The 55,875-nt window shown below is 50.7% G+C and carries 56 protein-coding genes (2 of these 56 cut by a window edge); 29 read left to right on the top strand and 27 right to left on the bottom strand.

Annotation, left to right across the window (positions count from 1 at the left end; all coding sequences use genetic code 11):
* The 11 genes from hisD to AC3QL0_RS00580 form a co-directional block, all read right to left on the bottom strand.
* Nucleotides 1–1,136, bottom strand: partial view of a histidinol dehydrogenase gene (hisD, locus tag AC3QL0_RS00530; protein WP_493009586.1) — the 5' portion only. Its footprint begins 166 nt before the window's first position; 1,136 of the gene's 1,302 nt are visible here — the first part of the coding sequence; the start codon lies at nt 1,134–1,136; the stop codon falls past the left edge of the window.
* A 53-nt stretch (nt 1,137–1,189) separates the two neighbouring features.
* Nucleotides 1,190–1,873: an ATP phosphoribosyltransferase gene (gene hisG / locus AC3QL0_RS00535; protein ID WP_166406694.1), complete on the bottom strand. Its 684-nt coding sequence runs from the start codon at nt 1,871–1,873 to the stop codon at nt 1,190–1,192.
* Complete coding sequence (murA, locus tag AC3QL0_RS00540) at nt 1,870–3,132, bottom strand: UDP-N-acetylglucosamine 1-carboxyvinyltransferase (protein WP_493009588.1); 1,263 nt, start codon at nt 3,130–3,132, stop codon at nt 1,870–1,872. The genes hisG and murA overlap by 4 nt, the downstream gene beginning before the upstream one ends.
* Complete coding sequence (locus AC3QL0_RS00545) at nt 3,125–3,373, bottom strand: BolA family protein (protein WP_135861409.1); 249 nt, start codon at nt 3,371–3,373, stop codon at nt 3,125–3,127. The genes murA and AC3QL0_RS00545 overlap by 8 nt, the downstream gene beginning before the upstream one ends.
* A gap of 2 nt (nt 3,374–3,375) precedes the next feature.
* A complete protein-coding gene (locus AC3QL0_RS00550) occupies nt 3,376–4,182 on the bottom strand; it encodes an ABC transporter permease (protein WP_493011022.1) in 807 nt (268 codons plus the stop codon).
* A gap of 50 nt (nt 4,183–4,232) precedes the next feature.
* Nucleotides 4,233–5,027, bottom strand: coding sequence for an ABC transporter ATP-binding protein (locus tag AC3QL0_RS00555; protein ID WP_493009589.1), 795 nt, complete (start codon nt 5,025–5,027; stop codon nt 4,233–4,235).
* Between the two features lie 94 nt (nt 5,028–5,121).
* On the bottom strand, nt 5,122–5,751 hold the full coding sequence (locus tag AC3QL0_RS00560) for an MlaC/ttg2D family ABC transporter substrate-binding protein (protein WP_493009590.1): 630 nt from the start codon (nt 5,749–5,751) through the stop codon (nt 5,122–5,124).
* A gap of 14 nt (nt 5,752–5,765) precedes the next feature.
* Nucleotides 5,766–6,605 (bottom strand): MlaA family lipoprotein, encoded by an 840-nt coding sequence (locus AC3QL0_RS00565; RefSeq protein ID WP_493009591.1) that lies wholly within the window; start codon nt 6,603–6,605, stop codon nt 5,766–5,768.
* Between the two features lie 114 nt (nt 6,606–6,719).
* The gene (gene mlaD, locus AC3QL0_RS00570) at nt 6,720–7,175 is read right to left on the bottom strand and encodes an outer membrane lipid asymmetry maintenance protein MlaD (RefSeq protein WP_493009592.1); all 456 of its coding nucleotides are present in this window, start codon (nt 7,173–7,175) and stop codon (nt 6,720–6,722) included.
* 19 nt (nt 7,176–7,194) lie between these two features.
* Entirely contained in the window at nt 7,195–7,983 is a 789-nt protein-coding gene (mlaE, locus tag AC3QL0_RS00575; protein ID WP_493009593.1) for a lipid asymmetry maintenance ABC transporter permease subunit MlaE, read from the bottom strand.
* A complete protein-coding gene (locus AC3QL0_RS00580) occupies nt 7,980–8,804 on the bottom strand; it encodes an ABC transporter ATP-binding protein (protein ID WP_493009594.1) in 825 nt (274 codons plus the stop codon). Before AC3QL0_RS00580 ends, mlaE begins: the two co-directional genes overlap by 4 nt.
* A gap of 300 nt (nt 8,805–9,104) precedes the next feature.
* Between AC3QL0_RS00580 and dctP the strand changes: the two genes are divergently transcribed.
* Together dctP and AC3QL0_RS00590 are read left to right on the top strand one after the other, a co-directional pair.
* A complete protein-coding gene (dctP, locus tag AC3QL0_RS00585) occupies nt 9,105–10,049 on the top strand; it encodes a TRAP transporter substrate-binding protein DctP (RefSeq protein ID WP_493009595.1) in 945 nt (314 codons plus the stop codon).
* A 91-nt stretch (nt 10,050–10,140) separates the two neighbouring features.
* Nucleotides 10,141–11,568 carry an NAD-dependent succinate-semialdehyde dehydrogenase gene (locus tag AC3QL0_RS00590; protein ID WP_493009596.1) on the top strand — a complete coding sequence of 476 codons (1,428 nt, stop codon included), beginning with the start codon at nt 10,141–10,143 and terminating at the stop codon, nt 11,566–11,568.
* Between the two features lie 110 nt (nt 11,569–11,678).
* Here the strand turns inward: AC3QL0_RS00590 and AC3QL0_RS00595 are convergent, their stop codons facing one another.
* Complete coding sequence (locus AC3QL0_RS00595) at nt 11,679–13,175, bottom strand: nucleobase:cation symporter-2 family protein (RefSeq protein WP_493009597.1); 1,497 nt, start codon at nt 13,173–13,175, stop codon at nt 11,679–11,681.
* Between the two features lie 308 nt (nt 13,176–13,483).
* On the opposite strand from AC3QL0_RS00595, the gene AC3QL0_RS00600 reads away from it, so the two are divergent.
* Entirely contained in the window at nt 13,484–14,236 is a 753-nt protein-coding gene (locus tag AC3QL0_RS00600) for a FadR/GntR family transcriptional regulator (protein ID WP_493009598.1), read from the top strand.
* On the opposite strand, the gene AC3QL0_RS00605 is transcribed toward AC3QL0_RS00600, so the two are convergent.
* The 3 genes from AC3QL0_RS00605 to AC3QL0_RS00615 form a co-directional block, all read right to left on the bottom strand.
* Nucleotides 14,226–14,714, bottom strand: a complete 489-nt coding sequence (locus AC3QL0_RS00605) for a hypothetical protein (RefSeq protein ID WP_493009599.1) — start codon at nt 14,712–14,714, stop codon at nt 14,226–14,228. The two genes, AC3QL0_RS00600 and AC3QL0_RS00605, sit on opposite strands and share 11 nt — an antisense overlap.
* Nucleotides 14,715–14,881: 167 nt before the next feature.
* Nucleotides 14,882–15,838, bottom strand: a complete 957-nt coding sequence (locus tag AC3QL0_RS00610) for an SdiA-regulated domain-containing protein (protein WP_493009600.1) — start codon at nt 15,836–15,838, stop codon at nt 14,882–14,884.
* Between the two features lie 222 nt (nt 15,839–16,060).
* A complete protein-coding gene (locus AC3QL0_RS00615) occupies nt 16,061–18,223 on the bottom strand; it encodes a malate synthase G (RefSeq protein WP_493009601.1) in 2,163 nt (720 codons plus the stop codon).
* Between the two features lie 449 nt (nt 18,224–18,672).
* On the opposite strand from AC3QL0_RS00615, the gene AC3QL0_RS00620 reads away from it, so the two are divergent.
* Nucleotides 18,673–20,166 (top strand): AMP nucleosidase, encoded by a 1,494-nt coding sequence (locus AC3QL0_RS00620; RefSeq protein WP_493009602.1) that lies wholly within the window; start codon nt 18,673–18,675, stop codon nt 20,164–20,166.
* A gap of 21 nt (nt 20,167–20,187) precedes the next feature.
* The gene (ggt, locus tag AC3QL0_RS00625; protein WP_493009603.1) at nt 20,188–21,954 is read left to right on the top strand and encodes a gamma-glutamyltransferase; all 1,767 of its coding nucleotides are present in this window, start codon (nt 20,188–20,190) and stop codon (nt 21,952–21,954) included.
* Here ggt and AC3QL0_RS00630 read toward each other — a convergent pair.
* The gene (locus tag AC3QL0_RS00630) at nt 21,951–22,859 is read right to left on the bottom strand and encodes an AEC family transporter (RefSeq protein WP_493009604.1); all 909 of its coding nucleotides are present in this window, start codon (nt 22,857–22,859) and stop codon (nt 21,951–21,953) included. The genes ggt and AC3QL0_RS00630 overlap by 4 nt on opposite strands.
* Before the next feature lie 16 nt (nt 22,860–22,875).
* Nucleotides 22,876–23,691 (bottom strand): IclR family transcriptional regulator, encoded by an 816-nt coding sequence (locus AC3QL0_RS00635; RefSeq protein WP_493009605.1) that lies wholly within the window; start codon nt 23,689–23,691, stop codon nt 22,876–22,878.
* A gap of 278 nt (nt 23,692–23,969) precedes the next feature.
* Here AC3QL0_RS00635 and AC3QL0_RS00640 point away from each other — a divergent pair, with 278 nt between their 5' ends.
* The 4 genes from AC3QL0_RS00640 (at nt 23,970) to AC3QL0_RS00655 (ending at nt 26,946) form a co-directional block, all read left to right on the top strand.
* Nucleotides 23,970–24,773 carry a transporter substrate-binding domain-containing protein gene (locus AC3QL0_RS00640; RefSeq protein WP_493009606.1) on the top strand — a complete coding sequence of 268 codons (804 nt, stop codon included), beginning with the start codon at nt 23,970–23,972 and terminating at the stop codon, nt 24,771–24,773.
* A 60-nt stretch (nt 24,774–24,833) separates the two neighbouring features.
* On the top strand, nt 24,834–25,505 hold the full coding sequence (locus tag AC3QL0_RS00645) for an amino acid ABC transporter permease (protein ID WP_135864087.1): 672 nt from the start codon (nt 24,834–24,836) through the stop codon (nt 25,503–25,505).
* Nucleotides 25,505–26,149, top strand: a complete 645-nt coding sequence (locus tag AC3QL0_RS00650; protein WP_493009607.1) for an amino acid ABC transporter permease — start codon at nt 25,505–25,507, stop codon at nt 26,147–26,149. The genes AC3QL0_RS00645 and AC3QL0_RS00650 overlap by 1 nt, the downstream gene beginning before the upstream one ends.
* Nucleotides 26,150–26,211: 62 nt before the next feature.
* Nucleotides 26,212–26,946 carry an amino acid ABC transporter ATP-binding protein gene (locus AC3QL0_RS00655; protein WP_493009608.1) on the top strand — a complete coding sequence of 245 codons (735 nt, stop codon included), beginning with the start codon at nt 26,212–26,214 and terminating at the stop codon, nt 26,944–26,946.
* A gap of 41 nt (nt 26,947–26,987) precedes the next feature.
* Here the strand turns inward: AC3QL0_RS00655 and AC3QL0_RS00660 are convergent, their stop codons facing one another.
* Entirely contained in the window at nt 26,988–27,599 is a 612-nt protein-coding gene (locus tag AC3QL0_RS00660) for an SET domain-containing protein-lysine N-methyltransferase (RefSeq protein ID WP_493009609.1), read from the bottom strand.
* On the bottom strand, nt 27,596–30,160 hold the full coding sequence (locus tag AC3QL0_RS00665) for a DNA topoisomerase III (protein WP_493009610.1): 2,565 nt from the start codon (nt 30,158–30,160) through the stop codon (nt 27,596–27,598). The genes AC3QL0_RS00660 and AC3QL0_RS00665 overlap by 4 nt, the downstream gene beginning before the upstream one ends.
* A 156-nt stretch (nt 30,161–30,316) precedes the next feature.
* On the opposite strand from AC3QL0_RS00665, the gene AC3QL0_RS00670 reads away from it, so the two are divergent.
* Entirely contained in the window at nt 30,317–32,941 is a 2,625-nt protein-coding gene (locus AC3QL0_RS00670) for a GDYXXLXY domain-containing protein (protein ID WP_493009611.1), read from the top strand.
* Here the strand turns inward: AC3QL0_RS00670 and AC3QL0_RS00675 are convergent.
* Nucleotides 32,938–33,399, bottom strand: coding sequence for a Smg family protein (locus AC3QL0_RS00675; protein WP_493009612.1), 462 nt, complete (start codon nt 33,397–33,399; stop codon nt 32,938–32,940). The two genes, AC3QL0_RS00670 and AC3QL0_RS00675, sit on opposite strands and share 4 nt — an antisense overlap.
* Nucleotides 33,400–33,516: 117 nt before the next feature.
* The gene (locus tag AC3QL0_RS00680; RefSeq protein WP_493009613.1) at nt 33,517–34,446 is read right to left on the bottom strand and encodes a LysR family transcriptional regulator; all 930 of its coding nucleotides are present in this window, start codon (nt 34,444–34,446) and stop codon (nt 33,517–33,519) included.
* A 479-nt stretch (nt 34,447–34,925) separates the two neighbouring features.
* Here AC3QL0_RS00680 and AC3QL0_RS00685 point away from each other — a divergent pair, with 479 nt between their 5' ends.
* On the top strand, nt 34,926–35,396 hold the full coding sequence (locus AC3QL0_RS00685; protein ID WP_493009614.1) for a DUF4148 domain-containing protein: 471 nt from the start codon (nt 34,926–34,928) through the stop codon (nt 35,394–35,396).
* Between the two features lie 34 nt (nt 35,397–35,430).
* On the opposite strand, the gene AC3QL0_RS00690 is transcribed toward AC3QL0_RS00685, so the two are convergent.
* Entirely contained in the window at nt 35,431–35,859 is a 429-nt protein-coding gene (locus AC3QL0_RS00690) for a YbaN family protein (RefSeq protein WP_493009615.1), read from the bottom strand.
* A gap of 6 nt (nt 35,860–35,865) precedes the next feature.
* Complete coding sequence (locus tag AC3QL0_RS00695) at nt 35,866–36,876, bottom strand: acyltransferase (RefSeq protein ID WP_493009616.1); 1,011 nt, start codon at nt 36,874–36,876, stop codon at nt 35,866–35,868.
* 202 nt (nt 36,877–37,078) lie between these two features.
* On the opposite strand from AC3QL0_RS00695, the gene AC3QL0_RS00700 reads away from it, so the two are divergent.
* From AC3QL0_RS00700 to AC3QL0_RS00725, 6 genes are read left to right on the top strand one after another with little or no spacing between them, the layout of a single operon-like run.
* Nucleotides 37,079–37,849 carry a DeoR/GlpR family DNA-binding transcription regulator gene (locus tag AC3QL0_RS00700; RefSeq protein ID WP_493009617.1) on the top strand — a complete coding sequence of 257 codons (771 nt, stop codon included), beginning with the start codon at nt 37,079–37,081 and terminating at the stop codon, nt 37,847–37,849.
* Nucleotides 37,846–38,916, top strand: coding sequence for an ABC transporter ATP-binding protein (locus AC3QL0_RS00705; RefSeq protein ID WP_493009618.1), 1,071 nt, complete (start codon nt 37,846–37,848; stop codon nt 38,914–38,916). Before AC3QL0_RS00700 ends, AC3QL0_RS00705 begins: the two co-directional genes overlap by 4 nt.
* 18 nt (nt 38,917–38,934) lie before the next feature.
* A complete protein-coding gene (locus tag AC3QL0_RS00710) occupies nt 38,935–40,197 on the top strand; it encodes an ABC transporter substrate-binding protein (protein ID WP_493009619.1) in 1,263 nt (420 codons plus the stop codon).
* Between the two features lie 12 nt (nt 40,198–40,209).
* Nucleotides 40,210–41,097 carry a carbohydrate ABC transporter permease gene (locus AC3QL0_RS00715; protein WP_493009620.1) on the top strand — a complete coding sequence of 296 codons (888 nt, stop codon included), beginning with the start codon at nt 40,210–40,212 and terminating at the stop codon, nt 41,095–41,097.
* 5 nt (nt 41,098–41,102) lie between these two features.
* Nucleotides 41,103–41,954 carry a carbohydrate ABC transporter permease gene (locus AC3QL0_RS00720; protein WP_493011023.1) on the top strand — a complete coding sequence of 284 codons (852 nt, stop codon included), beginning with the start codon at nt 41,103–41,105 and terminating at the stop codon, nt 41,952–41,954.
* A 9-nt stretch (nt 41,955–41,963) separates the two neighbouring features.
* Nucleotides 41,964–42,782 carry a phosphodiesterase gene (locus AC3QL0_RS00725; protein WP_493009621.1) on the top strand — a complete coding sequence of 273 codons (819 nt, stop codon included), beginning with the start codon at nt 41,964–41,966 and terminating at the stop codon, nt 42,780–42,782.
* On the opposite strand, the gene AC3QL0_RS00730 is transcribed toward AC3QL0_RS00725, so the two are convergent.
* The gene (locus AC3QL0_RS00730; RefSeq protein WP_135865382.1) at nt 42,779–43,486 is read right to left on the bottom strand and encodes a GntR family transcriptional regulator; all 708 of its coding nucleotides are present in this window, start codon (nt 43,484–43,486) and stop codon (nt 42,779–42,781) included. The genes AC3QL0_RS00725 and AC3QL0_RS00730 overlap by 4 nt on opposite strands.
* Before the next feature lie 85 nt (nt 43,487–43,571).
* Entirely contained in the window at nt 43,572–44,312 is a 741-nt protein-coding gene (locus AC3QL0_RS00735) for a sulfite exporter TauE/SafE family protein (protein WP_493009622.1), read from the bottom strand.
* A 183-nt stretch (nt 44,313–44,495) separates the two neighbouring features.
* Here AC3QL0_RS00735 and AC3QL0_RS00740 point away from each other — a divergent pair, with 183 nt between their 5' ends.
* The 6 genes from AC3QL0_RS00740 (at nt 44,496) to AC3QL0_RS00765 (ending at nt 51,434) form a co-directional block, all read left to right on the top strand.
* A complete protein-coding gene (locus AC3QL0_RS00740; protein WP_493009623.1) occupies nt 44,496–46,010 on the top strand; it encodes a hypothetical protein in 1,515 nt (504 codons plus the stop codon).
* Nucleotides 46,011–46,020: 10 nt separating this feature from the next.
* A complete protein-coding gene (locus AC3QL0_RS00745) occupies nt 46,021–47,496 on the top strand; it encodes a gamma-glutamyltransferase family protein (protein ID WP_493009624.1) in 1,476 nt (491 codons plus the stop codon).
* Nucleotides 47,497–47,622: 126 nt separating this feature from the next.
* Nucleotides 47,623–48,357, top strand: a complete 735-nt coding sequence (locus AC3QL0_RS00750; protein ID WP_135865202.1) for an iron-containing redox enzyme family protein — start codon at nt 47,623–47,625, stop codon at nt 48,355–48,357.
* Nucleotides 48,358–48,422: 65 nt separating this feature from the next.
* Nucleotides 48,423–49,883 carry an aldehyde dehydrogenase family protein gene (locus AC3QL0_RS00755; protein WP_493009625.1) on the top strand — a complete coding sequence of 487 codons (1,461 nt, stop codon included), beginning with the start codon at nt 48,423–48,425 and terminating at the stop codon, nt 49,881–49,883.
* A 30-nt stretch (nt 49,884–49,913) separates the two neighbouring features.
* Nucleotides 49,914–50,393 (top strand): GlcG/HbpS family heme-binding protein, encoded by a 480-nt coding sequence (locus AC3QL0_RS00760; protein ID WP_135865206.1) that lies wholly within the window; start codon nt 49,914–49,916, stop codon nt 50,391–50,393.
* 15 nt (nt 50,394–50,408) lie between these two features.
* Nucleotides 50,409–51,434, top strand: coding sequence for a 2Fe-2S iron-sulfur cluster-binding protein (locus AC3QL0_RS00765; protein WP_493009626.1), 1,026 nt, complete (start codon nt 50,409–50,411; stop codon nt 51,432–51,434).
* On the opposite strand, the gene AC3QL0_RS00770 is transcribed toward AC3QL0_RS00765, so the two are convergent.
* Nucleotides 51,431–51,586 carry a hypothetical protein gene (locus tag AC3QL0_RS00770; protein ID WP_493009627.1) on the bottom strand — a complete coding sequence of 52 codons (156 nt, stop codon included), beginning with the start codon at nt 51,584–51,586 and terminating at the stop codon, nt 51,431–51,433. The two genes, AC3QL0_RS00765 and AC3QL0_RS00770, sit on opposite strands and share 4 nt — an antisense overlap.
* A gap of 196 nt (nt 51,587–51,782) precedes the next feature.
* On the opposite strand from AC3QL0_RS00770, the gene AC3QL0_RS00775 reads away from it, so the two are divergent.
* The 6 genes from AC3QL0_RS00775 (at nt 51,783) to AC3QL0_RS00800 (ending at nt 55,513) form a co-directional block, all read left to right on the top strand.
* Nucleotides 51,783–52,091, top strand: a complete 309-nt coding sequence (locus AC3QL0_RS00775; RefSeq protein ID WP_493009628.1) for a 2Fe-2S iron-sulfur cluster-binding protein — start codon at nt 51,783–51,785, stop codon at nt 52,089–52,091.
* Complete coding sequence (locus AC3QL0_RS00780) at nt 52,091–52,396, top strand: ferredoxin (protein ID WP_493009629.1); 306 nt, start codon at nt 52,091–52,093, stop codon at nt 52,394–52,396. The genes AC3QL0_RS00775 and AC3QL0_RS00780 overlap by 1 nt, the downstream gene beginning before the upstream one ends.
* Nucleotides 52,397–52,411: 15 nt before the next feature.
* Nucleotides 52,412–52,690 (top strand): 2Fe-2S iron-sulfur cluster-binding protein, encoded by a 279-nt coding sequence (locus tag AC3QL0_RS00785; protein ID WP_493009630.1) that lies wholly within the window; start codon nt 52,412–52,414, stop codon nt 52,688–52,690.
* A 91-nt stretch (nt 52,691–52,781) separates the two neighbouring features.
* Entirely contained in the window at nt 52,782–53,153 is a 372-nt protein-coding gene (locus AC3QL0_RS00790; protein WP_493009631.1) for a DUF2294 domain-containing protein, read from the top strand.
* Between the two features lie 206 nt (nt 53,154–53,359).
* Complete coding sequence (locus AC3QL0_RS00795; RefSeq protein ID WP_493009632.1) at nt 53,360–54,382, top strand: Nif3-like dinuclear metal center hexameric protein; 1,023 nt, start codon at nt 53,360–53,362, stop codon at nt 54,380–54,382.
* Nucleotides 54,383–54,406: 24 nt separating this feature from the next.
* Entirely contained in the window at nt 54,407–55,513 is a 1,107-nt protein-coding gene (locus AC3QL0_RS00800) for a hypothetical protein (protein WP_493009633.1), read from the top strand.
* An 88-nt stretch (nt 55,514–55,601) separates the two neighbouring features.
* Here AC3QL0_RS00800 and trxA read toward each other — a convergent pair whose 3' ends face one another.
* Nucleotides 55,602–55,875: the 3' portion of a thioredoxin gene (trxA, locus tag AC3QL0_RS00805; RefSeq protein WP_493009634.1), read on the bottom strand. The gene runs 47 nt beyond the window's last position; 274 of the gene's 321 nt are visible here — the last part of the coding sequence; its start codon lies beyond the right edge, outside the window — the gene reads right to left on this strand; the stop codon is at nt 55,602–55,604.

Genomic DNA, 55,875 nt, shown 5'->3' on the forward strand with positions numbered 1-55,875 from the left:
GCGGTACGCGATGTGGGCAGTACGTGGTTAGGGCCTGCGCAGTAGTCGCCCAGCGACTCTGAGCTGTAGTGGCCCATGAAAATAGCACCCGCATGGCGGATTTTTTGTGCCCAACGCTCAGGTTCCAGTGTGGAAATCTCCAAGTGTTCAGCTGCAATGTGGTTAGCAACGTTACATGCTTCATCCATATCGCGTACTAAGATCAGTGCACCACGGTCTTTCAGACTTTGGCGAATGATGGCTTCACGCGGCATGGTGGTGATGAGCTCTGCGATAGCGGCTTCTACTTTGTCTAAGTAGGCGGCGTCAGGGCACAGCAAGATGGATTGTGCCAGTTCATCGTGTTCAGCTTGTGAGAACAGATCCATCGCTACCCATTCGGCTGGTGTGCTGCCGTCAGCGATGATCAGAATTTCGCTAGGGCCAGCAATCATGTCTATGCCCACAATACCAAACACGCGACGTTTGGCTTCAGCAACGTAGGCGTTACCTGGCCCTACGATTTTATCCACAGGCGTAATGCTTTCAGTACCGTATGCCAAAGCAGCAACGGCTTGTGCGCCACCAACCGTGTAAACCTTGTCCACACCGGCCAATGCAGCGGCCGCTAACACCAATTGGTTGCGCTCGCCGTTGGGTGTGGGGGTAACCATGATTAGTTCGCCCACGCCGGCTACTTTGGCTGGCATGGCATTCATGAGCACTGAGGATGGGTATGCTGCTTTGCCACCGGGTACGTACAAACCTACGCGATCCAGCGGAGTGATTTTCTGGCCTAAAACTGTGCCATCGGCTTCGGTGTAGGACCAGTCGGTAGCGCGCTGTTTTTCGTGGTACAGACGTACACGCTCAGCCGCTTGCTCTAGTGCGTGGCGTTGATCGGCTGGTAGTGTGTTCAGAGCCTGTTGCAGTTCTTGGGCTGAAATTTCCAATTCAGCCATCGAATGTGCGGGTACATGATCAAAACGTTGTGTGAACTCAAGCAATGCGGCATCTCCACGCTCTTTGACAGCGTGCAGAATGGTTTTACAGGCTTGCTCGATGGAGTCATCTTGTGTGGCTTCATAAGCCAGCAGATCGCGCAATTCTTGATCGAACTGGGCGGATGTCGTGCTCAAACGGCGGATCATGGACATGGTGCAAATCAAAAGAGAAACAACAGGGTACAGTTTAGTGTATCCGAGATCGTCTAGTTCTGGGGTGGTTCAACCGCTGCGCGCATAAAAGCGTTGATCAGAGGCTGCAATTCAGTCTGACGGGTTTTCATGGCTGCTTGGTTGATGATGAGGCGCGAAGAAATCTGGGCGATCTCTTCTACTTCTTCCAAATGGTTGGCACGCAAGGTACTACCAGTGGAAACCAAGTCCACAATGGCGTCAGCCAGCCCTACCAACGGTGCCAGTTCCATAGAGCCGTACAGTTTGATTAAGTCTACGTACACACCTTTGGACGCGAAGTGCTCACGAGCTGCGCGCGTGTATTTGGTTGCGATACGCAGGCGAGAGCCTTTGCGTACGGCGTTGTCGTAGTCAAACCCTTCTGCCACGGCCACGCTCATGCGGCAACGGGCGATGTTCAGGTCGATGGGCTGGTAGATACCGCCGGGGTGATGTTCGCTGTGTTCGTACAGTACGTCTTTACCCGCGATCCCAATATGCGCAGCACCGTATTGCACGTACGTAGGTACGTCGGTAGCACGCACAATGATGATTTGCAGATCAGGTGAGTTGGTAGGCAGAATCAACTTGCGTGAAGTTTCTGGGCTTTCCAACACCTTAATGCCGGCTTCTTCCAGCAAAGGCAGGGTTTCATCAAAAATCCTGCCTTTGGAAAGTGCCAAGGTCAGAGGACGATTTGCACTGGCTGGGCTCATTCTTCTTCCTTCGTCAGGCGCTCAATGTGGGCACCTACAGCTTGCAGTTTGGATTCCATGCGGTCGTAGCCACGATCCAAGTGGTAAATACGCTCGATGATAGTGTCGCCTTTGGCGGCCAAACCAGCAATCACTAAGCTGGCAGACGCGCGCAAGTCGGTTGCCATCACACGGGCACCCAACAATTGGCTTACACCGGTCACAACGGCAGCATTACCATCGATTTCGATCTGCGCACCCAAGCGGATCAGTTCTTGTACGTGCATGAAACGGTTTTCAAAGATGGTTTCTACTACCATGGCAGTACCGTCAGCGATGGTGTTTAGCGCCATCAACTGTGCTTGCATATCGGTAGGGAAACTTGGGTATTCACTGGTACGGAAACCAGTTGCTTTAGGGCGACCATGCATCGTGCCGCGTACCCAATCTGGGCCAGTTTCAATGTGTAGACCGGCTTCACGCAGTTTGTCTAACGTTGCACCCAGAGTGTCAGGGCATGCGCGACGCAGCATCAAATCACCGCCTGTAGCGGCTACCGCGCACAGGAATGTACCTGCTTCAATGCGGTCTGGCATGATGGTGTGTTCTGCACCGTGCAGGCGTTCTACGCCTTGAATGGTGATGCGATCTGTACCGTGGCCACTGATTTTCGCGCCCATGGCGATCAACAGTTCGGCCAAGTCTACGATTTCTGGTTCGCGTGCAGCGTTTTCCAGAATGGTTTCGCCGTCGGCCAGTGTGGCGGCCATTAGCAGGTTTTCTGTACCTGTCACTGTCACCATATCAGTACGGATCACCGCACCTTTGAGGCGTTTAGCTTTAGCAACCACGAAACCGTGTTCGATGAGGATGTCTGCACCCATGGCTTCCAAGCCCTTGATGTGCTGATCCACAGGGCGTTGGCCAATGGCGCAGCCGCCGGGCAAGCTGACGCGTGCTTCACCGAAGCGTGCCAGTAATGGGCCCAGCACCAGAATGGAAGCGCGCATGGTTTTCACCAGCTCGTAAGGGGCCTCCAAACTATGCAGTTCGTTGGCGCGTATGGTTACGCTTTCGGCATTGCGCTCTACATGAGCACCCAACTGATTCAGCAGTTTTAGGGTGGTGTCAATGTCGCGCAGTTCTGGCGCGTTATGCAGCGTAACAGTATCGCTGGTCAATAACGTGGCACAGAGTATAGGCAGGGCGGCATTTTTGGCACCGGATACGGTGATCTCTCCGTTTAAACGTTGACCACCGGTGATGCGCAGTTTATCCATTCTGTTCAGCCTTGTATTCTTCGGGAGTAAGAGTGCGCATGGACAAGGCATGGATTTCAGCATCCATGCGGTTCCCCAATGCTTTGTATACGCGTTGGTGGCGAGCGATAGCACGCTTGCCTTCAAATTCACGGCTTACGATGATGGCCTCAAAGTGGGCACCATCGCCAGTGACTTCGACATGTTCACAGTCCAGGTTGTCGGCAATGTACTGGCGTACGAGTTCAGGTGTCGGCAACATAATTAATTCCGTAATTTATAGCCCGAAATGAGCATGCGTAGCAGGATCAGGCACAGTACGACAAACACGGACCCAACCACGGCCAGACTGTGCCAAGGGGAGGCATCTGAGATGGCGAAAAAGCCATAACGGAAACCATCAATGGTGTAGAAAATGGGGTTCCAGTGCGATACCGACTGCCAGAAAGGAGGCAGGCTGTGTATGGAGTAGAACACGCCGGACAAGAAGGTCGCAGGCATGATCAGGAAGTTCTGGAACACTGAAAGTTGATCAAATTTCTCAGACCACAGGCCCGCAATTATACCCAGAGCACCCATGACGCCACAGGATAAAATCGCGAAAGTTAGTACCCACAGGTAGCTGTGGATTTGCAGCGGAATGAAGAACAGCGAGACCAAGCCAATCGCAATGCCCACCACTAAGCCACGAATAATAGAGGCGAGTAAATAAGCGGCGAAGATATCCCAGTGGGATAGTGGCGGTAGCAAGATGAAAATCAGGTTCCCACCCATACGGCTTTGCACCAGCGATGACGACGGGTTAGCAAATGCATTTTGCAGCATGCTCATCATCATCAAGCCAGGGATCAAAAAGGCGGTATACGGGATTTTGTCGTATACATTCACACGCCCTTCCAAAATATGCGCAAACACGAGCAAATACAGCAAGGCAGATAGCACAGGCGCGGCCATGGTCTGGCCACCTACTTTCCAGAAGCGCTTGAGCTCTTTGAATAGCAGCGTAGGAAAACCTGAGCCGCCCGGCTGGGTTTGCAATGGGGGTAAGGAATCTTGTGCGAGTTGTGTCAGGCTTTCTTGGTCAGGCACACCCCAGCGCTTGCTTGGCGTAGGTTGTGTGCTCATGCCAGTGCCTCATTCAGTTGTTCGCCATGCATGATACGTACAAAAGCTTCTTCCAGATCGTGACTGCCTGCACTTTTTAGCAGGTTGGCGGTGGTGTCTAGCGCGATGATTTCACCGGCTTTGAGCATAGCAATGCGGCCACACAGCGCTTCGGCTTCTTCCAAGTAGTGGGTGGTCAACAAAATTGTATGTCCCACGCGATTGAGGCGTGAGATAAATTCCCAAAGGTTACGGCGTAAGTCTACGTCCACACCGGCTGTGGGTTCATCTAGGATAATTACGGGGGGTTTATGCACCAAAGCCTGGGCTACCAATACACGGCGTTTCATCCCACCAGACAGGGCACGCATGTTGGAATTGGCTTTATCACTTAAACCCAAATGGTGCAGGATTTCGTCTATCCAGTCGTCGTTGTTGCGTAGTCCAAAGTAGCCGGACTGCAAGCGCAGAGTTTCACGTACAGTGAAAAACGGGTCATACACCAGTTCTTGGGGGACTACTCCCAATGCACGTCTAGACTGCCTGTATTCGCTTTGCACATCGTAGCCATACACCTTGGCAGTGCCTTGGGTAGCTTTGGTTATGCCGGCCAAAATGGAGATCATGGTGGTTTTGCCAGCACCGTTAGGGCCTAGCAAACCAAAAAATTCTCCGGGCTCAATGCGCAGCGAGACATCCTTCAGAGCCTGAAAGGGTGCGGCTTCTGCAGCCTTGGTCGAGCGCAAAAACGGCAGCTTGTGGCGTTTAGGGCTGAAAGTTTTGGAAACGTTTTCAAGCAGAATGGCAGACATGAAAGCACAAAGAGTCGGGCTTATTGGTAAACCCGACTCTGCATAGAGTTAGGATCGGAAAAACAGAGGTGATCCGATCAAGTGTAGCGCAGGATCAGCGGTTTTGCTGATTCAGTGCGTTGATCAGACCATCTATGCCGTTTTGAGCTATCTGGTCGTTGAACTGGTTACGGTAGTTCTGGATCAGCCAGATATTTTCCACATTCAGGTCGTACACTTTCCAGCCTTCTGGTGTTTTTTCCAGACGGTAATCTACCGCGACTGCCGGACCATTGCTTTGATTGATCATGGAACGCACTACAACGTCGTTCGCATTGGCATCACCGCGAAATGGTTGCATGGAAATGCTGGATTTGTCGTCCACTTTGGTCATGGCACCACTGTAGGTACGGATCAAGGTGTTTTTAAATGCATTGATCAGATTTTGACGCTGTTCAGGTGTGGCAGTACGCCAGTGTCTACCAGCTGCTAAACGGGTGGTTTTCTCGAAGTTAACGTAAGGTAATACGTAGTTTTCGATCAGTACTTTAACGGCTTCACGATCGCCGTGGCGTGCGGCATCATCGCTTTTGACGGCGTTCAATGCTGTGCTGGCCACGGCTTCTACGAAGTCTTGAGGTGAGCCTGTGGCATCAATAGTTTGTGCGCTGGCCAGTGGGCTGAACAGTGTCAGGCTGAACGCCATTAGCAAGAGAGCAGGTAATCTAAAAAGAGTCGTAAACATTATGGTTTCTGCCTTCAGTCTTGTGCGGTAGTGGGGGCTATGCTGTTGGTATCTTCATCATCGTAGTCGTCGTCATCGCCGTAGTCTGGCAGAGCGGCATCGCCTGCAGTACCGCCATTCAGACGGCTTTCTACCATCGCGTCACGGCGTTGCAGGTAGGCGTCACGGATGAAGCTGTAGCGATCTAGCGCTACATCATTAACCAATTCGTCAGCGTCTAACAGGTTGGAACGCATATTCACGATGTACAGACCCATCAGCGAGTTACGTACAGGTACGTTTTTGATCGCCATGATAGGAATCACTTCGGTCAGGCTATTAATACCAGCCAATACGGTGACATAACCAGTGGTATCACGCAGCGTGCTTGGGCCTAGCAAGGGCAATTCAATGTATGGGCCAGTTGGAATACCCCAAACACCCAAGGTGGTACCGAAGTCGTTAGGAATACGTCTGGAACCCATTTCGGATGCAACGTCAAAGCAGCCACCAATACCCATTGTGGTATTGAACAGTACACGACCCAGTGTATTGAAGAAGTCGTGCGGACGGCCTTGCAAGAAGCTGTTAGCGGCAGACCAGATATCACCCAGGTTATTGAACATGTTACGGAAACAGTTCTGCGCAGGTTGCGGTGTCAGGGTGTGATAGGCCGACGCGATAGGACGGAACAACGCTTGATCAATGTTGTAGTTGATCGCGTACATGGTCCGGTTGTAGCTTTCGAATGGATCTCGAGGGTTTGGGTTGTTCACGGTCGCGCAGCCGCTCACCAACGCCAGCGCAGCCAAGGTAGAACCGATGGCTAAGGGACGCTTATAGAGAGGGGGTGAGGCTTGCTGTGTAACATTCATGATCAAAAATCCGAGATAAAGAAAGACAAAGATACCAGATGCTGGAGTCCCATATATAGCAAATTGACCGCAGAGTCGTTTTTTGGACGCACTCTATACACCGTGGTGTAGAGGTTATTCGCCGGCTTTGTTATAGAGGAATTTACTGATGAGTTCTTCGAGTACTACCGCGCTCTGAGTGTAGGGAATGACGCTGTTATTATGAAGGGCATCGTCACTGCCACCGGGGGTGATGCCTATGTATTGTTCACCCAACAGACCTGATGTCAGGATAGAAGCAGAACTGTCATCCGGGAACTGGTAACGGTCTTCTAGCTCCATGGTGACCAAGGCTTTGAAGTCTTTGTTATCAAAAGTGATGTTGGTGACACGGCCTACAACTACACCACTGCTCTTGATAGGGGCGCGTACTTTCAGGCCACCTAAGTTATTGAAAGAGGCTTGTACTTGGTAAGTAGGCGCAAAGGAGAAAGAGCTCAGGTTACCTGCGCGCAGTGCCAGAAAGGCTAAGGCTATCAAGCCAATCAGCACAAACAGGCCTACAAGAAAATCAGATCTTTCGCGTGACATGATACGTATCCGTAAAAAATTAATTGCTGAACATCAGTGCTGTAAGCAGGAAATCCAAACCGAGCACGGCTAATGAGCCGGCGACCACTGTACGAGTCGTGGCACGGGAAACACCCTCAGGTGTTGCTTTGGCTGTCCAGCCTGTATATAGGGCGATCAGCGTGACTACCAAACCGAACACAATGCTTTTGATAACGCCGTTTAGTACATCATCAAAGATATCAACGCCAGACTGCATCTGTGACCAGAACGAGCCTGGATCAATGCCAATCATGGGCACACCTACAATCCAGCCGCCAATCACACCAACGGCTGAGAATACGGCAGCGAGTATAGGCATGGCGATCACGCCGCCCCAGAAGCGGGGTACCAATACACGGCGTATAGGGTCTACGGCCATGACTTCCATGGCGGTAAGCTGTTCGCCTGCTTTCATGAGCCCGATTTCAGCGGTTAAGGAGGTACCAGCGCGACCCGCAAACAATAATGCGGTTACTACGGGCCCCAGCTCGCGGCTCAAGGACAACGCTACTAACAAGCCTAATGCTTCTTCGGAGCCATAACGGCTCAGTGTGTAATACCCTTGCAATCCCAGCACGAAACCTACAAATAGGCCGGAGATGGCGATAATCAGCAGGGAGTAATTACCAATAAAGTGAATTTGTTGCGACACCAAACCGGGGCGTCTCAGGGCAATGCCAGAGCGCGCCAGCATGGCAAAAAACAACCGTGTAAAAGCACCCAAACCATGAATGCTCAGTCTGACAAAGCGGCCTAGCGCCGTGATGGGGGAGAGCAGTTTTATCATGAGCGGCGTTGTTGTGTATTTAACCAGTCGTTAAATGCGGGTGTCACGGGGTAGTTGAAGGCGATAGGGCCATCAGGTTCACCGTGCAAGAACTGGGCAATATAAGGATCCGTCGATTTTTCCAACTCAGCAGGAGCACCATGTCCAATCAACTTACCTTGCCCTACGATATACACGTGATCGGCAATAGCGAAGGACTCCGGTACGTCGTGCGTGATCAGTACAGAGGCGCAATTCAGCTTGTCGGTAAGATCGCGTATGAGTTGCGCGGTAATACCCAGAGAGATAGGGTCTAAACCGGCAAAAGGCTCATCGTACAAAATGAGCTCAGGTTCCAGCACAATGGCTCGGGCTAAGGCGACACGGCGTGCCATACCGCCGGAAATTTCGGCGATTTGCAGGTGTGCTGCAGCTCGTAACCCTACGGCATCTAGTTTGCCCAGTACGCGTTCTAGGATTTGTTCTTCGGATAAGTCGGTATGTTCGCGCAGTGGGAAGGCAACGTTTTCAAAGACGTTTAAGTCAGTGAACAGGGCGCCTTGTTGGAATAAAACACCCATGCGTTGTCGGGCGTGGCGTACTTGTTGGTCGTTTAGCATGGCTAAATCGTCACCAAACGCATAGACCTTACCGCTTTGCGCCACAATTTGACGTGTGGCAGCACGCATCAGCGTGGTTTTTCCTGAACCAGAACCACCCATCATGGCCACAACTTGGCCACGCTTAACTTCAATATCAATCTCGCTCAGGACGGTGAATTTACCGTAGCCTAGCGAAGCAGATTCGAACTTCAGCAACGTATCGGAAGAAGAGCTGTTCATGAAATGCAGTGAAAATCCCGTGATGGTGCAGTGTAACGTTTTACGTTGCGCAACAGGATGCGCCACTAACGTATAACGTAGTTAAGTGAAACTGTACCGAAGCGGCTCTATCTCTGGCAAGTCTGGAACGTGTATAAACGTAAACTCGTAAATACACGTCATGGATTGATACCAATCGCAAAAAATGTGTAAGCCTAACCTACAGTGGGGTACTGTTTACCTCTATTTGCCTCAGCGAGAAGCAAAAGACGTAGTGTAAAGAGTATTTGTGGAGTATTTGTGCAGCGGAGAGAAGTAACCATGCAAAAAAACAAAATTTTAGGAAACTGGGTGCGCATATTGTGTTTGGTCTGTGCCCCTTTGACGGCATGGGCTGCACCTACAGAGATTAAGGTAGTGCACGACGGTAAGGCCAATGGCTTTGACAGTAAAGTGGTGAAGCGCTGGGCTGACTTGCTTAAAGAGCGTAGTTCAGGCGATTTGGTGCTGCGCTACGATGCAAAGGCCGATCACACTACTGAACAAGCATTGGCAGATATTGCTGAAGGCAAGAATGTACTGGCTTTAGTGGCATTGCCCGTGCTGGCAAATTACGCCGCGAATCAAGAGATGATGAGCGTGCTGCCCACAGAGGGCAGTGAAACGCTATTTACCGCTTATAGCGAAGCGTTGCGGAATCAAGGCATGCGTGTGGTGATGAAAAATTACTACAACGGTGAACCGTTGTTTCTGGCTAAAAAACCCTTGTACAACGTGCGTGATGTGGCTGGATTAAGAATCGCGACATCCCATGACCCTATTCAGCAAAAATTGTTGGACGATCAAAAAGCTACAGCCGTCGTGTTGGAGCCCGACGAGGTGTCTGTGGCGCTAACGTATGGCACGGTAGATGGTGCAGAAGGCGACTTGTTTACGCTGTATGAACACCGTTGGTATGAACCTGCAAAATATCTATCTGCTATTGGGGCAACGTCTACGATTCGAGTCTGGTTAGGGAGCGAAACTTTCTTAAATGGGTTGTCGCCAGCGGATCAAGAGTTACTGACTACTACTGCTCAAGAAGCGGGGTTATATAGCCAAGAGCTAGCTGAAAAATACACGGCCGATATCAAGCAAGCATTGCAAGGTGAAGGTGTGCAGTTGATTGGGTTTGATGCACGCAGTTCGGTGATGGATGATGAGCGTGGAAGCGGTGTAAACAAAGACTTGTATCGTGTGCCTGCTGCAACAACGATGACCCCATAAAGCAGTTCGGGTATAGTGGAAAAGTCACGATTGAACAATGCGTGCAAGTGACGGTATTACACAATATTTATTAATGCATAACGGGACAAACATGTACGAAAAGCTGGCTTTATATATCAATGGTCAATTTGTGGAGGCCGATGGGCGGGAGACCATGCCGGTAGTGAATCCGGCCACCCAAGAAGTTCTGGGCCAATTGCCAATGGCGACGAAGGCAGACTTGGATCTGGCGCTGGAATCTTCAGCGAAAGCATTTGAGAGCTGGAAAAAATCCTCTCCCATGCAGCGTTCAGAGATTTTGCGTAAAGTAGCCCAGTTGTCCCGTGAGCGTGCTCAGGAAATTGGTCGCAATATTACGCAAGATATGGGTAAGCCTGTGGCTGAAGCTGTGGGTGAGGTCGTTGCATGTGCTGACCATGCTGATTGGCATGCTGAAGAATGCCGTCGTATTTATGGCCGTATCGTACCTGCACGTAACCCCGATGTGCGTCAGATGGTTCTGCGTGAACCTATTGGCGTGTGTGCGGCATTTTCCCCATGGAACTTCCCGTATAACCAAGCTATACGCAAAATCTCTGCAGCGATTGGTGCCGGTTGTACCATCATTCTGAAAGGCCCAGAAACAGCACCTAGCGCTGTGATGGCTATTGCTAAAGCCTTCCACGATGCAGGTTTGCCTCCAGGGGTGCTGAATATCGTTTGGGGTGATCCACCGTTTATTTCCGACTACCTGATCCGCTCACCTATAGTGCGCAAGATCTCTTTCACGGGTTCGGTGGCGGTTGGTAAACAACTGGCTGCTTTGGCCGGCGCACATATGAAGCGCTCCACCATGGAGTTGGGCGGGCATTCACCAGTGCTGGTGTTTGAAGATGCAGACGTAGATCGCGCTGCTAAACAGTTGGCAAACTTCAAAGTGCGTAACGCTGGCCAGGTGTGTGTGTCGCCTACTCGTTTCTACGTACATAAAAACGTGTACGACCGTTTCTTGGCTGAGTTCGTTGATGCGTTGAAACAAGTACGTGTGGGTAATGGTCTGGAACCCGACACACAAATGGGCCCTCTGGCTAACCAACGCAGCGTGCCACGTATGGCTCGTTTTGTGGAAGATGCGGTGCAGCATGGCGGTAAAGTGGTGCTGGGCGGCGAAAAATTGGAAGGTATTGGTAACTTCTTCCCACCAACCGTAATTACTGGCTTGAGCGAAGACTCCATGTTGATGACCGAAGAGCCTTTCGGTCCTGTGGTGCCTGTGGTGCCGTTCTCGGATACGGATGACGTTATCCGTAAAGCAAACCACTTGCCATTCGGTTTGTCGTCTTACGTGTTCACGAACTCCTTGCACACAGCTCATCTGGCAGCGACCGGCATTGAGTCTGGTATGGTCAACATTAACCACTTCGGTAGCGCCCTACCAGAAACACCATTTGGTGGTGTGAAAGACAGCGGTATTGGTAGTGAAGGCGGTACAGAAACCTTTGACGGTTATCTGGTGACTAAGTTTGTGACACAAATCTAAGTCGTTTCACGCTATACAACACAACGCCCACAAGAATTACTCCTGTGGGCGTTGTGCTTTCTGTACAAGCCATCTAGCTGCCGTTGTGTGTGGACAGCTAGATGGGAGCTTTAAGCGTGGGCATCGACAGTTGGGCCGTCAGGATCTACGCTCAGTTGTGTGTCTTTGTTGGCACCGTTAAAGAATAGGTTCAACGCCACAGCACAAATAGATGTTAGCAAAATACCGGATTCGATCAGTGGGCCTAAGCTTTCAGGCATCCACTGTTTGAAGTGTGGAGCCACCAGCGGGATCATGCCAAAGCCTATAGAAATTGCCACAATCATCGCGTTGTTTCGGTTGCTGGTGTAATTCACCTGCGACAAGATACGAATACCTGTAGCGGTCACCATACCGAACATCACAATACCAGCACCGCCAAGTACGGCCGTAGGTAGTGATTCCACCAAGGCAGCGATTTTTGGCAGCAGGCCCAAGATAATTAGGATGACACCAGCGGCCACACATACGAAACGGCTACGAATACCGGTTACGGCCACCAAACCTACGTTTTGCGAGAAGCTGGAGTACGGGAAGGTGTTGAAAATACCACCCACAATCGTTCCCAAACCATCAGTACGTAGACCGGCCGCCAATTCGCGTTGGGTGATCTTCTTGCCTGTCATGTCACTCAGCGCTAAGAACATACCGGTGGATTCGATCAGCACCACAATCATGACCAGCGTCATTGTCATAATGTAGAGCAGGTTGAACTTAGGCATGCCGAAGTGGAAGGGCAGAACAATATCTACCCACGGTGCAGCGGCGACTTTCTCATAGGTCATCATGCCAATGGCTGTAGCCACAATAGCGCCGATGATAATGCCCATCAACACTGCAACGTTAGCCATAAAGCCGCGGCAGAATTTGGCGATTAGCAAGATGGACAGCAGCACGATAGCCGAGATGCTCAGGGCTGGCATAGCAGCGTAGCGCGGATTAGGAACAGATGCTGCGAGCACTAGACCGTCGGGTGGGGGCGGTAATGCAGAACCCGGTGCGGCGGCTTGTTGTACGGCTTGTAGCCATGCAATGTGGTTAGGATCCACGATCTGTGGCGCGGTAGGCCCTACAGGGTTACCAAAGATCCAGTTGATCCCCACACGCATCAAGGTGATCCCAATCATGGTGATGATAGTGCCAGTCACCACAGGCGGGAAGAAACGTAAGAGCCTACTGACTATAGGTGCAATAAGCACAGTGATAATCCCGGCGCCAATAATGGTGCCAAACAGCAGTTGGGCCCCCTCGTGCCCAGGATTAGCATGTGCCATGGACACCATAGGGCCAACAGCAGCAAAGGTGACACCCATCATCACAGGTAGGCGTATCCCTAACCACTGAGTGGCGCCTAAGGACTGTATGATAGTGATTACACCGCACACGAATAAGTCGGCGGCAATCAGTAAGGATACTTCTTCAGGGCTAAGGTTCAGCGCTCTACCCACAATGAGGGGGACAGCGACTGCGCCAGCGTACATGACTAATACGTGTTGTAAGCCCAATAAGCCGAGTTTTCCTGGTGGTAACAGCTCATCCACAGGCGCTACTTTTGCATGTGTCTCCATGTAGCAGTCTCCATTTTATGTGTGATAACCATAATCATGTATGGCATATGACTGTAATGGGGTAAAGTCGGTAGGGCTATACAGCAAAGCAGATACAGAGCTCTTGTTTTTGTATATAGTCTGGGGAAAACCCTAAAGAAAATCAGTTATTTAGCGCTGTGAGTGGGGGTTTTGAGGGAAAACCCTGTCAGGCCAGAGAAGCGGTGTATTGTGTGCCGCCGCCTTGTGCCTACAGCGTATAATCATGAGAAAAAATGAGGGCAGGTAAAAGCTTTACCTGAAATTGCGGTTTTATGAATACACCAATCATGAAGCGGCCCCGCTTATCAGATGAGATTGCAGAGAAAATCAAGAATCTGATTTTTGAGGGGGCTTGGGTACGTGGACAACGGTTACCTGCCGAGCGCGAGCTCGCAGAAAGCTTTGGCGTGTCGCGTCCTTCTGTGCGCGAAGCCATACATTCTTTAGTTGCAATGGGGCTGCTACAAACGCAGCATGGCGGCGGCACTTATGTAGCCGATGAAGTAGGGGCTATTTTCAGAGACCCGTTGCAAAACGTGTTGCTGGCGAATGCCGATGCTCAACGTGATTTGCTGGAGTTCCGTCACATGGTTGAGGGGGCGTGTTCCTACTATGCCGCTTTACGTGCGACAGAGGCCGATAAAGAGCGTTTGAGTGAAGCGTTTAGAGTGTTGAGGCAGCATTACGAGCAACCTCATAGCGCTAACGAGCAGCAGCATCAAGATGCCGATGCGCATTTTCATTTGGTGATTGCTGAAGCCAGCCATAATGCCGTGTTGCTACACACTATACGCAATACTTATGAGGTGCTAGGACCCGAGGTGCGTATCAATTTTGGTGGCGTACAAGAAGGGCAAAACATACGTGATGACCTCATCGCGCAACATCAAGCGCTGTATGAGGCCATCATGCAAGGATCAGCTGATAATGCGCTACTGGCCGCGCAAGGGCACATACGCTACATACAAGACGTGCTTGTTGAGAAAGCAGAAATGCAGCAGCGCGAAGCGCGGGCCAAACGTAGACTAGTTAGTTTTTAGTGAGCCTTGGGTCGGATGCAAGCTCAATACGGCAGCCTTTGTTACCACCGTCCACGCTCTCAATACGGCCTTTAATGGTAACGGAGTCGCCCAGATTAAACGCATCTAGTTGGGTTGGGCGTTTCGTGATCAATGTCACAAACTCAGTTTGACCGTTGGTGACTCGTACATCGAACTGTTTAGCGCTACCCCATACATCGGAGTTGAAGCTGCTCATGCTTTTTGCAACCAGGTTTTGTTCGATGGAAGTCAGGCGACCAGTGGTCTCAATAACTTTACCCATGTATTTATTCGTAGCGCGTGCTTTGTTAGAGCGAATCTCTGCACAAATTTGTGCTGGTGTGTCCGTAATAGGAGCTCCACCCATTGCATCGTTAACGCTGGCAAAAGTGTCATCAATGCTTTTGGTTACGGAGTTTAGTGTTTCACAACCAGCCAAACCCACTGTTAGTGCCGCAATAAGTAGTACTTTTTTCATTTCCCGTGCTCTCTCGGATAGCAAAAATTAGCCCGTAGTATAGCAGCGTGAAAGTAGCTTTTGCCTGTAACTAAATCTTAATTTTGGCGAAGATGAATTATTTAATTTGTCGTAGCTGGAATTAATTCGTTTTGATTAAAAGGTTTTTAATTTAACGCTAAAATAATTTAGCGCGTAAAAACATAAAATAAATTCGGTTCACTGACCAAATATAGATGGCCATTGGGGCCCAGAGTGATTCCCTCTGCTTGCGGAATATTTTGATCGTTATGCTGATAATTGAGTGCTCTATAACTACGTGGTTTACCGTTATCATCTAATTCTAGTAGTGCCTGATTTTGTTCACTTAATAAAATAATATGACCACGCTCAGGCTCCACAATAACGCTAGACAAGTCGTGAATAAACTCTAAAGACTCTAACCAATGACTTACATCTTCAATATGTATATTGTCGAATGAGCATGTGGGTTTTTCGGCACATAATCCATGTAATCGGAACAGCCCCTTGGGTGAATGTTCTTTCACTACATACAACAGATCTCGTATGTGGTCGTAGCCCAATCCTTCCAAGCCACCATTATTGCTGTCAGCAGGGCCTAGAGACAATTTAGGAGCGAGGCTGAGGTCTAGGCGACCCGGCTGCTCAGGCAATTGCGCCAAGACGATTTTGCCGTGTTTCTCGTTACTGAGTGCCACCTGCCCATTGCCTAGGTAGCTAATGCCTTCGGTGTCAGAGATACCCTCTAATGGGTAGGTCGCTTGAATGTCACCCTGTAGATTGAGCTCTAGGATGGTGGGCGGTCTGTTTAACACCGCTAGGAGTGTCTGGTGATCTTCCATATAGGTGAGGCCAGACAAATTTTTCTCAATTTGAGGGATGCTGCGGGAGTATGTGAGCCGGTAATCTTGTAGAGGAAATGAATCCGCGTGTAATGCAGGTTGATTCCAATCCTGGTCGTTTTGTTCGTGTTGGTGCAACCAGTTCAGCACGGGTACGTGTAGATGCTGATAACGAATGGCGTAATACAGGTAATAACCAACGCTGGCTACGGTAGCCAGAATTAATAAAATACGTAGCAGTAAGCGTTTAGTACGCGACTGGCGCGATAAAGAAGTGGACATAAAGCGGCCTACAGCAGAATGAACAATGCATTATAGCGTGCGGGTCATACGGTTTTGTGGACGCCAGGTTGGCCGTGGTCAGCGGTGCTTAGGCAGGCGATATAGCGTGTGAATGGCAGTGCCAGCAAAGTAAAGGGGTATCTGTATAGCTTGAGTATGCCGCCATAAAAAAAACGGGCTACCTAAAGGCAGCCCGTTTTGTATGACAAAGCAGTAAAGCGATTAGCCTTCAGCTTTCAGCGCCAAACGCCATTGATGCAGCAGAGGCTCGGTGTAGCCGTTAGGCTGTTCCAAACCTTTGAAGATCAGGTCGCGTGCAGCTTTGTACGCTTTGGAGGTGTCAAAGTTACCAGCCATGTTGCGGTACAGAGCGTCGCCAGCGTTTTGCTTGTCTACGACGGCAGCCATGCGTTGCAGCGTTGCGTCTACTTGCTCAGGTGTCACAATACCGTGCAGCATCCAGTTAGCAATGTGCTGGCTGGAAATACGCAGTGTGGCGCGGTCTTCCATCAAGCCTACGTTGTGGATATCAGGTACTTTGGAGCAGCCCACACCTTGGTCAATCCAACGAACAACGTAACCCAGAATACCTTGGGTGTTGTTGTCCAGTTCTTGCTGGATTTCTTCAGCAGACCAGTTGGTGTTTTCAGCAACAGGAATAGTCAGAATGTCGTCCAGAACCTCAACTTTCTGGCCTTCCATACCTTTCTGGATGTCGTCTACGCTTACTTGGTGGTAGTGGAGCGCGTGCAGAGTGGCTGCGGTTGGGGAAGGAACCCACGCCGTGTTACCACCGGCTTTCAGGTGACCAATTTTTTGTACCAGCATATCGGCCATCAGGTCAGGCATCGCCCACATCCCTTTACCGATTTGAGCACGACCGCGCAGACCGCATTCCAGGCCAGTTTGAACGTTGTTGCGCTCGTAAGCGGACAACCATTTCTGGGTTTTCATGTCGCCTTTACGTACAACAGGGCCAGCGCGCATGATGGTGTGGATTTCATCGCCAGTGCGGTCCAAGAAACCGGTGTTGATGAACACTACACGCTCGTTAGCAGCATCAATACATGCTTTCAGATTTACGGTTGTGCGGCGCTCTTCATCCATTACACCCATTTTGATGGTGTTACGTGGCAGACCAAGTACGTCTTCAACGCGTGCAAACAGTTCGTTAGCGAAGGCAACTTCGGCAGGGCCATGCATTTTTGGCTTCACGATGTAAATGGAGCCAGTGCGGGAGTTTTTCTTCAACTTCAGATCACGCATAGCGATCAGGTTAGTGAAGATAGCATCCATGATGCCTTCTGGTACTTCGTTGCCTTTTTCGTCCAAGATGGCGGGGTTAGTCATCAAGTGACCAACGTTACGCACGAACATCATGGAGCGGCCTGGCAGTGTTTGTGCTTTGCCTTGCAGGTCGGTGTAGTCACGGTCAGCGTTCAGCTTACGTGTGAATGTGCGGCCATCTTTGCTGATTTCTTCAGTTAGTGTGCCTGTTACCAGACCCAACCAGTTGCGGTAGGCCAGTACTTTGTCTTCAGCGTCTACAGCAGCTACGGAGTCTTCGCAGTCCATGATGGTGGTCAGTGCGGATTCCAGCAATACGTCTTTTACGCCCGCTGCATCATCTTTACCGATAGCATCGTTACGGTCGATTTGCAGCTCAAAACGCAGACCGTTGTGACCGAATACAATGGCTTCTGGGTTAGCGGCGTCGCCACGGTAGCCCATCAGGGTGGAAGCGTCAGCCAAAGTAGCTTTGCTGCCGTCTTTCAGTGTGACTTCCAATGCACCGTTCACAATAGCGTACTGAGTCGCGTCAGTGTGAGAGCCTTGGTTCAGAGGAATAGTGTCGTTCAGGAATTTGCGTGCGAAAGCGATAACTTTGGCACCGCGTACAGGGTTGTAGCCTTTACCAGCTTCGGCACCGCCGTCGTTGGAAATGGCGTCTGTACCATACAGTGCGTTGTACAGGCTGCCCCAACGAGCGTTCACAGCGTTTAGCGCGTAGCGAGCGTTCATGATAGGTACAACCAACTGAGGACCACCTTGCTCAGTGATTTCAGTGTCCACGTTAGTGGTGTTCACTTTCACGGAAGCAGGAACGTCTTTCAGGTAACCGATTTGCTTCAAGAATGTCTTGTAAGCGGCCATATCTTTGATAGGGCCTGGGTTGGCGCCGTGCCATGTGTCTAGCTCAGCTTGCAGACGGTCACGTTCAGCCAGCAATTCGCGGTTGCGTGGTGCCAAATCGTGCACCAGTTTGTCTACGCCTTGCCAGAATGTTTTGGAATCCAAGCCTGTGCCGGGCAAGGCTTCGTTTTCGATGAATTGGTGCAGTGCTTCTGCAATCTGCAGTCTTTCACATGTGATTCGTTTGGTCATGATTGCCTTTGCGTAAGGTTAAGAGGTTGCTGAAACCGGGAGGATAGTCCCGGGCAGGAAGGTCGCTGCAGGGCACGAAAATAGGGATAGGTATTCAGAGCACTGGCTCTGAATGTACTTCTGGTAAGAACACTCAATACTATAAGTATTGACTGATGAGCGGAGAAAATAGCCCGATCAACGCGGAAAAATGGAAGTTGCCCTGAACGAATCCATTTCTTCATAAAGCGTGAATTCTCACATTTTACCAATAAATACAGTGGCTTGCATAGGATGACATGGCTGTGATGTCTTCGGTCTTATATAAGACCTTCCAGTGTTATATAAGACTATACCTAGTATTAGAATGTTTTTATAGGGGAAAGCCCGTACATACCTAAAAGACGGGGGTTTTCTCTATTGTCATAAATCCTGTATACACTGGACTTTTGTTTGAGGCTGTGGACATCATGCGTGAATCTGTGCAATACGATGTAAAAGTGGTTATCCCCCCGGTCATTGGGGCTGAAGAGTTTTGGGATGCCGAGGCAGCCGTATGGCGGCTGATCGAAATCTATAGACGCAACACGGCATTCATACGCGAACAGTTCAGAATGTGCATGGCGCAGGGCTTCACCCAAGGGGTGCGATACCGTGCTTGCTATCCCCAAATACGTATACGAGTAGATACTTTCCAAGAAGTAGATAGCCGCTTGGCATACGGTTACGTAGCGGAGCCTGGTGCTTATGCTACGACGGTGACTAGACCCGAACTGTATTTTGATTACTTGCGTGAACAGATACGTTTGCTGCTGAAGAATCATGGCGTGCCAGTAGAAATTGCAGAATCCGAACAACCTATACCGCTGCATTTCTGCTTGGCCGGTGAGAGCTCGGTACAAGCGGTGTATCCCGAGTCATCCGCACATACCTTGCGTGATCACTTCGACGTACCAAACTTAGAGGTCATGGACGATGCCATTGTGAATGGCACATGGGTAGGTAAACCCGGCGAGGAACTGCCATTGGCGCCGTTTACGGCTCCACGTATTGATTACTCGCTGCACCGTTTGCAGCACTACACCGCGACGCGCCCCGAGTATTTCCAGAAATTTGTGCTGTTCACCAATTACCAGTTCTATGTGGATGAGTTCTGCAAATGGGCGCAGTCTACGTTGGATGATCCTAAGAGCGGTTATACCGCGCTGGTAGAGCCGGGCAATCGTATTACCCGAGCAGGTGGCGTAGTAGAAGGTGCGCATGCCTCACGTCAGCCGCAAATGCCGTCGTATCACTTGATGCGCGATGACCATACTGGCATTACCTTAATCAACATTGGGGTGGGGCCATCTAACGCTAAAACCATTACTGACCACGTAGCGGTGCTGCGTCCGTCAGCATGGCTGATGCTGGGGCATTGTGCAGGACTACGCACATCGCAGCGTTTGGGCGATTATGTCTTGGCACACGGTTATGTGCGTCAAGACAAGGTGCTGGACGACGATTTACCGTTGTGGGTACCTATTCCTCCACTGGCAGAAATTCAAGTGCCATTGGAGCAAGCGGTAGCCGAAGTTGCTGGTTTGTCAGGGTGGGAATTAAAACGCATTATGCGCACAGGCACGGTGGCTTCCATTGATAACCGCAACTGGGAGCTGCGTGACCACCATGAGCCTGTAATGAAGTTGTCTCAGTCGCGTGCGATTGCGTTGGACATGGAGTCTGCCACCATTTCGGCGAATGGCTTTAGGTTCCGTATTCCCTATGGCACATTGTTGTGTGTATCGGATAAGCCGTTGCATGGTGAATTAAAACTGCCGGGCATGGCCAATGCGTTCTACAGTAAGCAGGTAGGTCAGCATTTGCACATTGGCATACGTGCCCTAGAAATGGTGCGGGAAATGCCAAGTGAACGTTTACAGTCACGTAAACTGCGCAGCTTCTTGGAGACGGCATTCCAATAATCTGCACGTTAAGGAGTAGTGATGAAGGCTAACAATCAACCATGGCGTTGGACGGCGCTAGTGATAGTGACAGTGACATTGCTAGGGTGTGCCACACAGCCTTCCACTACGTTGACGTCTGCTGATACCGCGCCTGAGGGAGCTAGCGCCCAGACCAAGCAGCAATTGGTGCATGGTCAACGTCAGATGTTTGCGACAGCTAACCCCCTAGCGACACAGGCTGGTTATGCCATGTTAGAGCAGGGCGGTAGCGCTATAGATGCCATTATTGCGGCGCAAGCCATGCTTACGTTGGTAGAGCCGCAGTCATCGGGCATAGGCGGGGGCGCATTTCTACTGCACTACGACGGTGCAGAGGCACAATTGCAAACCTATGATGGGCGTGAAACAGCGCCTGCTTTGGCGACGTCTGATCGTTTCTTGCAGCAAGGCCAACCTTTATCTTATACACAGGCTGTGAACAGTGGATTGTCCGTTGGCACGCCAGGCGTGTTGCGTGCGCTAGAAATGGCGCATCAACAACATGGCCGCTTACCGTGGGCAACCTTATTTGAGCCTGCTATACAACTGGCGACAGAGGGGTTTAGTGTTAGCCCACGCTTGCATACCTTGATTACGGATAACCAACAGGCGTTGCGTGAGCAACCTGCGGCTGCGGCGTATTTTCTGGATGCACAGGGCCAGCCTTGGCCGGTAGGTCATAGGCTTAAAAACCAAGCGTTGGCAGATACTCTGACACGTATTGCCCAAGATGGTGTGCAGACGTTTTATGAGGGTGAAATCGCCGAAGATATGGTGCGTTCGGTTAGAAATCACCCAAAACCTGGTGACTTAAGTCTCACTGATTTACAAAGCTATGCTGCTGTAGAGCGTGAGCCTTTATGTGGGCCGTACCGCCGCTATATCGTGTGCGGTATGCCGCCACCTAGCTCGGGTGGGCTGACTGTGCTGCAGTTATTAGGAGTGCTGCAGCAGTTTCCCATGCAGCAATTTGCACCACAGAGCGTAGAGGCGGTGCATTACTTCTCGGAAGCAGGCCGGTTGGCCTATGCCGATCGTGATTTCTATGTGGCAGATCCTGCGTATGTGGGTATTCCTGTGAAAGGGCTATTAAACCCTGCCTATCTGCGACAGCGCAGCGCGTTGATACAACCTGACTCCAGCATGGGGAAGGCTGAACCGGGTGATCCTATGTCGTTGTTAGCAAGCTTGGGTCAAGACCGTGCTTATGAGCTTCCCTCCACCAGCCATTTGGTGGCGGCAGATGCTTTTGGGAACTTAGTGAGCATGACCACCAGCGTAGAAGCCGCTTTTGGCAGCAAAATCTTGGTGCGCGGTTTCTTGTTGAATAATCAACTCACCGATTTTTCTAGCTTGCCCACTGACGCGCAAGGTAGGCCAGTCGCAAACCGTGTAGAAGCGGGTAAGCGGCCACGCAGCAGTATGGCGCCCGTGATGGTGTTTGATGCTGGAAAACCGTATCTGATTACAGGGTCGCCGGGGGGCAGTGCCATCATTAACTACGTGGCACAAACTTTGGTAGGTGTATTGGATTGGGGGTTGGATATACAAACCGCCATCGCTTTGCCTCATTACGGCAGCCGTAATGGCGCGACAGAGTTGGAAGAAGGCACGTCAGTGGTGGGCGTGGCCGATGCGTTGCGCGCCAAAGGTCATAATGTGAATATTTTGCCGTTCACCAGTGGCTTACAAGGCATTGTGATCACCAAAAATGGCTTATATGGTGGTGCAGACCCCCGTCGTGAGGGTCTGGTACTGGCAGATTAAAGGTAGAAGTGCTGCAAGGCGGCAATAAACAGTGGTGACGCCAGCAAAAAAATTACCGTAGATACCAGTACAGCACTCGCTGCGATGTGTTTTTGATCGGGCTGGAAGTGCGATACATACATATAGCTCAACACCGCGCAGGGCATAGTCATTTGCAGAATGATAATGGCGGCCAACAGACCGGGCGTACCCAGCATCCAGCAGGCGAGCACAGCACCAATACAGCCAGCGGCCAAGCGCAAAATCGCCATAAAACTGCCACTTTGCATGCCTTCTGACGAAATGTTGGCCAGTGAATACCCCAAACTAAACAGCATTAGCGGAACGGTAATGCTGCCTATTAAGCCTAAGCCGTTCAGTGTCCATTCTGGTACTGGTACAGACAAACTTTTAGCAATGATGGCAAGTAAGGCCGCACTGATCACAATAAATTGTGTGCCCTTGCTGCTGCTTTGTTTGTCGGTCAGTGTACGCACGCCTAGCGTGTTGTGTAGGAAGGTACAGATGGCGAAGAACACCAAGGCTGCCGATAACCCTAGAGACCCAAAAGCCAACGTAGACAGTGGTAGACCTAAATTGCCCGAGTTGGGGAAGGTAGCCAGTTGTATGTTGGCCCGTATAGGTTTTTTGAATAGTTTTAGAGCAGCGACGCAAAGAGCAGCAGCAAGACCTAAGGCGACTACACTAGATAAACCTATGTCCACTAAGGCAGCGGTATCAATGGCGGTGGTGTAGAGCGTGTGGAAAATCAGTGCAGGAACACCCACTAGAGTGACTAGTGTAGAGATAAAAGCAATGTCGAATCGGAGTTTACTTTTACCCCAAATAAAACCTACGCCGCCGCACATGACCAAAGGGGCAATGGAGCTTAGTGCGGAAACATACAACGAGAAAACATCAGGCATAGTACTGCTCGGCGGATCAGGGAGTGTAACAATGGGGGCCACTATAGCCCATACGGTGTGATAGGCGCAGACTAATGTCGGCCAAAATAGAGGCGATCTGCGTCGCCGTGGGGCGTCGCAAGCCATCAATACGCGACACATGTGGTACGTTAATCGCCGCTAGTACTTTGTTTTCTAAACCTAATATAGGCATGGCGATATTGGTGACGCCATCAATTTGAGCGCTAGGCATGGTGGCATAGCCTTGTTGACGTATGGTGTGTAGTAAATCAAACAGTTGGCCAGGGTCCATCTGGTTTTCACCATCAATACGTATGTGGTGGTTCAGCATGCGTACCCGTGTCACCTCATCGGCAAAAGCCAAGAGCACGTGACCAGATGAGGTATCGGTTAAGCCAATCAGTGCACCCATCTTCAAACCAAAAGACCAGCGTTCAGGACTGTCCTGTTGCGCCACAATAATCACTCTGCCGTTTTGATATAGCGCTAAGTGACACGATTGCATACTGCGTTCGGATAGCTCTGCTAATAAGGGTAGCGCTTCTTTGATGATGGATTTGGCGGGCTCTTGTTGGTGAGACAGCTCGAACAGTTTCAGGCTCAGGACGTAACGATCACTGTCACTGACCTGTATGTAGCCGCGCTGGTGCAACGTACTCACCATCCTGAAAATCTCATTCACCCCTCTATTTAAGGCGTGGCTTAGCTCACTGAGCGTATAGCCGTGGGGGCTTTGGCTCAACACCTCCAGTATGTCTAACCCCTTTTCCAAAGCAGGTGCATGGTAGCGCTGGGCAGTGCTCTCGGTAGGTGGAGACAAGCTTGTATCCATAGTTTTTATTCTATTTTTTTATTAATAAAAGGGGTTTTTTGTATGTGGGCAGAAAAACTCGTGATTATTCTTTAAAAACCAAAAGCTAGGGTTTTACCTAGCAATCCTCGCTAGAACAGGGAAATTATTTTTGATAGTCTGCAACAAAAAAATTACATACAAAAAGATTTTTCGTTGATGAAATTACTATGCCCATAGCGTTTCGTCAATGCACGCTACAGAGCATCGTAGGGTGCAGAAAACTGAAGTAATACCCCTAACGGACTGTGGAGAAGACAATGTTAAAAAAAGTATGTGTGGCTCTGGGTATGTCGTTGATGATTGGCTTGACAGGGGCAGCAGCTCACGCGCAAGACGATCAAAGCCTGCAGCGTATTAAAGACCGAGGCACGATCAAGATAGGTTTGATGTTGGATTTCCCTCCTTATGCCAGCTCCGGCCCAGGCAATAAACCCGATGGCTACGATGCTGAAGTGGCGCAGATGCTGGCCGATTATCTGGGGGTAAAAGTAGAGCCAGTCATCACTACCGGACCTAACCGCATTCCCTACCTGTTAACTGACAAAGCAGATGTGTTGGTGGCGTCATTAGCGATTACGCCTGAGCGTCAGGAGCAAGTGCAATTCTCCAATCCGTACTCTGCTGCCAGCATGGTGTTGTTGGGGCCAGCGGATATTGTGGTGGACAGCCCAGCCGATTTCACTAAATACAAAATTGGGGTGCCGCGTGCGAGTACTACGGACATTGGTGTGATGAAAATTGCTCCTGAAGGTACCGATATTCGTCGTTTCGATGATGATGCGTCAGCCTTGCAAGCCATGATTGTGGGTCAGGTGGATCTAGCTGGTACATCCACAGTGATTGCCTCAGAAGTGCAAAAACGTCATCCAGGAAAATTCGAGATTCGTTATGTGATTAACGAGCAAGTCATGGGTATTACCATGCAAAAAGATCGTCCAGAACTAGAAGCCGCAGTGAATGCCTTCCTCAAAGAGAAATTGGCAGATGGCTCTTTGGATCAGGTGTTTGAAAAATGGCTGGGTACACCTTTACCGGCATCCGTACACGCTGCTTCAAATTAATCAGTTGTTAAGCACCGGTGAGTAAGCGACTCGTTTGTTCACCGGCGTCTGGATGTCGCTATGAATTACGTTTTTCAGTTTGATCCAGTGCTGGAAGCGTGGCCGTTGCTGCTTAAAGGCACATGGGTCACGATTCAGTTATCGGCACTATCTATGTTTTTTGGGCTGATTGTTGCAGTAATTTGCGCCAGCATCAAAATCAACGGTAATGCTTTTTTGCGGTTTTTAGTGAATGCCTATATTGAGGTCATTCGCAATACACCTTTTATCATCCAGCTGTTTGTGTTTTTCTTTGCACTGCCATCTATAGGTGTGAAGTGGAGCGCCCATACAGCGGCATTAGTGGCGATGACCGTGAATTTGGGGGCGTATGCCAGTGAGATTGTACGCGCCGGCATAGAGTCTATTCCCAAGGGCCAGATAGAAGCTGGTCGCGCCTTAAGTTTGTCGGGTGTGCAGGTGTTCTTACACATTATTCTGCGGCCCGCCTTAAAAGCGATTTACCCAGCGTTGACCAGCCAGTTTATTTACCTGATGTTGGCCTCTAGCGTGGTATCGGTGATTTCTGCAGACGACCTCACCTCTGTAGCAACTGGGTTGCAGTCCCTCACCTTCCGCAGTTTCGAGATTTATATCACGGTGACGGTGATTTATTTACTGCTGACCCTGTTGTTCTCAGCCATGTTCTCCGTCATCTACAAGTACCTGCTTGATTATCCGGACCGTAAATAATGCGTACATTTGGAATAGAAGATTTCTGGTTTATTGTCCAGGCCGCGCAATGGACGATCTGGCTATCCCTTATCGCATTTATAGGTGGTGGGGTATTAGGGTTGGGAGTTGCGTTAGGCCGAGTATCGGTGCGTGGCTGGGTAAGCCAGTCTATGCGTGTGTTTATCGAATTCTTTAGGGGCACGCCACTGCTGTTGCAGTTGTTTTTAGTGTTTTTCGGCTTGCCTGTGATGGGGCTGGAAATAGGTGTGTGGTATGCCGCTGCGATTGCTTTGATCTTGAATAGTGCGGCATTCTTGGCAGAAATTTGGCGCGGTTGCATACAGGCTGTACCACATGGGCAAAGCGAAGCTGCAGAAGCCTTGGGGTTGAGCTACATCCAGAAAATGATTGATGTAGTGTTGCCGCAAGCGTTGAGAATTGCCATCCCCCCTACGGTGGGTTATTTGGTGCAGATCATTAAGGCAACGTCGTTGACGGCGATTATTGGTTTTACCGAACTGACCCGTGCTGGCCAGATTGTGAATAACGCGACCTTCCAACCCATGATTGTTTTTGGTTTGGTGGCCCTGATTTACTTCATTCTGTGTTGGCCGTTATCACTGTACGCCAGCCGTTTGGAGCGCAAATTAAAGGTCAATTAAGCGTGGGACACGTCACTACACTGTGCGTAGTACCGATCATGAATATTGAGTAGAAGTGAGTCATGTCTAAACCTATTATTACCATGCGCAATGTCGACAAATGGTATGGCGAATACCATGCGTTGGTAGACATTAATCTGGAAGTGCAGCCGGGTGAAAAAATCGTTATCTGTGGGCCGTCCGGTTCGGGGAAATCCACGTTGATACGCTGCATTAATGCCTTGGAGCCTATTAAGTCAGGTGAGATTATGGTGGATGGCATGGTGCTGGATCAGAACCCAGCCCACGTGCAGGCCATTCGCCGCGAGGTGGGCATGGTGTTTCAGCAGTTCAACTTGTTTCCGCACAAAACCGTGCTGGAAAACTGTATGTTGGCACCTATGCGAGCACGCAAAATGGCCAAAGCGGATGCTGAGGCTATTGCATTGAAATACTTAGATCGCGTGCGTATTAAGGCGCATGCGCACAAATACCCCAGCCAGCTATCGGGTGGTCAGCAGCAACGGGTGGCGATTGCCAGAGCGCTGTGTATGAGTCCCAAAGTCATGCTGTTTGATGAGCCTACTTCAGCGCTAGACCCAGAAATGGTGAAAGAAGTGTTAGACACCATGATAGGGCTGGCTGAGGACGGTATGACCATGCTGTGCGTCACCCACGAAATGGGTTTTGCCCGTAGTGTGGCAGACAGGGTGATCTTTATGGCCGATGGACAAATACTAGAAGAAGCCGAGCCACAGCGCTTCTTTGACAGCCCTCAGCACCCCAAAACCCAAACATTCCTTAGCCAGATTTTATAAAAGAGAGTGGTGGGCTGGTTTCGTTAATCACCTTGCTACAACTAGACCGGATCTTCTGTATGTTGGAGGATTCGGTCTAGTTTTTTGTTTAACTGACGCATGTGTTTGCGCAGTTTCTTTTGTTCACGACGTATTTTTTTCAGTTTTTTGTGCAGTGCTGATTTTGTGGTTGTAGGCTTATCTTTGGCCTCTGGTAAGGCCAGCATCGTGCCCCGGCAATTTGGGGCATTACACAAGCACTGATACTGTTTCTGCAGCGTAGGCGTGATGTCGTCGTCAATGACGAGGGCATAGTCATACAGCAGCTCTTCGTCTTTGGCGATGTCTCGCAAGGCTACGATAAACACGCGGGTGCCCGCGCTGTTTTCGTGCCCTTCGCAGTTGGGTGCGCAGGAGTGATTAATGAAGCGCGACTCGTTACCGCCATCACCACCATCTATGATCTTGCCGCAAGATAGCGAGAAGAAGAAGGTGTGAAAGGGGTTGTTGGGGTCTGATGGCTCCATTTCATCAGCTTCCTGGTTGCTGATATGCTTGCCTTCGTATTCCATAATGCTGGTACCAGCAGGAATATCTCGTGCAGCAAAAACCCCCGTCCCGTGTAAGGACGAGGGCTTTACATAGTGCCAAGGTTCAAGGATCGACATGATCATTCGTTGGAGGCCACTTTCTTGGCGGCTTTTTTAGCGACTTTTTTCACGGCTTTTTTGGCTGCCTTCTTAGCGGCTTTTTTAGCAGAGGATTTTTTCGCGGCGGTCTTACCAGGACGAGGCTCGAATTCAAAACTCACGGCGCCTTTGGCGTCACGTGTCAGGAATGCTTTGAACTTGCGGTTTGTGCGGTTGGAAACAAAGCCATCCAGCAAATCAGTTTTGCCGTCAGTCAGCAGCTTGTGCATTTGTTCACGCGAGATTTCCTGCTGCAAAATAACTTTATTGCTACGGAAGTCACATGTTTGTGAAGGACCCACGGCTTTCTCACACACGAAGCGTATGCCATGCTCAAACACGTTAGCTTGGCATTTAGGGCAAGCGCCTACGGGTGTTTGGTCAGAGAAGTCGACCTCTTCTTCGTCTTCCTCGTCGTTCTGGCCAAAGTCGAACTCTAGCTTGAACTCATCGGTGATGCGCAGAATGGCTGCAAAAGGGCGACCCATTTTACTGATGAAGCCAGTTAACGGACCAATTTCACGTTTTTGCAGCAGTTCTTCTACTTCAGGCAACTCAAAAGTGCGCCCGCTAGGGTGTTTGCCGAACGAGAAATCACAACTGGTGCAGGCAAATCGACGGTAGTTTTCTTTCACTACGCTGCCACATTTAGGGCAGGGAGTTTGCAGGGTGGCGTAATCACCCGGTACCGTATCGCGTTCGTATTCTTTGGCGCGTTTCACGATGATTTGTGTCATCTGCGCGATTTTGGTCAGGAAGGCTTCGGGGCCTTCTTGGCCTTGTTCTATTTGTTTGAGGCGGAACTCCCACTCACCAGTCAGTTCAGGTGAGGTCAATTCGCTGACATCCAAACCGGACAAGAGCGTCATCAACTGACGGGCTTTGGCGCTAGGCACCAGCTCGCGGCCTTCACGGCGCAAGTAACCTTCGTTCAGCAGACCTTCAATAATAGAGGCGCGGGTGGCAGGAGTACCCAGACCACGCTCGGACATGGCATCGCGTAGGGATTCGTCGTCAATCAACTTACCTGCACCTTCCATGGCGGATAGCAAGGTAGCCTCAGTAAAGCGTGCAGGCGGTTTAGTGGCCAAGCCGCGCGCTTCAATGTCTTCGGTAAGCACTTCTTCGTTAGGTTGAACGGCAACTAAGTTGTCGTCTTCGCCTTGCGCTTCACGACCGTAAATCGCCAACCAACCGGGGTTGATCAGCACTTTACCTTCGGTCTTGAAGTGGTTGCCAGAGACTTTGGTAATACGTGTGGTGACGCGGAACTCTGCTGCTGGGAAGAAAATCGCTAAGAAGCGTCGTGTGACCAGCTCGTAGATTTTGAACTCGGCATCGCTGAGCTCGCGTGGCACTTGTAGCGTAGGAATGATCGCAAAGTGATCAGAAACCTTTTTGTTGTCAAAGACACGGCGGCTAGGTTTCACCCACTGCTGCTCTACCACTTGGCGAGCAAAAGGCTGTACCGAAGCACTAGCAGAGCTTTGGGAGTCAGCCAAAGCACGCATGGTGTCTTTAACGGTGGCTACGTAGTCCTCAGGCAGATAGCGTGAGTCAGTACGTGGGTAGGTAAGCGCTTTATGGCGTTCGTACAGTGTTTGTGCCAGTGCTAGCGTAGTTTTTGCTGAGAAACCAAAACGGGAGTTGGCTTCGCGTTGCAGAGTGGTCAAGTCAAACAGGGCTGGTGATTGTTGCGTAGAAGGTTTGGATTCTTCACTCACAATGCCAGGTTTGCCGTCGCAGGCTACCACAATGGTTTTGGCGGCCGTTTCAGACCAGAGGCGTGAGTCACGTTTCTCGGGGTCTTTTTCGTCTTTCTTAAATTCGGGGTCAAACCACCTACCGTTATACAGGCCTGCACCTGCCACAAAGGTGGCGTGTACTTCCCAGTAGTCACGGGAGACGAATTTGCGAATGGCTTCTTCACGAGCATGCACAATAGCCAACGTGGGGGTTTGCACACGGCCTACAGGTGTTTTGAAGAAGCCACCGTCTTTGCTGTTGAACGCAGTCATGGCACGTGTGCCATTGATACCTACTAGCCAGTCTGCCTCGGCACGGGCGCGAGCAGCGGCTTCTAGCGGTTTCATTTCGTCGTCGTCACGCAGATTCTCAAAGGCTTCGCGGATGGCTGCCTGAGTCATGGAACGTAACCACAAACGCTGTATAGGTTTGTTTACTTTCGCGTATTGCACGATGTAGCGGAAGATCAGTTCACCCTCACGCCCCGCATCACAGGCATTGATAATGCGGTCTACGTCTTTACGCTTCAACAGTTTGACCAACAGTTTTAGTCGTTCTGCGGAACGCTTATCAGCCACATCCAGTTCAAATTTTTCAGGAATGACTGGCAGGTGAGTAAAACTCCATTTGCCACGTTTAGGGTCGTTGGGAGCGACTAAGCCCAGCAAGTGACCAATACTGGATGACAGTACGTACTGTTCACTTTCGAAGTAGTCCCCTTCACGGGTAAAACCACCCAAGGCTCTGGAAATATCCAGGGCAACAGAGGGTTTTTCAGCAATGATGAGTGTTTTATTCATGTATTTCCAATGACAGCGGTCCCGCAGCAATAGCGCGGATATTACGGGTTGAACCCCGTATGCGCAAGTTCCAGCCACAAGGCCTTACCATTTTTGTGTGCGCAACATTGTTTGCTACTGTACGATAGCAGAAAAAAATTATCCACACTCGGAACTATGTCTAACACTAAATCCTCAGTATCTGCCACGTTCGGTATGCCTGTTTGGCCTAGGTTTTTATTGCGGGCCTCATTGGCGTTAGCCATCCTATTATTGTGTAGCGCATTGATCAGTGTGATTGCGGCGAACTGGTCTGAGTTGAGCAAAACCATACGTATTGCCTTGGTGCAGGGCGTTATTGTGTTGACAGCCGGTTTGGCGTGGATATTACATAAACGTGGCCACGGCTGGTGGCCTGAATATGCGCCTGTACCGTTAATGATGGGGCTATCTGCCGTAGCCGTAGGTGGGCTATGGGCATTGTTAGGCCAAATCTATCAAACGGGTGCGGATCCTTGGCAACTTTTTGCCGTGTGGGCATTGACCATTACGCCATGGCTAGTGGGGCTGCGTTCTATTATCTTAGCCGTGCTGTGGATAGTGATTGTGAACGTAGCAGGCGTACTGCTAGGGTTTAACGCACTGAACATGTGGAGCCGGATGTATTGGTGGATAGACGGCCCCTTGGCTGTGACGCTGATCGTTGTTGTGCTTAATCTGTGTTTATTAGTGTTGTCCGAGGTGTGTCAGCACTATTTACGTGATCCGTTTAGGGTAGTGCCCCGTTTGCTCTCAGCTGTGGCCAGTGTTGCGCTGTTCTATTTGGTGATGGGCGGCCTAATGGAGTGGGAAGGTAGCTTCTTAAGCTATTGGTTAGGGGCATCAGTTGCGATGGCGGCAATGGCGTGGTACTACCGACAGCGTTGTCCTGATCAGGTCAGTTTGAGCTTTGTATACGGCGCTTTTTTGGCGGCGTTGATACCGTTCTTTATTCGTCTTGGTAGCGACGATATTGCGGCGTGGTTCATCTTCACAATTATAGAAATTAGTTTGGCTGTACTGCTGGCTAAAGACTTGTTGCAGCAATGGCGTAAGCATACTGTGCGTGTGGCCATCCCGCAGCAAGAAGGCGAGGCTGCCCCCACTCATACCGATGCGGCGTCACCACCTTGGTTCTTGCGTTTATTGAGGTTGGGCGCGGTATTGTTGGGCAGTGCCCTCATACTGGTGACATTAACGCTGCTTACCGACGCAGAAATCTTTAAACACTCCTTCTGGGTGATGCTGTGCTTTGTAGGCGGTGGCTTGTGGTTGTCGCGCAAAGCAGGTGAAGAAGGTCTGCAAGACATTCCCGCACTATTGGTGATCGTTGGCCTCGTGTTCAGCGGCGTGGAATGGGTCATGCAGGTAGAACAAGAAAACACGATTTATCCTCTCCTGCAGGTCATTATGGGTGTGGTGCTATATGTGTTATCACCTGTATGGCTAGTGAGGTTGCTGGCGGCTGGTTGGACCATTATCAGTGCTTTCTTGTGGCTAAATTTCCATGGTTTGGTTACCAGCTACTATTATGAGTTCCCATGGTTAACACCTTTTATGCAGTGGCAGGTGTTTGTCGTGGTGGTACTGAGTTTGGTGATTGGTGTTAGAGCCCATCAAACGCCGGAGCGTTATCGTTATTGGGCGCCTGCTATGTGGGCAGGGCTGGTTGCCAGTTTGGTGGGTATAGGCTTGATGCCGCCAGTGTTGATGTTTGGCGAGACTCTATCTGAGTGGGCACTAGGTACGTGGATACCAAGCTGGTTGCTTTTCCCCTTACCAGCTGTGGTGTTAGCGGTAGCGTTGCAGCGTCAGAAAGCTTGGTCTGTTGTCACGGCGGTAGGCGTGGTGGTGTGTGTGCTGTTGTCTGTTACGTGGGCAGGCGCGCCGACTATTTCATTGACCTTGGCGTGGTTATTGGTTGCCTATGCATGGCGCAGTCGCTTGTTGTTTGTTGTGATGCTGCTAGCGCTTTTTGTTGCGTTAGGAAAACTGTATTACGACTTCAACATTAGTCTGAATCAAAAAGCGTTGTTATTGGCATGTAGTGCCGTGGTGTTGTTGGTGTATATGACGCTGTTCCGAGGAGCAGTGAAGTCCCTAGCAGCCTTTGTTGATACAGACACTACTAGCCCAATGCCTAAGGGCATGAAGTATTTGCGCCCGGGGCCAGTAATTTTAGCCGGATTGATATTGATACTAGGCTTGGCCAATTACAACATCTGGGATAAAGAGCGTATTTTGTCGGATGGTAAGGCAATCGTATTGGAGTTGGCTCCGGTAGACCCACGTTCTTTGATGCAGGGTGATTACATGTCATTGGACTTCCAAGTGGCAAGGGACGTTTCTAGACTGAACAATGGCATACGACAACAGGACCATATAGATTCCTACGAAGAGGATGGCTCTACGGTGTGGGCGTGGTTAGCACCGCCTGTTGCAGGTGAGTTGGGCTGGGAATTGCAGGCACTGCAAAGCTCACGTGATTCAGACAAAGCCTATCAGTACCGTTATGTAGAGCTAGAAGGCGGCAGTAACCAACGTCAGATTCTTGACGTGGCAGTGCAGCCTGATTGGGTACTGTTACGCTTAGTGCGCAAGAATGGCCAGTGGGCTCCCGGTACCGATGCCTGGTTCTTCAAAGAAGGCCAAGCCTCTGTATTTGAACCTGCGAAGTTTGCCGAATTCCGCGTAGAAAATGGTATTCCACTGCTCAAACATATGCTGGATGAGCAGGGGAACGTATTAGTGGCTAAAGATTAGTGGTAGAGGCGGTCGCCGTCGTCGGTGACCAACTCTTCAAAGATCAGATGCTCGACTTCGGCATCGTTGCTCCAGAGCACGATTAACGTGATGATTTTGATCTTTTCCAAGGCTATAGGCGATTCATCTATAGCCATGGCGCGCTCGATAATGATCTCGCGCAACGTAGGCGGCAACGCGCCGGATTGCTCTAAAAAGCTGATGAAGCCCAAGGCTTCCTGACCTAAAAATTCGTATTCCAAGTCAGTATAGACGCGCAGGCTTTGTTGATGATGCAACGCCTGCAGTGGCTGGTGTTGAGCAGAAGACTCATGCAAACCATGTAACCAGCTCAATGCATCGTTGATTTCATCGTCCTCAAACCCGATGGCAGCCAGCTTGTGCGCTAGCACTTCCGCTTTAGGACAAGCCTGTGGGTTGTAATAGTTTTCAAACAAATAGACAAGAATATCGAACATAAAGCGTAGTGCCGTACAGAAATAGGAAGCGCTAAACGAAAGAAGCGTAAAACCTAGTAGCCACTTTACGCTGAATTTAGGGTGGGGGCAAATAGCATTAGCCGCGAAAAGTAGCGTTTAGCAGGCAGTACAGTTGGCTCTGGCCTCCGCATGTTGTTGTCTAGTGTGGTTAATCAGATAATCCAAGAAAACCAGAGAGCGCTGCGGTATGTGTTTACGGCTAGGCAATGCCGCATACATATTGATGAAACCTGTGCTCCACGGGTGCAGTACACGTACTAATTCACCCCGATTTAAGTACGGAGCAGCCAAGCCTAATACCACCGAAGTAATACCCACGCCATTTAAGGCTGCCGTCAGCAACGTGTCAGTGTGATTAGCAATAATCACGGGGTCTACCGCGATGCTCAGTTGTTCATCTGGCTGATCAGGGTGTCGGAATGTCCAGTTGTCCAAGCGTTCAGAGTCGCGCAGGCGTAAACAGCGGTGCTGGGATAGTTCAGACGGATGCTGGGGTAAGGGGTTACGGGCAGCGTAGTCTGGCGAGGCAACCAAAATAACTTCGGATTCCACAATTTTTCGCGCCACGATGTTGGCGTTTTCTTGCACGTTATTGCCCAACATGGTGATGTCAAAGTCTTCAATGGGTAGTGCGTATTCCGCGCCCACTTGAATCTCTATGCGTATGTCGGGGTAGGCCAAACAGAAGTCGCCCAAAATAGGGGCTACAACGTGGTACGCCAAGGCGGGGGGCGCATAGATACGCAGTCTGCCAGAGAGTGCATTGGTGTGAGCACTGACTTGGGCATCCGCTTCTTCAATGTCTTGCAGAATGTGTTGTATGCGGGCGAGATAGACCTCACCGGCATCCGTTAAATGAACGCGGCGGGTAGTGCGTTGGAATAACCGTGTTCCTAGGTGGTTTTCTAAGTCGGCCACATGGCGGGTGACGGCCGAGGGGGACATATTGAGCGAGCGTGCTGCGGCAGCAAAACCACCCTCATTTGCCACGCGTTCGAACACGTGCATAGCGAGTAAACGGCTCATAAATTACCTGTAGCAAAAATTTATTATTTCGTTTTTTGAAATAGTGTATGTCTTTTTGTCTGGTTTATCTGTTTTTTCGGTTGACTTAAAGTGTAGCCATGGATGCAGCGATACACAGTAAAGAGCATTCATCCCGTGTGAGGTACTAGGCTACACGCAAGAAAGAATAGAGTGAAGTTCTGATTTCAGTAGTGCAAAAAAAGCATTGATGGATTCCGATAAACTCTCTTTTCTACACTTCATGCAGATTCTATAGTGATTCTTATTCTTAGTTAGAAAGAACCCTATCGAGTGTTCTGGGACGTATCGCTACTACTCAAAAGCTATGAGATTGTGTGGTGTTGACCTTCCAATCGTTGAAAGGAATACAGTGAATTCCACTAATCGTAGATAGAGCAAATGCCATTGGTTAACGCTTCTATCCGTAGCTAATTAAGGTGTAGTTATTACTACTGAATTTATTGAAAGGAATCATGATTATGAAACGCATACTACCTGCTCTGAGTCTTGCTGTTGCTACACTGTTTGCTGGCCAAGTGATGGCTTTGAATGTAAATACCACCCCAACACGTGCTGATGTACAAGCTGAATTGGCTCAAGCGATCAACGCTGGTGATATGTTGTCTGGCGATTCCAGCCAAACACTGCGTGAAATGTACCCTGCCGTATACCCAGCTCAACCAGCAGCGGTAAAAACACGTGCAGAAGTACGTGCTGAACTGGAACAAGCAGTACGCGAAGGTAACGTTGTACCAGGCGAATCAAGCGCACGTTTGAATGAAATGTACCCTGCGCTGTACCCTGCCGCTCATCAAAATGCAGCAGCGAAATCCCGCGCCGAAGTACGTGCTGAATTGGCAGAGGCTATCCGTGTTGGCGATATGGTACCAGGCCAATCCAGCCAAACACTGAACCAAATGTACCCACAGCAATACCCATCTAACTCCTAATCGTTAGTATGTAGTGTCAGAAAAAAGCGAGCCTTTAAGGCTCGCTTTTTTGCGTGGGGGGTTCGGGCCTGGACCATAGCCATAGCAGCACGCACAACATGCAGCTGATAGCGATGACGCTAATCCAGAAATGTGGAGCCAGCCATAGCAATAACACGGCGCAAACACTCATACTAGCCAGCGCTGTCCACTTGGCTTGTCTATTGACCAGCCTGCCATTTTGCCAGTTGTGTAAGGAGGGACCGAAAATACGGTGATTCATCAGCCACTGATGAAAACGTGGAGAACTACGAGACGCAGCCCATGCTGAGATTAATACAAAAACCGTAGTAGGCATGCCAGGCAAAATGACCCCAATGATCGCTAGCGCAAAGCTGCATATCGCCAGAATGAACCAACATACACGCAAAAAAGCGGATTGTGCACGCTGGTCAGAGGGCGGGGGCGCAGGGGGCTGAGTCATAAGTCGTCAGGTGATACGTGTACCACCGGGCAGGGTTCGTAATAGGCGAGCCAATAACCACGACAGCATAAAAACGGTGAATGCCATCAAGGGTGTCTGCCAGACTATACCGGTTTGCGCTTGGTATAAACCAATTTGTTGTGCCAGATCTAAAAAGATAGGGTGTACGAGATAAATCCCAAAGGTGAAGGGTGCCAGCATGCGTAGTTGTGGCAGGTGGGGGCGATCTAGTATGAGTTGAAATACGGCCAATGACATCACCGGCACGGTGAGGCTAAAGGTATCGTAAAAGTAGGTGCTGAAATAGTCTTCCGAGGACAGCAGCGTAGTCCCTACTACTGTGGTTGCAATACTGGCAGCCAGTATCCAGCTCGGGTAGGGAATCACCACGCGACGCTCGAACATCATGCGCCCGGCTAAGAAGTAACTAATGTAGGGCAGAAACCAGAGCAGGAAGAAACCGTAGCTGTTGCCTTGGGTTTCTCTATACAGACTTTGCAGCATGGCGAGTACCAGCATGAACAGCAAAATATAGCGGCTTTGCCGTTGGGTACAGTGTTGGTAGAGTAAACGTAGGTAGGGGGCAAATAAATACAGTCCTACCAACATATATAAGTACCACAGGTGATAGTAGGGCTCGCCGCTTGTGGCCTTACGTAGCCATGCTTGGGCATCCATAGGCACACCTTGTTGGTGGTACATCCATGCACCCCAGAACAAGTAGAACACTGACCAGAACAGCAGCGCTGGCAAAATACGGAGACCTCGTTTCTTGTAGAACTCACCAAAGCCTTCGCGTTTAGCGGGGTCTAACAACAGCACGCCACTCACCATCACGAAAATGGGTACGCACCAGCGGGTAGCGGCATCGTACACATTGGCCCAGAACCAGTTGTGTGTGCCGTAATCGGTGGTGGTGGTTAGAGGAACGGCTGCACAGTGCAAGAGCACGACGGCCAAGGCGGCCATCCAGCGAGCAGTATCCAGTTTGGCGTAGTCAGCGTTGGAATAGGTCATAACGGCTAGGTGCAAACTCCATACCCATCACCTTAACAAAAAGGGTCGGACTACACAAAAGCCTGAAGGTTGCTGAATGTATGTGGCGCTGGGTGTTCATATGAACATTTTTATCGTCACAAAAGGTTCATATGGTAGTAATCCGAGCGTAATTTTCGTTTTTTACACTGCTACGTATTCAAATGAAAGGCAATGCAGTGTTATGAATCTTTCGGTTCGACAAGGTGGGATTGTGGAGTTGTTACGCGTGCAGGGGGCTGTGTCCGTCGACGGACTTGCCACGCACTTTAGCGTGACGCCGCAAACCATCCGACGGGATCTGAACGCACTTTATGAAGCCAACTTGGTGCGTCGTCGTCATGGTGGTGCCGAGCTAGCTGGCCATGAGCGCAATGTGTCGTTCCAGACGCGACGTATCACCCACTTTCAAGCCAAAGTACAAATAGGTCATGCTGTAGCCGCGTTGATTCCGGACGGTGCTAGCGTGTTGTTGGGATTTGGGACTACGCCTGAGCAAGTGGCTTTGGCCCTGGTGGAGCATCAGGAACTTACCGTGGTCACCAATAACCTTAGCGCAGCGATGCCGCTTAGCCAGAACCTCAGCAACAGGGTGGTAGTGGCAGGTGGCGTACTACGTCAGCCTAATCCAGAGATTCTGGGGCCTGAGGCAGAGCGTTTATTCAATAGTTTCAAGGCGGATTTTGGGGTATCAGGCGTAGGCGGTTTTGACCTGGAAGGGGCACTGCTGGATTTTGATATGGCCGAATCTGATTGCCATAAAGCCCTGCGCGGTAACTGTCGCACCCGTATCTTGGTGTTGGATCACTCCAAGTTTGGACGGTTGGCGGCGGTACGTAGTGGGTCCGTAGACGATATAGATGTGCTGGTGACTGACTTGCCTTTGCCCGTGGGCTACAGGCAGCGTATTCCAGCGCATGTACAAGTAGTAATAGCCAGTGAGGGTGCAGCATGAGTCAAGCCGCCATTCAATTGCAAGGTATAGGCAAATCGTGGGGGGATCATGCGGTACTTAAGCATATAGATCTTTCTATTCTAGAAGGTCAGTTCACCGCATTGTTAGGGCCATCAGGTTGCGGCAAATCTACATTGCTGCGCATTATCGCGGGATTAGAACAGCCCACTACAGGTAGGTTGCTGATTGATGGACAAGATGCGACGCATCAAGAGCCTGCCCAGCGCGGGCTGACTATGGTGTTTCAGTCGTATGCTCTGTTTCCCCATTTGACCGTGGCTCACAACATTCTGTTTGGGTTGCAGGTGCGAGGTGTGAGTAAAGCAGATCAACGAAAACGCTTGCAAGAAGCGTTGGCGCTGACGAATTTGGAAGGTTTAGAGCACCGTCGACCCGCACAGTTATCGGGCGGACAGCGTCAGCGTGTGGCCTTGGCTCGCAGCATTGTGTCGGGTCACCGTATTTGTTTGATGGATGAGCCGCTGTCTAACTTGGACGCCAAATTGCGCCACAGCGTGCGCCATGAAATCCGTGCACTGCAGCAGCGTTTGGGCTTAACGGTGGTGTATGTGACGCACGATCAAACCGAAGCCATGGGTATGGCTGATCAGGTGGTGTTGTTGAACGCCGGCAGCATTGCCCAGCAAGGTTCTGCACAAGAGCTTTACCAAGAACCTAACAGTATGTTCACGGCGGGTTTTATAGGTAGCCCTCCCATGATGCTAATCCATAGCGACTTTGTGCCGCTGTCATTGTGGCCCACACGCTATGGCTTTGATTTGCCACATAGGGTGTCTATAGGAGTACGCCCCGAACAATTGCAGTTGCACGAACCTACCCCGGAAAGTGTGGTGGTTACGGTCGTGCACCACGAGTTTCAAGGTGCTGATGCCTATGTGTATGTACGTCTTAAAGATGGCAACACCTTGATTGTGCGCGCGCCGCACAGCCGACGCTTTATGGCAGGAGAGCGTTGTGGATTGAGTTGGAATCCTGCACATGCTTTTTACTTCAGTCAGGACACCGGGGCGCGTTTGCAGCTGGCCTCGCCCGTGCTGGCCGCTTAACGTTTAAGAGAGATAGCGATGTTGAAAAAATTTGTGATGACTACCTCTAGTGCATTGTTGATGGGTCTAAGCGCCCAAGCGCTGAGTGCGGTAGAGCTGACCATGTACTACCCCATTTCGGTAGGCGGTCCGTTGACCGAAGTGGTAGATGGCATGATTAACGATTTCCAAGCCGAAAACCCAGACATCAAAGTGAAAGCGGTGTATTCCGGTAACTACGATGAAACGCGTGTACGCGCATTGTCAGCATTGCGTGCAGGTGAGCCTGTGCAATTGTCGGTGTTGGGTGCGTTGGATACGCATGACTTGGTTGACCAAGGTTTGGTAGAGGCCTTTAGCGATGTAGCGCAAGGCGACCAAAACAAAGCGTGGTTGAACAGTTTTTACCCTGCATTGATGGCAAACGGTACCTTGGATGGCAAGGTATGGGGCATTCCGTTCCAGCGTTCTACCATCGTAATGTTCTACAACAAAGACATGTTCCGCGAAGCAGGTCTGGACCCAGAACAGCCACCAAAAACACGTGCTGAAATGGTGGAGGCGGCCCAAAAACTGACTACCGACAAACGTTACGGCTTGATGATCCCGTCCACAGGTTACCCCTACTGGATGTTCCAAGCGTTGGCTTTGCAAAACGGCCACCAACTGATGAACGAAGACGGCACGGAAGTCTACTTCAATGACCCTAAAGCCGTAGAAGTGTTGCAGTTCTTCCAGGATTTGGCACAGAAATACAAAGTCAGCCCAGCAGGCACCATTGAGTGGGGCACACTGCGCCAAGCTTTTGTACAAGGCCAAACAGCCATGATGTGGCACACCACCGGCAACCTGACGGCGGTGAAAAACGAAGCACCGTTTGAGTTTGGCGTTGCCATGTTGCCAGCTAACGAAACAGCGGGTTCGCCTACAGGCGGCGGTAACTTCTACTTGTTTAAAGGTGCAAGTGACGAGCAGAAAGAAGCCGCGGTAGAGTTCGTGCGTTGGATGACAGCACCTGAGCGTGCAGCGAAATGGTCGATGGCAACGGGTTATGTGGGTGTGAGCCCAGCAGCGTATGAAACCAAAGCGCTGCAAGATTACGCCAAAACTTTCCCACAAGCGACCGTGGCACGTGACCAATTGGCAGTAGCTTCCCCTGAGTTTGCTACCTACGAAACAGCCCGTGTGCGTGAGTTGTTGTCTAACGCTGTGCAGTCTGCTCTGACACAGAGCAAAACACCGCAAGCCGCTTTGGATGAAGCACAAACAGCGGCTGATCGCTTGCTGCGTCCGTTTAACTAAGCTGGAACACAGATGAAACCATTGCGTGTGTTGCGAAAGGAATCGGTGTTTGCCTACTTGCTGCTTACACCCTTGTTGGTACTGTTAAGTGTGTTTGCTTTTATTCCTGCGCTGCACACGTTATGGGCCAGTCTGCAAAGTAAGGGGACGGCCCGCCGTCCCTCGCAGTTTGTGGGCATGGACAACTATGACGCCATGCTGGCAGACCCTACCTTCTGGTTGGTACTGAAAAATAACCTGTGGTATGCCGCCGTCACTATCCCCGTCTCTATCGCTTTGGCGTTATTGATGGCGTTGTGGGCGAACCGTGCCATGAGCATGCGGGCGTGGGTACGCTGTGCTTATTTCACGCCCACCATGTTGCCCATGATTGCAGCCGCCAACTTGTGGTTGTTTTTCTATACGCCTGATCTGGGCTTGTTAGATCAGATCATGAAGTGGTTTGGTGGCGGTTCTACCAACTGGCTGGGGCAACCGCAGACGGCGCTAGGAGCAGTGATGGTGGTGACCATCTGGAAAGAGGCCGGGTTTTTCATGATTTTCTATCTGGCTGCGTTGCAAACTGTGCCACCGGAACTGCGCGATGCCGCGCGTTTGGAAGGCGCGAGCCGTTGGCAGTACGGCAGACGTGTATTGTTACCGTTGTTAGCACCCACGACGTTGTTCATTCTGATTAATGCGCTGATCAACTCGGTGAAGCTGGTGGATCACCTGTTTATTCTGACCAAAGGCGGCCCAAACAACGCGTCCAAATTACTGTTGTATTGGATATGGGAAACCGCATTTGCCTACATGGATACGCCTAGTGCGGCAGTGTTGACCGTGATTCTGTTAGGTGGTTTAGGGCTGATCGCCATTCTTCAATTCCGTTACGCTGAAAAGCGTGTGCACTACCAGTAACCATGATGACTACTGTGTACCCTATTCGTAGTACCCCCGCCTGGCGTCGCGCCATTCCCGCTTTCCCGTTAGAGAATGTGGGGGCGTATTTGTTGGCCTTGTTGTGGATATCTCCCCTGTTGTACGCCTGCTGGGCAGCGTTTAGAGACCCTTCTGCGGCCTTGTCGTTAGACATGATGCAGGGCTGGACCTTAGAGAATTTCAGTGCCGCATGGGCGCGTGCGCCGTGGCTACGTTATGTGTTCAATACTACCCTATTGGTGCTGACTATTTTGGTGGGGCAGTTGGTGATTTGTACCTTGGCTGCCTACGCCTTTGCGCGATTCAAGTTTTTTGGCAGCCAGTTCCTGTTCATGTTGCTACTGTTGCAGCTGTTTATCTTGCCCGAAGTGCTGATTGTGGAGAACTTCCGCATGGTGTCTTTATTGGGCTGGACCGATACCGTGTGGGGTATGGGTGTGCCCTATATGGCTAGCGCGTTTGGGGTGTTCTTGTTGCGTCAGGCGTTTAAGCAAGTGCCACGCGAACTAGAAGACGCTGCACGCTTAGAAGGGTGCTCTAGATTGGGCGTGCTGTGGCGCGTGTATGTGCCGTTGGTCAAACCGGTGTACTTGGCCTATGCCTTGGTGTCGGTGTCGTCGCACTGGAATAACTTTTTGTGGCCGTTGGTGGTAAGCAGTTCAGAGCACACTCGCCCGTTAACGGTAGGGTTGTCGCTGTTCGGTGCGCCAGAAAGTGGGGTCAGTATCTCGTTGATTAGTGCCGCAACTTTGATGACGATTTTCCCGTTGTTGGTAGGCTTTTTACTGTTCCAAAAGCAATTTATGCAGGCGTTTCTGCGTGCTGGTATACGTTAAGGACGTGTTATGAAAATCATCCATCTTTCCGATCTGCACATTACGCCCGCAGGAAAAAGTTTGTTTGGCGAAGACCCCATCGAGCATCTGTCGCAGTGTATAGACCATATCAATAGACATCACGCCGATGCGCAGTACTGTGTATTAACAGGGGATCTTACTCATGCGGGTCACCCTTTGGCGTACCAACGGTTAGCAGAGTGCTTAACGGCCTTGAAAATGCCTGTGCGCTTTTTGATGGGCAATCACGATGATCGCGCCGCCTTTGAGCAGGAGTTTACTCAGCAGCCTTCAGAAGTGGCTGGTTTTGTGCAGCATGCTGAAGTCCTGGGTGACTATGAAGCCTTGTATTTGGATACGCTGCAAGACGGTTATACCGATGGGTATTTGTGTGAGCAGCGTTTGATGTGGTTAGAGCAGAAGCTAGCAGCCGCTACTCGCCCCATCTTGCTGTTTTCGCACCATCCTATGCCTATGCTGCAGTACCCATCCATGGATTGGCTACGTTTAAGCAATGCAGAGCAAGTCTTGCCGCTGTTAAAGCGTTGTACACAGCCGGTGCATTTGTTCTCTGGGCATGTGCATCGTTGCTCAGCGGGCGTGTGGAACGGTGTACCGTTTTTCACCGTAAACGGTACTAATCATCAGCATGAGTTGGACTTAAGCACTCCAGGGGCAGCAACGTCTACCTTTGAACCGGCAAGTTACGCCGTGATCTTGCCCCATGCTGAAGGCGTCACCGTGCATTTCCAGCCCTTTGGCTACGATGATTCTGTACGTTTTCCGTATACCGGCAGTTTAGATGCCCTGAAGTGCAGACACGCTTAAGCTTGTGAGGCGGCCTCGCTAGCCTGCATGTCTTGGTAAGCCTGTGCCGCGTTGTGCACGTGTTGCGATGCCAAGAGGTCAGCAAGGTCGCTGTTGCCGTTGATCACCGCATTTAAAATTTGAGCGTGGTCTTCCCAGTTTTGACGTATACGTTGCAGGTTGCTAGGGGCAAACAGCAGGGCAGTGCGGTCACGCAAGGAGCGCATCAGCTCGGTCAGCACAATGTTGCCAGATAGCCCAGCCAAGGTTTCGTGGAATTCGCGGTTCAACGATTGCAGCAAGTCTAAGTCTTCACGCTCAACGGCGGCTTTGCCTTGATCCAGAATCTGTTGCAGTTGTTCAATGCCTTTTTGGTTGCGACGTTGTGCCGCCAACTTGGCGTTTAAGCCTTCTAGTGCAGCACGTACTTCCGCCATGTTGTAGGCAATATCTGGGGACAGTACGGACACGGACGCACCACGGCGCGGTTCGATGGTGACCAAGCCTTCAGACGCTAATTCACGCAAGGCTTCGCGCACAGGGATGCGCGATACGCCCATTTCGGTAGCAAGTTTGCCTTCTACCAATCTATCGCCAGGATGAAACTCACCACTGAGAATACGGTCGCGCAGCTGATCGCGAATGACCGCGAATAGCGAAGCGTGGTTGTCGCCAATGCGACGATTATCGGTATTTTGAGTAGTGCTTAAACTGGTTATGCTCATGGTATGACCTTGCGAATCCAACAGGGACCAAGATTGAATTATACGGTCACCGGACGATTTAACGAATATGGTATACACATGAGCCTTAGGCTACCAGCAGGGTACGTACGATAAGTACTACAGCACTAAAGGTACACACACTGAGCAATAGCCTACGTATAACAGGCAGGCTCACTTTGTGGCGCATTTTCCCAGATAGCGCGAAACCCAGCAGCATAAAGGGATACAGTACAACGCTTAATAGTGCTTGTTGCATGGTGAATAGCCCCGCAGCGATCAGCAAAATCAACGATAAGCTGGCACCCAGAAACAAAATTAATCCTAGGGATGCCCGTAATTGAGCTGCGGCTAAATTTTGCATGGCAATGGCCAACGCAGGTGCCCCCACCGAGGTAAGGGTTCCCATAATGCCCGAGGCAATGCCTGCCAACCCCATATTGCGCGACGAGGGCAGAATACGCAGCCCTTTGGCGCTGAGGGTGACCGCTACCAAAATCATCAATGCAAAGCTCAAGTTAATCATGGTCATAGGCAGTTGGGTCATGGCCAATACGGCAATGAGCGAGCCTATAGCACGCCCTAATACGGCATAGCCCACAACAGGGAACACAATATGCTGGCGTTCGCGCAGCGCGGCGAGCAAGGAAACGCTACCACCTAAGGCCAATAATGGCCCCGGAACGAGCTCTGGAAAGGTAAGCGCCGCTATGGGAGCCACCAGCATGGCAAAGCCCACACCGCCTACTCCCTGCAAGAAAGCCGCCAGCACCACCAGCGCCGCCATTAACAGCCAAGACAGAGGGTCAACCAAACTCAGCAATGACATGAACACGTTTGCTTTTCCTTTTTTTGTATATGGTATTCAGATTGAATGTTTTAGGCTTGAATTTATCAGAGTTTTCCCCAGTATTTGGGGGTTTTATCGAATCCTAAAACAAATTGCAGATAGTATACCGACTTACGAGGTGTAGATGATTTAAATAAAAGTATAGATAAAGGGGGATGTGGCATGCCAACTGATGTAGTGCTGAGTGCGGCACATTGGGTGTATCTGATTGGGGTATTGGTGATCATTATCACCATGCTGTTTAGGGCCAACGTCGTGGTGCCATCGGTGATAGGCACGTTGGCTGTGGTAACCGCCATTACGGGTAGTCCCATTCAGGGGATTATCAGTATTTTCTCTGCCAGTTTTGTGGCGGCCAAAGAGCTGTTCAATATCTTTTTGGTGATCACGTTCATGACTGCCCTGCTGAATTCGCTGAAGCGTTTAGAGGCAGACGTGCGCATGGTGGCACCGTTTCGCAAAGTCATGGTGAATAGCACAGCGTCATTTTTGATGATTGGTGCGGCCACGTATTTCATTTCGCTGTTCTTCTGGCCTACGCCAGCCGTACCACTGGTGTCGGCAATTCTGTTACCCGCAGCTATTGCAGCAGGCTTACCACCGTTGGTGGGGGCGATGGTGATTGCTATCTGTGGCCAAGGTATGGCGTTGTCATCGGATTACATCATTGGCGTGGCGCCCGGGATTAGCGCTAAAGCCGCTGGTGTAGCAGCAGATGTGGGGCTGATTGCGGATAGAGCGCTGGTGCTGTCGTGGATTACCGGGGGCGTAGCGTTGACCTTGGCCTTCTTGTTTATGCGTCGCTACTTTAAGCCTGCAGATACCAAGTTGTTAGATGAGTGGATGGGGCAAGCACCGGACAGCACGCTGGACGAGGTGGAATCGCAAGGCACATACGACAAAGCAGAAATTGCACGGGGCACGTCAGGGTCAGAGCTGACAGCACATGGCAGTTTGAGCGAGAAAGAAAAGCGCTATTCCCGCATCTTGGCCGTGATTACGCCATTGGCATTCTTGGCCGTGATTGGGCTGATGCTGTTGCCACGTTTTATCCCTAGTTTGCCAGTGCTACGCGGCGGAGAGGCTGCCGGTTTGGTAGGTGGGGTGGCCTTTATCTTAATGACCATTGCTACCTGTATGGCTGAGGGGCCGCGCCGCACATTGGATGTGTGCCCTGATCACATGACCGACGGTTTTGTGTTTGCATTCCGTGCCATGGGCTCGGTGTTACCTATTGCGGGGTTCTTCTTTTTGGGCGCTAGCGAAGCGGCGTCTGCCATCTTAGACAGACCTTTGGATCAAACGCCTAGCCTGCTGTTTGAGCTGATTTCTGCAGGTCAACAATACATTCCTGAAAACCATTTCTTGGTGGCATTTGGGGTGCTGTTGGTAGGGATAGTGTCAGGTATTGATGGCTCTGGTTTCTCAGGTCTGCCATTAACGGGCACGTTAGCGTCAGCCCTCGCACCCGTATCGGGCCTGAGTGTGGAAACGTTGGCTGCAGTGGGCCAGATAGGTGCGATTTGGACGGGCGGAGGCACGTTAATTGCGTGGTCATCCCTAATCGCCGTGGCGGGTTTTGCACGGGTACATGTTTTAGATTTAGTGCGGGCACTGACCGTACCCGTCTTGGTGGGGATGGCCATATCCACTGCCTGCGCCGTGTTGTTCTTTTAGGTAATTAAGTATGCAAAGTAGCGATTTTTCATCCATACAGAAATCGGCTGTAGGTGACCGGTGGGCCGTGGCGACCGGCCACCCACTGGCCGCCAAAGCGGCCCGCACTATGCTGCAACAAGGTGGTAGTGCGGTGGATGCGGCCATTGCTGCCGATGTGGTGATGGGCGTGGTAGAGCCCATGGCTACAGGCATAGGCGGTGACTTGTTGGCGATGCTTGCCAAGCCGGGAGAAGCACCAGTGTCCTATAACGGCAGTGGTGCAGCGCCGCTGCTGCTGACTACCGAGCATGTGCATTCTTTACCTAACCAGCGCATCCCAGAGCGCCACGTATTGTCTATCACCACGCCCGGCTTGGTGCGCGGCTGGTATGACGTGCATCAGCGCTATGGGCGGTTGCCGTGGCGGCAGTTGTTCGACGATGCGATTCACTTGGCGCAAGAAGGCTTTGAGGTTGCCAAAGTAGCCGCACAGGAATGGAAGATCTTTGATTTTGTGCTGCATAAAGATCCAGTTAGCGCGGCGCTGTATAGGGCTGGTCAGCCTTATAGCGCTGGTGAGCAATTCAAAAACACCGAGTTAGCCGCTGTGTTGCAGGCTATAGCCGATGAGGGGCCAGATGCATTCTATCTGGGCGAGGTAGCGCTACAAGCAGAGCGAGCCATGTTGGCAGTAGGTGGCTTACTGCGAGCAGAGGATTTCAAGCGTCACCAGGGCTTTTTCTGTGAACCAGTGAGTGTGACACTAGACGATTACACCCTCTACGAGTGCCCACCTAATACCCACGGTATGGCAGTGCTAGAAGCGGTCAAGCAGGTGTGGGAGGAACGCGATCGCAGCGCTCCAGAGGCAGAACTTGCACTAGTACAGGCCACAGAACACGCCATGGCACATGCGGCGCGTGTGGTGTGCGACCCGGCAGGCAACACGGTATGCACCGTGGTGGTAGACAGCGATGGTTTGGCGGTCACACTGATGTCCAGCATCTTTAAACGCTTTGGTTCAGGGTATGCCGTACCAGGTTGTGGCTTTGTGCTGCAAAACCGAGGTTTTGGCTTTTCAGCACCGGGGCATGTGAATGAACCTGGGCCTCATAAACGGCCTTATCACACGGTTGTGCCCGCCATGGCGCTGAAAAACGGCCAGTTTTACATGGGTTTGGGGGTGGTAGGGGGCTTGATGCAACCTCAAGGGCAAATACAGATATGGACCAAAGTGCTGCGTGATCGCTGCCCGCTAGACGAAGCGGTGTATGCACCGCGTTGGCGCTTAGAAGCGGCTGGACGCCTTGCGGTAGAGCGAGGTTTTGATGCGCAGTGCGCAACTTTCTTACGCAACCACGGTTTTTCTGAACCGGATCCGGGCGTAGGTGAATTAGCTGGACGCAGTGATTTTGGTGGTGCTCAAGCCGTACAACGCCAAGCAGATGGCCGTTTGCAGGCTGTTTCAGACTCCAGAAAGGATGGTTGCGTAGCGGTTGCATGACGCTAAACAGGCAGGGTAATTCCCTACTTTCTTAAATTGTATACCGTATACAATATTCTTAAATAATTTAAGCTTCATGTTTTAGTCAGCTGCCGTAGGGCGATGTTTTTAAAAAGGGAAACAGTCATGGAAAAACTATTGAACCGCGACGAATTTCGCGCCGCATTGGAAACTGCCATCAAAGGCAAAAGCGCCAACAAATCTCCATTCAGCATTGCATGGGCCAGCGGCAAACTTAGCCGCGAGCACTTGGCGCGTTGGGCAGAGAACCACTACCACTATGTAGGCCCATTTGCCGATTACTTGGGCTACTTGTACGCACGTACACCCGCAGAATTTGTAGAAGCCAAAGACTTCTTGCTGGCCAACATGTACGAAGAAGAAATCGGTGGCGATCGTCACACTGATTTGCTGATTCGTTTTGGTGAGGCATGTGGCACATCCCGCGCTCGCATCGAAAACCCAGACAACATGAACGCCACTACACGTGCGTTGCAAGCCTGGTGCTACGCGATCGCGATGCGTGAAGATCCAGTCGTGGCGGTAGCCGGTTTGGTGGTGGGTTTGGAATCACAAGTGCCATCTATCTACCGCAAACAAACCCCTACCTTGCGTGAGAAATACGGTTTCACCGACGAAGAAGTGGAGTTCTTTGATCTGCACATTGTGTCTGACGAAATTCACGGTGAGCGTGGCTACCAAATCGTGCTGGAACACGCCAACACGGTTGAACTGCAACAGCGCTGTCTGCGTATTTGTGAAATCGGTGCAGAAATGCGCTTGCTGTACACCACCGCTCTGTACAACGACTACGTAAAAGACGAAATCAGTTTGCAGGAATTGGAACTGGAAGCAGCGTAAGTAGTGGATACACACCGGCGGGCAGATGGGCTGCCCGCCAGTACAGCAACAAAGGAAGTAGAGCGGTGGAAAATCTTAACGATGTTGTGTTCGAGAACTATATCAACGGACAGTGGCAACCCAGCAGCAGCGGGCGTACACAGCCTAATCTAAACCCGGCTGATCAGCGCGACGTAGTGGGCAGCTTTCCGGTTTCAACCGCTGAAGATGCGCAGCAGGCGGTAGCGGCTGCCCAAGCTGCTTTTGCAGCATGGCGCGCTACACCTATTTCGACGCGTGCACGTATTTTGGACAAGGCGGCAGCCTACTTGGATGCCAATGTAGAACGCATTGCAGCAGGGCTAACGCGCGAAGAAGGTAAGACGCTTGCGCAAAGCAAAATGGAAGTGACCCGTTCAGCACAGACTTTGCGTTTTTACGCAGTGGAAGGCCAAACCTACACGGGCGAAACTTTTCCACAGGACGATGCGCAGCAACTGGTTTATACACAGCGCGAACCGCTGGGTGTGGTGTCGGTGATTGCACCGTGGAATTTCCCCATTTCTATTCCTGCTCGTAAGATTGCCCCCGCACTGATCACCGGTAATACCGTGGTATTCAAGCCGTCATCCGACACGCCATTAACAGGCTATTACTTGTGCGAGGCCTTTGCTCACGCTGGTATTCCAGCAGGGGTGTTGAACTTGGTGCATGGACGTGCAGGCGAAGTAGGCCCTGTACTGGTGAAGTCGCCTGAAGTGCGTGCGATTTCATTTACAGGTTCTACCAAAGCGGGCGAAGACATTTGCCGACAAGCGCGCATGAGCACGCGTACGCAAATGGAGTTGGGCGGCAAAAACCCGCTCATCGTGATGGAAGATGCTGATCTGGATTTGGCGGTGAAGCTGGTGATCCAAGGCGGTTTTTCGTTAAGCGGCCAAGCATGTACTGGTACCAGTCGCGTGCTAGTGCAGCGTGGCGTCAAAGCAGAATTCACACGTAAGTTGCTAGAAAAAGTACAGGTGCTGACGGTAGGAAATGGTCTGACAGCCAACCCAGACTTGGGCCCTATTGCTACGCGTGGCCAGTTAGAAAGCATTTTGGAATACGTGCAAATTGGTAAGCAAGAAGCTACACACTTGTGTGGAGGTGACCGTTTGACTGAGGGCGATTTTGCCCACGGTTTCTACATGACGCCAGCCATCTTTACCGACGTTACCCAAAACATGCGTATTGCTCGCGAAGAAATTTTTGGGCCAGTGATTGCAGTGCTGGAATTCGAGAACTACGAGCAAGCCTTAGCCATGGCAAACGATACCGAATACGGCTTGTCGGCCGCCATTGTGACGCGTAGCGCGGAATACGCACACCGTTTCACTACCGACATAGAAGCCGGCACGGTCAAGATCAATCGCACTACCACTGGCAATTTAATGAATGCGCCATTTGGTGGTTTGAAGCAATCCAGTACCTCTACATTCCGCGAGTCGGGCCGAGGTGGCTTGGAGTTTTATACCCAAATCAAAACCGTCTATCGCGGTATTTGATGTTTTGTAAACCAAAGGTTGAGAAGTGATATGAAAAAAATTCTGCGTCTTGAACAGCGTGAAGCCCGTTTGATGGTGGAAGCGGCTATCGCCAAGTCCAAAGAAATTGGCGTGTTGGAAACTATTTGCGTGGTGGACGAAGGCGGTTATCCCATTGCCTTAGAACGTATGGATGGCGCACGTATTACTGGCCCACAAATTGCGTGGAACAAAGCGTTTACTGCAGCTGGCCACAAACGTTCTACGCACCTGTTCACCACTGCACCTAATGGCCCCGCCCTACCAGGCAATGAAGCTTTTGGTATTCAGCTGAGTTTTGAAGGCCGTTTCGCTGCATTTGTGGGTGGTTTCCCAGTAGTGATTAATGGCGAAGTGGTTGGTGGTATTGGGCTGAGTGGCGGTAATGGTGAGCAAGATACCGCAGCGGGTGTAGCCGCGTTGCAAGCCTTGTCCGATGCGCTGAAAGCTGAAGGGCTGGATGTGCTGGTACAGGCTGACATCAAGAAGTAAGAAGGGAGCAAGGATATGGCGCATCGTGTCAATGTACGGGAAACCGGTGAACACTTCTGGGTAGAGCCGGAAGAAACCGTATTGCATGCCGCCAAGCGGCAAGGCATACGCATACACAGTGATTGCGAGTTTGGTGGCTGTGGCACGTGCCGTATCCATGTCACTCAAGGGCAAGTGCAGTATGAAGATGACTGCTTGCCCATGAGTGTGGCTGATGATGAGCACGCTGCTGGCATGGCCGCAGCGTGTCAGGCACGGTTGGTTGGCGATATAGAGATTAGCTTGGCTAATCACCAAGATGAACTGGCCGAGGCGCAGGAAGTAGATGCGACTGTCCTAACGGTGGAACGTGCATGTACCGGTATCTGGCGCGTGCGTTTGCAATTGCCTGAAGGCGTGGTGATGGACTACCGACCCGGTCAATATTTGAATGTGTTGTGTGAGGATGGTCGTACTCGTAGTTTTTCTATGGCCAGTGCAAACGCTGCTAACGGAGTGGTAGAGCTGCATATACGTGAGATAGCAGGCGGGCGTTTTACTCAACAGCGTTTACCCACATTACAGACGGGCGACACCTTGCGGTTGATGCTGCCTCTGGGGCAGTTCTACTGGCGTGAAAAAGATTGGCGACCCATGGTGATGGTGGCTACCGGTACCGGTATTGCACCTATCAAAGCAATTTTGGAATCGTTATTGGATAACGACGATTGCCCGCCTATCAGTGTGTACTGGGGCATGCGTAACGCCGAAGACCTGTACCTAGCAGAAGAAATCGCGGCATGGGCAGATCGACTGTTCGAATTCCAGTTTGTGCCGGTGTTGTCCAACGCTGATGACAGCTGGACGGGCGCACGCGGGTATGTACAGCATCAAGTATGTGAGGACTTCCCTGATTTGTCCGAGCACGCTGTGTATTTGTGCGGTTCACCCGCCATGATCGACGAGGCTAGAGCCTTATTTGGACTGCAAGGGGCAGACAGCCAATACCTGTATGCCGATGCGTTTAACTTCCAAGCGGATAGCCAAGCATTGCCTGCTTAAGGCTGTTTAGCTTTGGAGCGAAACAGATCAGATAAACGAGGCAGATTAATCAGAGGAATACGTTGGCGCAATTGTTGGCGTTGAGCGAAGTAGGGCTGCAACTGTTCGCCGATGGGACGCTCTAGATAGCGCAGTTCGACGGGATTTTTCATGATGGTCTACACGTTGTTGTACTGAATTAAGTATACCGCAATTAGGGTTTCTACTCAAATTTAGGTGTTTTGTAAAGAAAAAGCAGAAATTTCACCCAATTTTTAGGGTGAAAAATAATCTGGTATACCGTTTGTGGATTTCGTTGCGATCGGGCTGATAATCCGGCAGCAGATTTGGTAGTAAGCAGGAGGCCTTATGCCAACCATCACATTTCATAAAGATGATCAGGTTCACGTGGGAGAGGTGCAAGCCAATACCAACTTGGTAGTGCGTGCTGGCATCAAGCAATTCCCCTTTCCGCACCTGAGTTATGGCTGCGGGATGGGTAAATGCGCGAAGTGCGCGTGCAAGGTGTTAGAGGGTGCCGAGCACCTGCCCGCCGCGAACTGGAAAGAGAAAAAACAATTAGGCGACAGGCTAGAGCAAGGGTGGCGTTTGACTTGCCAGCTTTGGATTAACGAAGACATTACCTTGGAACAGCCTGTCACCGTGGAGAGCGAATAATGTATGTGGTACTGACCAGCAAACCGGGTGAATACCGCAGCGAGGCAGGCGTAGGTGTAGAGCCAGTAGCTGCTTATGAATACTATTTTCACGGGCGACTCAAAGCCATTTTTACGATTGCCCGTATTCAAGAAGTATCCAGAGTGCGGATTGTGGAAGAAATCGAAGGGGGCACGATCAACAATATCACCACCCGCCAGATGGAAAAATTCCAAACGCAGCAAGCAGCGTATGACGAGATTTACGGACTGACCCAGTTTGGCACGATTAAGGCCGAACTGCGTGAGTGTGCGTTGAGTGTTTAAGAGGTAGATGTAACTATGGTTCAAATAACCTTTGCTTCCAATAATGATTTGGTGGTGTCAGCCGCAGAAAACAGCAATCTGCTGCGTGTGTCTATACGTGAGCGGGGCGGAATTCCCTTCAAATGTGGTGGCGGGATCTGTGGTACCTGCAAATGTCGTATCACCGAAGGCGTGGATAATACCGACGAGGTGAAAGCCAAAGAACATAAGCATCTAAGCACTGAGGATTTGCAGCAAGGCTATCGTATGGCCTGCCAAACTTTTGTGCGGGGAGACGTCACCGTTACATGGTGACAGAGCGTGAAAGCACTAAGTGCTGTGCTGCGTTTTTCCGTGTATAAAACGGAATTGGTGCAAATACGTTGTAGCGGTAATGGAGTAGGAAATGGGGATAGCAGGCTTTTCTTCAGTAGGCGAGTTCAAGCAGGCATTGACCCGGGACTACAACCGTATCAACAGCACCATTTTTGCTTCAGGCGTGGTGACGCTAAAAATAGATGTGCAGGATGATCGTATCAACATGTTGGCCATACATAAGCGTCAATCTGTGTTGGATACCTTAAGTCGAGAAAACGCACATATTGCTGATTTAGCCGACCTCTACCTGATTAAGGCATTCAAAAAGGAGATGAAACAGGTTTTGCTACAGCAGTACGGGTTAGACACCTTGGCCATATTCAAAGATTACGATGCTGTGGCCCAGTTGTCCTCTACCGTGATACTGCTGAGAAAAGAGGCTCAAACGCAGACAGACTAACGCTGTTGGTATGCTGAATTTGATCCTTGTCGTACAAGCCGACTGGTACGAAGTCTTGTTGTGCTTTGACGGCCTAGGTGCTCACCGTTGGGTGTGGCCGCTAGTGCTGTAGAAGCCGCCAACAATAAGTACAACTATACCGCCGGCCTCGAACTCTGGTTATGACCAGGGCTTGAGGCCGGCTTTTTATTTTGGAGACAAGCGATATGACATGTGTAGGCGATTTGCTAGACGCACTGAATGTAATCACAGGCGGGCGCATGGTGTCCTGTATGGACGAAGTCAAACATGGCAATCACCCCTTTGTGATTTGGAAGTCATCGGGCATTTACGGCAAGGAGGTGCTGGAAATTCCTGGACTGATACACGGCGATGCCAACAAACCAATACGCAAAGTAGCCGTATGTATGACCATGACCGAACTCAGCATTGAGTTGGCAGGGGCTACTGGTGTAGATGCGATTGTGGCGCATCACCCTATTGCTGACGCAGCCAGTTGTGGTGGTGTGACATTGCGTGATTACCTGAATTTGTACGGTATTGCCGCGTTGGAATGCCATGAGGCATTTCATGGTTTGCATCCTGGTATTGCCTATTTGCACGGTCACAAAGTACAGAAAAGCAATATCAGCTACGGCGGTGTACACGGCAACGTGATGTTTGTGGGTGAGCCTTTAGAAGGCATACGCACCATGGGCGATATGTTGGCACGGTTGGATAGTTTCATGGGCTTGGATATGGAGGAACAGCTATTGCTGAGCGAACGCCGTATCAAGAACAACGACAATATCCAAGAAACCAGTTTGCTGACACGCGGCGCTATACGCGTAGGGCGTCCAGATAGCCCGGTAAGCCGAATTTTGCATATTTTCCCGCACACGGGTTTTAGCCCTGAGCATCTGCGTCAGGCCATCGCTGAAAACCCCGATGTAGATACTGTGTTGGCGTCTATTAGTCGCGTGTACGACGGCCATGAGTTGATCGCTTGTGCCCAAGAGCTGGGACTGAATTTTATGGTGGGCAATAGCCATGTATTGGAAATCTTAGAAAACGGATTGCCATTGGCGTATGCCTTGAGTGCGTTATTGGAGGGTGTAGAGGTGGTGATGTTCCGAGACAGGGTGACCTCCACACCCGTGCACCAAGTGGGGACAGAACGTCTGCGCGAGTATGCACAACATGTTTCGGCCGCCCATTTAATGGGTAAGAACGTTTTGAGTTTCCACTAACTTTCCCTTAGGCTGGAGAGAGACATGAATAATAAGATTATAGAAATAGATAAAGTAACGCATACCCCAACAGGCAGCCGCAGGCCGATGGAGCGTATAGAAGGTATAGGTTTGGCACTGTTGGGTCTGGCAATGTTGACCCTGTTTTTCTTTCCCGGCACATTGTCGGGAGCATTTGATACGGTGTTGAATACAGTTAAGCCGGTTGTTGTTGACGTATTTTTAACTGGCCAAGTGGGTATAGCCGTCATTATTAGTGTGATTATCGGTAGGTTGCTTGAGCGTTTAGGCTTTACCGATGCGATGATGCGGGTGTTTATGCCGGGTATGCGTTGGATAGGTATTAATCCAGCGGTAATTATTCCTAGCGTCTACAACATTTTTGGCGATATCAATGCGGCAGGACGTATTTCTGGTCCGTTGCTGCGTCAAGCAGGAGCGACCAAAGATGAACAAAAAATTGCCGTGGCCACCATGGTGCAATCGCAGCAATCCTTTTCTACCTTTATGTTGGGGATGATGGCGCTGACCTTCGCGGGCGTAAACGTGTTTGCGGTGGTGATGATTGCCATTTTTGGCCCACTCTTGCTGTCGCCATTGATTCTGTCCAAGTTGGTGTATCGCAATGTGAAGTCGGTAGATTTGCTGACTGCTCCTAAGTTCACACCTGATACCGACTTTGCACCCATGCTGTTCAAAGCCGCACGTGAGGGTGTAGAACTGCTGTTTTTGATTTTGATTCCAGCTGTGGCATTGGTGTTCTGTGTGATCGGGTTGCTGGATCACATGGGTATCTGGCAACCAGTGAATGCATTGTTAGAGCGCGCGATGTTGGCGTTGAATATTCACCCAGAAACAGGGGTGTTGGCCGTGCTGGTGAGCCCCACGTTGGCGATGGGTAAACTGCAGGCGATGGCTAGTGGTTTAGATCCGTCGTTGGTAGTGGGCTCGTTCATTTTGGCATCGTCAGGCTTGCCGCTCTCGGCGGTGTTTGGCCAGATTCCAGTGGTGTGGGCTGAAAGCTCGGATCTGACCGAGAAAGAAGCCATGAAGGCCGCTATTTTGGGTATTGTGATGCGCTTGCTGACCGCTACCGTATTGGCGCTGTTGTTAACGCCATTGATTAGCTAGCAGGCGAGTGCTTGAGCATTATTGACATCCAACACACAACAGCCTAGCTACTGCAGCTAGGCTGTTGTGCGTAGATTGCCGCAAACGCTTAGGCGGCGTGGCGCTGTATCAGTTGCTGCAGTTGTGTTTGGCTTGCCGCACCAATCATCTTATCGATGACCTGCCCATCTTTAAACAGCAGCACGGTGGGGATACTTTGCACGCGGAACTGGCTCGCCAATTCGGGCACGGCATCAATATCCACTTCCGCAAAGTGTGCTTGCTCGTGTAAGGCTGCGGCCGCTTGTTGATAAATGGGCGCCATCATGCGACAAGGGCCGCACCACTCAGCCCAAAAACGTACGGCATGCAAACCGGGTGTT

This window comes from Paenalcaligenes sp. GW821-LYS-B07-1 (assembly GCF_058803365.1).

What these genes read in the sequence shown, in the direction of transcription:
- hisG (WP_166406694.1), bottom strand. Translation starts at nt 1,873, where the DNA reads ATGAGCCCAGCCAGTGCAAATCGTCCTCTGACCTTGGCACTTTCCAAA.
- murA (WP_493009588.1), bottom strand. Translation starts at nt 3,132, where the DNA reads ATGGATAAACTGCGCATCACCGGTGGTCAACGTTTAAACGGAGAGATC.
- AC3QL0_RS00545 (WP_135861409.1), bottom strand. Translation starts at nt 3,373, where the DNA reads ATGTTGCCGACACCTGAACTCGTACGCCAGTACATTGCCGACAACCTG.
- AC3QL0_RS00555 (WP_493009589.1), bottom strand. Translation starts at nt 5,027, where the DNA reads ATGTCTGCCATTCTGCTTGAAAACGTTTCCAAAACTTTCAGCCCTAAA.
- AC3QL0_RS00560 (WP_493009590.1), bottom strand. Translation starts at nt 5,751, where the DNA reads ATGTTTACGACTCTTTTTAGATTACCTGCTCTCTTGCTAATGGCGTTC.
- AC3QL0_RS00565 (WP_493009591.1), bottom strand. Translation starts at nt 6,605, where the DNA reads ATGAATGTTACACAGCAAGCCTCACCCCCTCTCTATAAGCGTCCCTTA.
- mlaD (WP_493009592.1), bottom strand. Translation starts at nt 7,175, where the DNA reads ATGTCACGCGAAAGATCTGATTTTCTTGTAGGCCTGTTTGTGCTGATT.
- mlaE (WP_493009593.1), bottom strand. Translation starts at nt 7,983, where the DNA reads ATGATAAAACTGCTCTCCCCCATCACGGCGCTAGGCCGCTTTGTCAGA.
- AC3QL0_RS00580 (WP_493009594.1), bottom strand. Translation starts at nt 8,804, where the DNA reads ATGAACAGCTCTTCTTCCGATACGTTGCTGAAGTTCGAATCTGCTTCG.
- dctP (WP_493009595.1), top strand. Translation starts at nt 9,105, where the DNA reads ATGCAAAAAAACAAAATTTTAGGAAACTGGGTGCGCATATTGTGTTTG.
- AC3QL0_RS00590 (WP_493009596.1), top strand. Translation starts at nt 10,141, where the DNA reads ATGTACGAAAAGCTGGCTTTATATATCAATGGTCAATTTGTGGAGGCC.
- AC3QL0_RS00595 (WP_493009597.1), bottom strand. Translation starts at nt 13,175, where the DNA reads ATGGAGACACATGCAAAAGTAGCGCCTGTGGATGAGCTGTTACCACCA.
- AC3QL0_RS00600 (WP_493009598.1), top strand. Translation starts at nt 13,484, where the DNA reads ATGAAGCGGCCCCGCTTATCAGATGAGATTGCAGAGAAAATCAAGAAT.
- AC3QL0_RS00605 (WP_493009599.1), bottom strand. Translation starts at nt 14,714, where the DNA reads ATGAAAAAAGTACTACTTATTGCGGCACTAACAGTGGGTTTGGCTGGT.
- AC3QL0_RS00610 (WP_493009600.1), bottom strand. Translation starts at nt 15,838, where the DNA reads ATGTCCACTTCTTTATCGCGCCAGTCGCGTACTAAACGCTTACTGCTA.
- AC3QL0_RS00615 (WP_493009601.1), bottom strand. Translation starts at nt 18,223, where the DNA reads ATGACCAAACGAATCACATGTGAAAGACTGCAGATTGCAGAAGCACTG.
- AC3QL0_RS00620 (WP_493009602.1), top strand. Translation starts at nt 18,673, where the DNA reads ATGCGTGAATCTGTGCAATACGATGTAAAAGTGGTTATCCCCCCGGTC.
- ggt (WP_493009603.1), top strand. Translation starts at nt 20,188, where the DNA reads ATGAAGGCTAACAATCAACCATGGCGTTGGACGGCGCTAGTGATAGTG.
- AC3QL0_RS00630 (WP_493009604.1), bottom strand. Translation starts at nt 22,859, where the DNA reads ATGCCTGATGTTTTCTCGTTGTATGTTTCCGCACTAAGCTCCATTGCC.
- AC3QL0_RS00635 (WP_493009605.1), bottom strand. Translation starts at nt 23,691, where the DNA reads ATGGATACAAGCTTGTCTCCACCTACCGAGAGCACTGCCCAGCGCTAC.
- AC3QL0_RS00640 (WP_493009606.1), top strand. Translation starts at nt 23,970, where the DNA reads ATGTTAAAAAAAGTATGTGTGGCTCTGGGTATGTCGTTGATGATTGGC.
- AC3QL0_RS00645 (WP_135864087.1), top strand. Translation starts at nt 24,834, where the DNA reads ATGAATTACGTTTTTCAGTTTGATCCAGTGCTGGAAGCGTGGCCGTTG.
- AC3QL0_RS00650 (WP_493009607.1), top strand. Translation starts at nt 25,505, where the DNA reads ATGCGTACATTTGGAATAGAAGATTTCTGGTTTATTGTCCAGGCCGCG.
- AC3QL0_RS00655 (WP_493009608.1), top strand. Translation starts at nt 26,212, where the DNA reads ATGTCTAAACCTATTATTACCATGCGCAATGTCGACAAATGGTATGGC.
- AC3QL0_RS00660 (WP_493009609.1), bottom strand. Translation starts at nt 27,599, where the DNA reads ATGATCATGTCGATCCTTGAACCTTGGCACTATGTAAAGCCCTCGTCC.
- AC3QL0_RS00665 (WP_493009610.1), bottom strand. Translation starts at nt 30,160, where the DNA reads ATGAATAAAACACTCATCATTGCTGAAAAACCCTCTGTTGCCCTGGAT.
- AC3QL0_RS00670 (WP_493009611.1), top strand. Translation starts at nt 30,317, where the DNA reads ATGTCTAACACTAAATCCTCAGTATCTGCCACGTTCGGTATGCCTGTT.
- AC3QL0_RS00675 (WP_493009612.1), bottom strand. Translation starts at nt 33,399, where the DNA reads ATGTTCGATATTCTTGTCTATTTGTTTGAAAACTATTACAACCCACAG.
- AC3QL0_RS00680 (WP_493009613.1), bottom strand. Translation starts at nt 34,446, where the DNA reads ATGAGCCGTTTACTCGCTATGCACGTGTTCGAACGCGTGGCAAATGAG.
- AC3QL0_RS00685 (WP_493009614.1), top strand. Translation starts at nt 34,926, where the DNA reads ATGAAACGCATACTACCTGCTCTGAGTCTTGCTGTTGCTACACTGTTT.
- AC3QL0_RS00690 (WP_493009615.1), bottom strand. Translation starts at nt 35,859, where the DNA reads ATGACTCAGCCCCCTGCGCCCCCGCCCTCTGACCAGCGTGCACAATCC.
- AC3QL0_RS00695 (WP_493009616.1), bottom strand. Translation starts at nt 36,876, where the DNA reads ATGACCTATTCCAACGCTGACTACGCCAAACTGGATACTGCTCGCTGG.
- AC3QL0_RS00700 (WP_493009617.1), top strand. Translation starts at nt 37,079, where the DNA reads ATGAATCTTTCGGTTCGACAAGGTGGGATTGTGGAGTTGTTACGCGTG.
- AC3QL0_RS00705 (WP_493009618.1), top strand. Translation starts at nt 37,846, where the DNA reads ATGAGTCAAGCCGCCATTCAATTGCAAGGTATAGGCAAATCGTGGGGG.
- AC3QL0_RS00710 (WP_493009619.1), top strand. Translation starts at nt 38,935, where the DNA reads ATGTTGAAAAAATTTGTGATGACTACCTCTAGTGCATTGTTGATGGGT.
- AC3QL0_RS00715 (WP_493009620.1), top strand. Translation starts at nt 40,210, where the DNA reads ATGAAACCATTGCGTGTGTTGCGAAAGGAATCGGTGTTTGCCTACTTG.
- AC3QL0_RS00720 (WP_493011023.1), top strand. Translation starts at nt 41,103, where the DNA reads ATGACTACTGTGTACCCTATTCGTAGTACCCCCGCCTGGCGTCGCGCC.
- AC3QL0_RS00725 (WP_493009621.1), top strand. Translation starts at nt 41,964, where the DNA reads ATGAAAATCATCCATCTTTCCGATCTGCACATTACGCCCGCAGGAAAA.
- AC3QL0_RS00730 (WP_135865382.1), bottom strand. Translation starts at nt 43,486, where the DNA reads ATGAGCATAACCAGTTTAAGCACTACTCAAAATACCGATAATCGTCGC.
- AC3QL0_RS00735 (WP_493009622.1), bottom strand. Translation starts at nt 44,312, where the DNA reads ATGTCATTGCTGAGTTTGGTTGACCCTCTGTCTTGGCTGTTAATGGCG.
- AC3QL0_RS00740 (WP_493009623.1), top strand. Translation starts at nt 44,496, where the DNA reads ATGCCAACTGATGTAGTGCTGAGTGCGGCACATTGGGTGTATCTGATT.
- AC3QL0_RS00745 (WP_493009624.1), top strand. Translation starts at nt 46,021, where the DNA reads ATGCAAAGTAGCGATTTTTCATCCATACAGAAATCGGCTGTAGGTGAC.
- AC3QL0_RS00750 (WP_135865202.1), top strand. Translation starts at nt 47,623, where the DNA reads ATGGAAAAACTATTGAACCGCGACGAATTTCGCGCCGCATTGGAAACT.
- AC3QL0_RS00760 (WP_135865206.1), top strand. Translation starts at nt 49,914, where the DNA reads ATGAAAAAAATTCTGCGTCTTGAACAGCGTGAAGCCCGTTTGATGGTG.
- AC3QL0_RS00765 (WP_493009626.1), top strand. Translation starts at nt 50,409, where the DNA reads ATGGCGCATCGTGTCAATGTACGGGAAACCGGTGAACACTTCTGGGTA.
- AC3QL0_RS00770 (WP_493009627.1), bottom strand. Translation starts at nt 51,586, where the DNA reads ATGAAAAATCCCGTCGAACTGCGCTATCTAGAGCGTCCCATCGGCGAA.
- AC3QL0_RS00775 (WP_493009628.1), top strand. Translation starts at nt 51,783, where the DNA reads ATGCCAACCATCACATTTCATAAAGATGATCAGGTTCACGTGGGAGAG.
- AC3QL0_RS00780 (WP_493009629.1), top strand. Translation starts at nt 52,091, where the DNA reads ATGTATGTGGTACTGACCAGCAAACCGGGTGAATACCGCAGCGAGGCA.
- AC3QL0_RS00785 (WP_493009630.1), top strand. Translation starts at nt 52,412, where the DNA reads ATGGTTCAAATAACCTTTGCTTCCAATAATGATTTGGTGGTGTCAGCC.
- AC3QL0_RS00790 (WP_493009631.1), top strand. Translation starts at nt 52,782, where the DNA reads ATGGGGATAGCAGGCTTTTCTTCAGTAGGCGAGTTCAAGCAGGCATTG.
- AC3QL0_RS00795 (WP_493009632.1), top strand. Translation starts at nt 53,360, where the DNA reads ATGACATGTGTAGGCGATTTGCTAGACGCACTGAATGTAATCACAGGC.
- AC3QL0_RS00800 (WP_493009633.1), top strand. Translation starts at nt 54,407, where the DNA reads ATGAATAATAAGATTATAGAAATAGATAAAGTAACGCATACCCCAACA.